The sequence below is a fragment of the Bacteroides finegoldii DSM 17565 genome, assembly GCF_000156195.1.
Classification (GTDB): domain Bacteria; phylum Bacteroidota; class Bacteroidia; order Bacteroidales; family Bacteroidaceae; genus Bacteroides; species Bacteroides finegoldii.
Genome location: NZ_GG688323.1, coordinates 90,856 through 148,526, shown reverse-complemented (window position 1 = coordinate 148,526; position 57,671 = coordinate 90,856). Strand labels below are relative to the sequence as shown.

The 57,671-nt window shown below is 42.4% G+C and carries 45 protein-coding genes and 1 pseudogene (1 of these 46 running past the window's edge); 36 read left to right on the top strand and 10 right to left on the bottom strand.

The window, feature by feature from the left end:
• From BACFIN_RS10245 to BACFIN_RS10285, 13 genes are all read left to right on the top strand, one after another.
• Window positions 1–564, top strand: the end of a protein-coding gene (locus tag BACFIN_RS10245) for a glycosyltransferase family 4 protein (protein ID WP_007753094.1). Its footprint begins 564 nt before the window's first position; 564 of the gene's 1,128 nt are visible here — the last part of the coding sequence; its start codon lies off the left edge, out of view; it ends in the stop codon at window positions 562–564.
• 9 nt (window positions 565–573) lie between these two features.
• A complete protein-coding gene (locus tag BACFIN_RS10250; RefSeq protein WP_007753090.1) occupies window positions 574–1,884 on the top strand; it encodes an O-antigen ligase family protein in 1,311 nt (436 codons plus the stop codon).
• Window positions 1,874–2,389 (top strand): MBOAT family O-acyltransferase, encoded by a 516-nt coding sequence (locus BACFIN_RS23310; protein WP_007753089.1) that lies wholly within the window; start codon window positions 1,874–1,876, stop codon window positions 2,387–2,389. Before BACFIN_RS10250 ends, BACFIN_RS23310 begins: the two co-directional genes overlap by 11 nt.
• A complete protein-coding gene (locus tag BACFIN_RS20760; protein WP_232281652.1) occupies window positions 2,289–3,200 on the top strand; it encodes an MBOAT family O-acyltransferase in 912 nt (303 codons plus the stop codon). The genes BACFIN_RS23310 and BACFIN_RS20760 overlap by 101 nt, the downstream gene beginning before the upstream one ends.
• 5 nt (window positions 3,201–3,205) lie before the next feature.
• Window positions 3,206–3,670 (top strand): hypothetical protein, encoded by a 465-nt coding sequence (locus BACFIN_RS23305; protein WP_007753079.1) that lies wholly within the window; start codon window positions 3,206–3,208, stop codon window positions 3,668–3,670.
• Window positions 3,671–3,749: 79 nt separating this feature from the next.
• The gene (locus tag BACFIN_RS23300; protein ID WP_007753077.1) at window positions 3,750–4,097 is read left to right on the top strand and encodes an SGNH/GDSL hydrolase family protein; all 348 of its coding nucleotides are present in this window, start codon (window positions 3,750–3,752) and stop codon (window positions 4,095–4,097) included.
• A complete protein-coding gene (locus tag BACFIN_RS10255) occupies window positions 4,094–5,026 on the top strand; it encodes a glycosyltransferase family 2 protein (protein WP_007753074.1) in 933 nt (310 codons plus the stop codon). Before BACFIN_RS23300 ends, BACFIN_RS10255 begins: the two co-directional genes overlap by 4 nt.
• 1 nt (window position 5,027) lies before the next feature.
• Complete coding sequence (locus BACFIN_RS10260) at window positions 5,028–6,239, top strand: glycosyltransferase family 4 protein (RefSeq protein ID WP_007753072.1); 1,212 nt, start codon at window positions 5,028–5,030, stop codon at window positions 6,237–6,239.
• Window positions 6,217–7,374: a glycosyltransferase family 4 protein gene (locus tag BACFIN_RS10265; RefSeq protein WP_007753070.1), complete on the top strand. Its 1,158-nt coding sequence runs from the start codon at window positions 6,217–6,219 to the stop codon at window positions 7,372–7,374. The genes BACFIN_RS10260 and BACFIN_RS10265 overlap by 23 nt, the downstream gene beginning before the upstream one ends.
• Window positions 7,375–7,397: 23 nt before the next feature.
• Entirely contained in the window at window positions 7,398–8,555 is a 1,158-nt protein-coding gene (locus tag BACFIN_RS10270) for a glycosyltransferase family 4 protein (RefSeq protein WP_007753068.1), read from the top strand.
• Complete coding sequence (locus tag BACFIN_RS10275) at window positions 8,548–8,751, top strand: hypothetical protein (protein ID WP_007753066.1); 204 nt, start codon at window positions 8,548–8,550, stop codon at window positions 8,749–8,751. The genes BACFIN_RS10270 and BACFIN_RS10275 overlap by 8 nt, the downstream gene beginning before the upstream one ends.
• A 90-nt stretch (window positions 8,752–8,841) precedes the next feature.
• Window positions 8,842–9,870, top strand: a complete 1,029-nt coding sequence (locus tag BACFIN_RS10280) for an acyltransferase (RefSeq protein ID WP_149933243.1) — start codon at window positions 8,842–8,844, stop codon at window positions 9,868–9,870.
• Between the two features lie 39 nt (window positions 9,871–9,909).
• Window positions 9,910–10,662 carry a WecB/TagA/CpsF family glycosyltransferase gene (locus BACFIN_RS10285; RefSeq protein WP_007753061.1) on the top strand — a complete coding sequence of 251 codons (753 nt, stop codon included), beginning with the start codon at window positions 9,910–9,912 and terminating at the stop codon, window positions 10,660–10,662.
• Here the strand turns inward: BACFIN_RS10285 and BACFIN_RS10290 are convergent.
• From BACFIN_RS10290 to BACFIN_RS10300, 4 genes are all read right to left on the bottom strand, one after another.
• Window positions 10,652–11,647: a Fic family protein gene (locus BACFIN_RS10290; protein WP_007753057.1), complete on the bottom strand. Its 996-nt coding sequence runs from the start codon at window positions 11,645–11,647 to the stop codon at window positions 10,652–10,654. The two genes, BACFIN_RS10285 and BACFIN_RS10290, sit on opposite strands and share 11 nt — an antisense overlap.
• A gap of 140 nt (window positions 11,648–11,787) precedes the next feature.
• A complete protein-coding gene (locus BACFIN_RS10295) occupies window positions 11,788–12,246 on the bottom strand; it encodes an N-acetylmuramoyl-L-alanine amidase (RefSeq protein WP_007753047.1) in 459 nt (152 codons plus the stop codon).
• A 13-nt stretch (window positions 12,247–12,259) separates the two neighbouring features.
• Window positions 12,260–12,361 (bottom strand): smalltalk protein, encoded by a 102-nt coding sequence (locus tag BACFIN_RS22655; protein ID WP_007760013.1) that lies wholly within the window; start codon window positions 12,359–12,361, stop codon window positions 12,260–12,262.
• A gap of 43 nt (window positions 12,362–12,404) precedes the next feature.
• Window positions 12,405–12,911 carry an HU family DNA-binding protein gene (locus BACFIN_RS10300; protein WP_007753046.1) on the bottom strand — a complete coding sequence of 169 codons (507 nt, stop codon included), beginning with the start codon at window positions 12,909–12,911 and terminating at the stop codon, window positions 12,405–12,407.
• 193 nt (window positions 12,912–13,104) lie between these two features.
• Here BACFIN_RS10300 and BACFIN_RS10305 point away from each other — a divergent pair, with 193 nt between their 5' ends.
• Entirely contained in the window at window positions 13,105–13,368 is a 264-nt protein-coding gene (locus BACFIN_RS10305; protein WP_007753044.1) for a DUF4248 domain-containing protein, read from the top strand.
• Between the two features lie 195 nt (window positions 13,369–13,563).
• Here the strand turns inward: BACFIN_RS10305 and dnaB are convergent, their stop codons facing one another.
• The 3 genes from dnaB to BACFIN_RS10320 form a co-directional block, all read right to left on the bottom strand.
• The gene (dnaB, locus tag BACFIN_RS10310) at window positions 13,564–14,943 is read right to left on the bottom strand and encodes a replicative DNA helicase (RefSeq protein ID WP_007753040.1); all 1,380 of its coding nucleotides are present in this window, start codon (window positions 14,941–14,943) and stop codon (window positions 13,564–13,566) included.
• Between the two features lie 8 nt (window positions 14,944–14,951).
• Window positions 14,952–15,569 carry a hypothetical protein gene (locus tag BACFIN_RS10315; RefSeq protein ID WP_007753038.1) on the bottom strand — a complete coding sequence of 206 codons (618 nt, stop codon included), beginning with the start codon at window positions 15,567–15,569 and terminating at the stop codon, window positions 14,952–14,954.
• A gap of 285 nt (window positions 15,570–15,854) precedes the next feature.
• The gene (locus BACFIN_RS10320) at window positions 15,855–16,157 is read right to left on the bottom strand and encodes a DUF4248 domain-containing protein (RefSeq protein WP_007753036.1); all 303 of its coding nucleotides are present in this window, start codon (window positions 16,155–16,157) and stop codon (window positions 15,855–15,857) included.
• A 234-nt stretch (window positions 16,158–16,391) separates the two neighbouring features.
• On the opposite strand from BACFIN_RS10320, the gene BACFIN_RS10325 reads away from it, so the two are divergent.
• The 6 genes from BACFIN_RS10325 to BACFIN_RS10350 all read left to right on the top strand — a co-directional run bounded on the left by BACFIN_RS10325 (window position 16,392) and on the right by BACFIN_RS10350 (window position 21,401).
• The gene (locus tag BACFIN_RS10325; protein ID WP_007753033.1) at window positions 16,392–16,793 is read left to right on the top strand and encodes a hypothetical protein; all 402 of its coding nucleotides are present in this window, start codon (window positions 16,392–16,394) and stop codon (window positions 16,791–16,793) included.
• A 115-nt stretch (window positions 16,794–16,908) separates the two neighbouring features.
• Window positions 16,909–17,316, top strand: coding sequence for a hypothetical protein (locus BACFIN_RS10330; protein ID WP_007753030.1), 408 nt, complete (start codon window positions 16,909–16,911; stop codon window positions 17,314–17,316).
• Between the two features lie 7 nt (window positions 17,317–17,323).
• Window positions 17,324–18,625 (top strand): DUF3440 domain-containing protein, encoded by a 1,302-nt coding sequence (locus BACFIN_RS10335; RefSeq protein WP_007753028.1) that lies wholly within the window; start codon window positions 17,324–17,326, stop codon window positions 18,623–18,625.
• On the top strand, window positions 18,622–19,164 hold the full coding sequence (locus tag BACFIN_RS10340) for an IbrB-like domain-containing protein (protein WP_007753026.1): 543 nt from the start codon (window positions 18,622–18,624) through the stop codon (window positions 19,162–19,164). The genes BACFIN_RS10335 and BACFIN_RS10340 overlap by 4 nt, the downstream gene beginning before the upstream one ends.
• 151 nt (window positions 19,165–19,315) lie before the next feature.
• A complete protein-coding gene (locus tag BACFIN_RS10345; protein WP_007753023.1) occupies window positions 19,316–20,257 on the top strand; it encodes a UDP-glucuronic acid decarboxylase family protein in 942 nt (313 codons plus the stop codon).
• Window positions 20,258–20,267: 10 nt separating this feature from the next.
• On the top strand, window positions 20,268–21,401 hold the full coding sequence (locus tag BACFIN_RS10350) for a hybrid sensor histidine kinase/response regulator (RefSeq protein ID WP_007753021.1): 1,134 nt from the start codon (window positions 20,268–20,270) through the stop codon (window positions 21,399–21,401).
• Between the two features lie 95 nt (window positions 21,402–21,496).
• On the opposite strand, the gene BACFIN_RS10355 is transcribed toward BACFIN_RS10350, so the two are convergent.
• Genes BACFIN_RS10355 through BACFIN_RS10365 form a run of 3 tightly spaced genes read right to left on the bottom strand, consistent with a single transcriptional unit; the run spans window position 21,497 to window position 28,398 of the window.
• On the bottom strand, window positions 21,497–24,370 hold the full coding sequence (locus BACFIN_RS10355; RefSeq protein WP_007753013.1) for a PD-(D/E)XK nuclease family protein: 2,874 nt from the start codon (window positions 24,368–24,370) through the stop codon (window positions 21,497–21,499).
• A 31-nt stretch (window positions 24,371–24,401) separates the two neighbouring features.
• On the bottom strand, window positions 24,402–25,205 hold the full coding sequence (locus tag BACFIN_RS10360) for a KilA-N domain-containing protein (protein WP_007753005.1): 804 nt from the start codon (window positions 25,203–25,205) through the stop codon (window positions 24,402–24,404).
• 22 nt (window positions 25,206–25,227) lie between these two features.
• On the bottom strand, window positions 25,228–28,398 hold the full coding sequence (locus BACFIN_RS10365) for a UvrD-helicase domain-containing protein (protein WP_007753002.1): 3,171 nt from the start codon (window positions 28,396–28,398) through the stop codon (window positions 25,228–25,230).
• A 286-nt stretch (window positions 28,399–28,684) separates the two neighbouring features.
• Between BACFIN_RS10365 and BACFIN_RS10370 the strand changes: the two genes are divergently transcribed.
• The 16 genes and pseudogenes from BACFIN_RS10370 (at window position 28,685) to BACFIN_RS10440 (ending at window position 57,429) form a co-directional block, all read left to right on the top strand.
• Window positions 28,685–30,010: an MFS transporter gene (locus tag BACFIN_RS10370; protein ID WP_007752999.1), complete on the top strand. Its 1,326-nt coding sequence runs from the start codon at window positions 28,685–28,687 to the stop codon at window positions 30,008–30,010.
• Window positions 30,011–30,031: 21 nt separating this feature from the next.
• Entirely contained in the window at window positions 30,032–31,000 is a 969-nt protein-coding gene (locus BACFIN_RS10375; protein ID WP_004306232.1) for a 1,4-beta-mannosyl-N-acetylglucosamine phosphorylase, read from the top strand.
• Between the two features lie 7 nt (window positions 31,001–31,007).
• Window positions 31,008–33,272, top strand: a complete 2,265-nt coding sequence (locus tag BACFIN_RS10380; protein WP_007752993.1) for a GH92 family glycosyl hydrolase — start codon at window positions 31,008–31,010, stop codon at window positions 33,270–33,272.
• Window positions 33,273–33,480: 208 nt separating this feature from the next.
• A complete protein-coding gene (locus BACFIN_RS10385; RefSeq protein ID WP_032839569.1) occupies window positions 33,481–34,371 on the top strand; it encodes a sugar phosphate isomerase/epimerase family protein in 891 nt (296 codons plus the stop codon).
• Between the two features lie 136 nt (window positions 34,372–34,507).
• Window positions 34,508–35,926: a DUF4992 family lipoprotein gene (locus BACFIN_RS10390; protein ID WP_007752987.1), complete on the top strand. Its 1,419-nt coding sequence runs from the start codon at window positions 34,508–34,510 to the stop codon at window positions 35,924–35,926.
• A 24-nt stretch (window positions 35,927–35,950) separates the two neighbouring features.
• Window positions 35,951–39,274: a SusC/RagA family TonB-linked outer membrane protein gene (locus BACFIN_RS10395; RefSeq protein WP_007752985.1), complete on the top strand. Its 3,324-nt coding sequence runs from the start codon at window positions 35,951–35,953 to the stop codon at window positions 39,272–39,274.
• Window positions 39,275–39,303: 29 nt separating this feature from the next.
• Window positions 39,304–41,496 carry a RagB/SusD family nutrient uptake outer membrane protein gene (locus tag BACFIN_RS10400; RefSeq protein ID WP_032839568.1) on the top strand — a complete coding sequence of 731 codons (2,193 nt, stop codon included), beginning with the start codon at window positions 39,304–39,306 and terminating at the stop codon, window positions 41,494–41,496.
• Between the two features lie 199 nt (window positions 41,497–41,695).
• Window positions 41,696–42,948, top strand: a pseudogene (locus BACFIN_RS20750) (AAA family ATPase); the annotation flags it as partial.
• Between the two features lie 102 nt (window positions 42,949–43,050).
• Window positions 43,051–44,790 (top strand): hypothetical protein, encoded by a 1,740-nt coding sequence (locus BACFIN_RS10405; RefSeq protein ID WP_007752975.1) that lies wholly within the window; start codon window positions 43,051–43,053, stop codon window positions 44,788–44,790.
• 62 nt (window positions 44,791–44,852) lie between these two features.
• Window positions 44,853–45,521: a DUF3826 domain-containing protein gene (locus tag BACFIN_RS10410; RefSeq protein ID WP_007752974.1), complete on the top strand. Its 669-nt coding sequence runs from the start codon at window positions 44,853–44,855 to the stop codon at window positions 45,519–45,521.
• Between the two features lie 186 nt (window positions 45,522–45,707).
• Window positions 45,708–46,640 (top strand): glycoside hydrolase family 43 protein, encoded by a 933-nt coding sequence (locus BACFIN_RS10415; protein WP_007752972.1) that lies wholly within the window; start codon window positions 45,708–45,710, stop codon window positions 46,638–46,640.
• Window positions 46,641–46,666: 26 nt separating this feature from the next.
• The gene (locus BACFIN_RS10420; RefSeq protein ID WP_007752971.1) at window positions 46,667–49,990 is read left to right on the top strand and encodes an MGH1-like glycoside hydrolase domain-containing protein; all 3,324 of its coding nucleotides are present in this window, start codon (window positions 46,667–46,669) and stop codon (window positions 49,988–49,990) included.
• Window positions 49,991–50,184: 194 nt separating this feature from the next.
• Window positions 50,185–53,019 carry a glycoside hydrolase family 78 protein gene (locus BACFIN_RS10425; RefSeq protein WP_007752969.1) on the top strand — a complete coding sequence of 945 codons (2,835 nt, stop codon included), beginning with the start codon at window positions 50,185–50,187 and terminating at the stop codon, window positions 53,017–53,019.
• Between the two features lie 92 nt (window positions 53,020–53,111).
• On the top strand, window positions 53,112–54,452 hold the full coding sequence (locus BACFIN_RS10430) for a glycoside hydrolase family 28 protein (RefSeq protein ID WP_004327280.1): 1,341 nt from the start codon (window positions 53,112–53,114) through the stop codon (window positions 54,450–54,452).
• A gap of 6 nt (window positions 54,453–54,458) precedes the next feature.
• Window positions 54,459–56,423: a 6-O-methylesterase gene (locus BACFIN_RS10435; protein ID WP_007752959.1), complete on the top strand. Its 1,965-nt coding sequence runs from the start codon at window positions 54,459–54,461 to the stop codon at window positions 56,421–56,423.
• A 202-nt stretch (window positions 56,424–56,625) separates the two neighbouring features.
• Window positions 56,626–57,429, top strand: a complete 804-nt coding sequence (locus tag BACFIN_RS10440) for a patatin-like phospholipase family protein (RefSeq protein ID WP_007752957.1) — start codon at window positions 56,626–56,628, stop codon at window positions 57,427–57,429.
• Window positions 57,430–57,671 lie beyond the last annotated feature (242 nt).

Sequence of the window (57,671 nt, the reverse complement as noted above, 5' to 3'; positions counted from 1 at the left end):
AAACCTTTTTCTGACGGACAAATCACATTAGGAGTAGTTAGCCGTTTGGAACGGATTAAAGGGATGGATTTGGTTGTCCCCGCATTTGCCAAATTGAAAAAACAATATACGGACATTCGGCTATTAGTGGTGGGGGACGGTTCGCAAAGGAGTATAATGCAAGAGCAGGCGATAGAACTGGGAGTGAATGATAGTGTTGAATGGATGGGACGACAGGAACAGTCTTGTCTGCAATCATTGTATGACCGGATTGATATTCTCTTAATGCCATCACGTAGTGAGGGATTTGGACTGACTGCTATTGAAGGTATGGCTCGCGGTTGCGTGGTAGTGGCTTCAGATACCGGAGGATTGCCGGAAGTTGTAAAAGATGGAGAAACAGGACTTTTGCATCAGGTAGAAGATGTCGAAGATATGACTGCCAAAATACAATCCTTATTGGAAAGCAGGATGAGGACTATCCAGCTTTCCCGAAATTCAGTTTCGTATGTATCACAATTCAGTTTTGCGAAATATGCCACGGCATTTTGTAACTTATACGAACGTATAAAACATATAAATTGATTTATCCGGATGTATCTATTGAATTATTTTTATTTCATTATTATCACAGGCTTTGGCATTAAGTTTCTGTTTCAGCGTGCAGGAAAAGTGCGCCACCCTTTAAATAAGGAGCAAATGCTTAGTTTCGATGGTCCGGAGTTGTTTTGGACGTTAACTTTCTCTACCGGCTTGTTAGCGCTTTCTGCTCCGGGAGCACTCGACTTGATGGCTATCCGGCTTTTAGTACTTGAAAGCCTTTGTTTGATAGGTTTGTTTGTGGTGAAACGGAAACCGGTATGGAGTGCGGTGAGTATTTTCTATTTGCTTTATATCGCTTGGTTACTGATAGGACTTTCTTATTCTCCTGCTCCTTCCTATGGCTTCCGGATTATTCTGAAATATCTGTACCCATTGTGTATTATGCTGTTTGCTTCGGCTGTGGTACGTGACGGGGAAGTGTTTCTAAAAGCAGGATTGTATGCTCGATGGGTAGCGGTAGTTTGCCTTATTTTTGCTGTGGTTCCAGGAATAGGTATTCTCGTACCCGGTGTGTTCTGGTATAGTACCGCTAGTGCTATTCACTTCATTTCTATGTGTATATTTTCGTTGGCTCTTTTTTACCATAGTGGACATAAGAAGATCAATTTCTATTTAGCTATATTATTTATGATTCCATGTATACTATGGGTATTTCGTACAAGTATTATGGGAACTACATTGGCTTTGATGGTCTTTTTCTTTTTTCGGTATAAACTGAAGTCTATACCTGTCATTGTTGGCTGTCTGTTTTTATTCATTATTACAATTTTCTTTATTCCAAGTATCAAAGAAAAGATGTTTTATAAAAATGATAATAAAAGTATCCAAACACTACGAAGTGGAGAGATTAGTATAGATGATATAAATAGTAATGGACGTTTTGCTATGTGGGAGTGGTCATTGAATAAGTTTTATCAGAATAGAGAGTTGTACGGAACAGGGACCGGAAATTTGCAAGAGACATTTTATGCATTAAGACATCCGTTTGGTACTATTAGAATATGTCATAATGATTATGTACAGATCTTATGTGATAATGGGATAATAGGAATTGCTCTTTTTGGGGGGAGTTTTTTGTTTCTGATTTTCCATTGTTTTAGCGTTTATCAAGATAAACGTTATGGAATAGCCGTGCATATCTGCGCTATTACAGCAGGAGCTTCTTCTGCCGGAACATTATTGACTATGTATACAGATAATGTGATTAATTATACAATGGCTACACTTTCTTATCCTTGCGGCTTTTATGGAATGATGTTGGGATTGATTGTAGGTACTAAAATGAAAAAAGATGTTGTTTAATACTCCTCAATATTTATTGTTTCTCCTAGTGATATTAGTTATGCTGTGGATAACTAATAAGTGGGCGGGGTTACTTTTTAGAAATACCTTGCTCTTAGTAGCATCCTATTATTTTTATGCCAATTTACATATAGGATTTGTTGGATTATTAGTTTATATCACTTTAGTTAATTATTTTGGGGGAATATGGATTATTAGTGAGCAGAAAAGAGGATCAAGTGGTAAAAAAGCAGTTGCAGTCAGTATTTTGCTATCATTATTGGTTTTGATTTTTTTCAAATATGCTTATTTCTTTAATGATTCTATTTTATTGCCGATAGGACTGTCTTTTTTCACTTTTCAAGCCCTGTCATATAGCATTGATATTTATCGTGGAAAAATAAAACCTGAAACTAGTTTTATTAATGTGGCATTATTTGTTGCATTTTTTCCCAACATTACTTTCCGGTCCTATCGAAAGGGCAAGGAATCTGTTACCACAATTGCGAGAGAGGCTATTATTTAATGAAGATAATATTATAGCAGGAGCAAAATTATTTATATGGGGACTTTTCAAGAAAGTTGTTATTGCAGACAGACTTGCAGAATATGTGAATATGATTTACGGTAATCCGGAGGCTCATACTGGAAGTACGCTAGCTATAACTGCTGTTTTTTACAGTTTTCAGATTTATGCTGATTTCAGTGGTTATGCCGATATGGCAATTGGTTCAGGTCGGATGATGGGGATTAAATTGATGGAGAACTTTAATCTTCCTTATTGCGTCAATTCTTTTAAAGAATTTTGGAGAAGATGGCATATTTCTTTAACCTCTTGGTTTACCGAGTATGTATATATATCGATGGGAGGAAATCGCGTCAATAAAGCACGTTGGATCTTAAATATTTCTACGGTCTTTCTTTTAAGCGGAGTTTGGCATGGAGCTACCTATTCTTTCATTTTATGGGGAATGATTCATGCGTTACTCTATTTATTGGAGTATTATTGTGGTCCTAAACGTCCGAATATTATTTACCATTTGTATGTATTTATAATGATAACATTTGCCTGGATATTCTTCCGTATAGAAGATAGTGGTACTGCTTGGAATACGGTTGTGCATATCTGTACAAATTTAATCTCTCCTTTTTATTGGGGAAGTTCTATGTTTACTACTATGTTGACTATGGCTCTATTGCTTATTTTTATTTTGCGGGAGTATTTGTCTTATAAAGAAATAGGTAAGGAGAAGAGCAATTATGAAGTTATAATTCTATTATTGAGTATTGCTCTGTTTGGGGTAAGTAGTGAACAATTTGTTTATTTCCAATTTTGATACAAATGAAGAAAATTCTATTATGTTTTTGGTATATAATAGCGTTTATTGCTGTTGATAGGGGGTTGGGAATATTTATAAATGAAGGTTTGAATCGCTATTTTGGTCTCAATCAACATTCGGAAGTGCTGTTGATAGGGCATTCACATCTAATGTTAGCCACTGATAAAGCAAAATTAGAAACTGCATTGAATTGTAGAATTTCAAAATATTGCAGGGAAGGTGTTAATGTAGCTGACCGTTACCAGATGGTGAAACAATATCTTGAATCCCTTTATAGTGATTCTTTGAAAATAGTACTTTATGGCGTTGACCAGTTTATGTTTACAGGAACAGGATTAAGTAGCAATTCCTATAAATTATTTTATCCTTTTATGGACGAAAAAAATATTGATCAATATATTTATGATAATACAGACCGATACGATTATTGGCTACACAAGTTGTTTTGCTTCCACTCGCTATTCTGATGCACTTCTTAATAGTTCGATAAGGGGATGGCGGCATGATTGGAGTAATTATAAAAGTGGATTCTTAAAGGTAGAGGATTTGAGAGAACAGATAACGAAAGGGCAACAAAGGCATATAGCTTTTGAACCGGAATTGATGGAAACTTTTGAACGAACTTTGCAACTATTGGTTGAAAAAAATATAAAAGTGATATTGGTGAATACTCCTATTGCGAATTTATTAAATCAATATGAACCAGAACAATATGAAAAGATAATAAACTATTTCCATGATAAAGCGAAGAGTTCTCCTTTTATTTATTATTGGGATATGAATCCGGAGTATTCAGAGCGATATGAATTATTCTTTGATCCTATCCATTTAAATCCTCAAGGTCAAAAAGTGGCTAGTGACAAAATTATAGAATTGTTTGAATGTGATTTATGATATCAGTAGTAATACCTCTTTATAATAAAGAAAAACAAATAGTAAATACACTACATTCTGTATTGCGGCAGACTTTCCAAAATTTTGAAATTGTAGTAGTAGATGATGGTAGTACAGATAACAGTGTACAGGAAGTAGAGAAAGTGAACGATATTCGTATTCGAATTGTTCATCAAAAGAATGCAGGAGTCTCTGCTGCTCGTAATAAGGGGATTGAAGAAGCACGATATGATTTAATCGCTTTCCTTGATGCGGATGATAAATGGGATCAAGAGTACTTGCAAACTCAGTATGGATTATATGAAAAATATTCAGATTGCAGTGTTTATGCTTGTAATTATGTATTTCAGGACGTTAGTGGAATAATGAAAAATACGATAATTCGTAAGTTACCTTTTCAGGAAGAAGAAGGAATCTTGACTAATTATTTTGAAGTGGTAAGTTGCTCGCATTCTCCAATATGGACTTCTGCAATAATGGTTAAGAAAGAAGCTATACAGGCCATAGGCGGCTTTCCTGTCGGTATAAAATCTGGAGAGGATTTGCTGACTTGGGCGCGATTGGCAATTCACAATAAAATAGCTTATTCCAAACGCCCTTTAGCCTATTATATTGAAACGGCTTCAGATACAGATGTTAGTAAAATAAAAATGAGGTCAGGAGGGGAAAAATATATATTGAATGAACTGTTACGTTTATATGCTGATATGAAAGAAGGAAGCTTTAAACAACAGTTTAAGGCATTCATTATAAAATGGTATAAAATTTACGCAGTGACTTTAATTGAAGTAGAGAAAGGACATCAGGCTATTAGCGTTGCATTCCATGCTGTTGTATTTGGAGGAACATTGAAGTCCTTTTTTCCTATAGTCTGTTTAGGTTTATTGCCCAATAAACTTTCTCTTTATTTGTTTTATAAATTAAGATAATATGCATATTGTTTTTGTTTGCCGAGAATATCCACCTACTTTGCGAGGTGGAGGGATAGCTTCGTATATACATGAGATGGCTATAAATTTGATACGTCGGGCACATTCTGTTACAGTCATTTGTGCTTCTGATGATACACGTGTTTTCAGTGACCGGAAAGAGGATGGAATAAGAGTGATCCGGTTATCCGGTGGAGATTTTATATTACCACAAATAGAAAAATCTTCTTTAATCAAGAAAATGCGTTGTTTATATCGGTTTTTCTCTTACAGAAAGAAAATACTACGGCAGATAGAACAATTGAAAGACGTAGATATAATCGAAGTGGCAGAATATGGTGCAGAAGCATATTATTTGTCAAAGTGCCATGTACCGGTTGTTATCCGCCTTCATACACCAACTTTGCTTGACAGGAGTAATTTTAGTATAAAGAAGTTCAATATTCGAACTTTTTATGATTATTGGATCGGTAAAAGGGAACTTTCTATTTTATCCCAATTTAAATATGTTACCTCTTGTTCTGCCAGTCTGAAAGATTGGTTTTTAAAATATGTTCCCGACATGACCGGCAATATAGAAGTCATATATAATCCTATCGAAATTTCAAAGTGGAAAACGGAGAAAATAGATTATGTCGAAAATTCAATCCTATATGTAGGAACCGTAATGGAAGGGAAAGGGGTTGGAGATTTAATCGAAGCTTGTCGTATATTGAGAGAACGAAATATTCCGGTGACTTTGAAGATTGTCGGGAAATGGGGGACTTATGCGATGAAGTTGCAAGGTTATGTGACAGACAATCATTTTGATTGGTGCTCTTTTGAAGGAAATTTACCTCGCGAAGAATTACAGAACCTCTATTCAAAAGCTAAAATATCTTGTTTCCCGTCGTGGTGGGAAAATATGCCTTTAGTTTGTTTGGAGGCTATGTTGGCGGGTAATGTAGTAATAGGTAGCCGAAATGGAGGAATGACTGAAATAGTAACAGATAAAAAAGATGGTTTTCTGATTGAACCTCATGCTCCGAAAGAATTGGCAGAGTGCATTTATAAAGCATTGATGATGAACAAAAACAGTGTGACTGAGATGAAAAAGAACGCATTGTACAAAATACAGGGGAAGTTCTCATTTGAAGCTGTAATGCAATTTATGGAAAACTATTATGTGAGTGTAATAAAAGATTATAAAAATGAAAAAGGTCCTTTGGGTTAATCCTTCTTTTTTAGACTATCGTATACCTTTGTATGATGAGTTGAATAAATTATATCAAAATAATTTTCATTTGATATATAGTAAGCAACGAGTACCTCAAAGATGCATTGACAAGATAGAAAGTGTTTTAAAAGGAAATGCTTTAGGTTTATTGACCGAAAAAAATGTATCTATTGGGAAAAAGGATGGTTTTGCAAATTCCGGAATATCTTTACCTTTTCCGAAGGGGCTGTATCGGTTAATTAAATCAGTAAAAGCTGATATTGTTATTGCAGAAGGCTTTTTCCAGTTTACCCCATGGGCTTTGGCGTATGCTATTTTTAATAGAAAACCTATACTGATAGCTTATGAACGCACTGCTCATACAGAGAGAAATTGTCCGGCATGGAGACGAATGTATCGGAAATTTGTTAACTTATTTGTAGATGGTTATGTTGTGAATGGAATTTTAACCAAACAATATTTGGTATCACAAGGAGTTTCTGAAAATGTGATCTTTACAGGAGCAATGTGCGCGGATAGTTTGCATCTGGCGGAAAAGGTAAAGATGATAAAACCCGAAGAACGATTGTTTTTTAAAAGGGAACTACATATCGAAAAGAAAGAAATTATATATTTATACGTTGGTCGATTAATAACTCTGAAAGGAGTTGCTTATTTATTGGATGCATGGAAAGAGCATATTCTGAGCCATCCTAATGACCATCTTCTAATTGTAGGAGAAGGTCCTTTGTTTGATGATTTCGTACAAGGATATGGCTTTATGAATTCTATATCTTTTGTTGGAAATATTGATTACTCTCGAATAAGTGAATATTATGCCGTTGCTGACGTCTTTGTGATTCCTACATTGGAAGATAATTGGAGCTTGGTTGTTCCAGAAGCAATGGCCTGTGGACTCCCTATTGCGTGTTCTGTATATAATGGGTGCCATCCGGAACTAGTACATGAAGGGAAGAATGGGGTGTTGTTTGATACCTTGAACAAGGCTTCTCTATTGTATGCTTTGTCTTATTTTCATTCAGTTGATTTGGAACTTTTTGGGAAAGAATCTATGAAAATTGAACAGAAATATAATCCACAGAATACAGCAAGAAATATATTTAAAGCCATTGAAACTGTGGCTGAAAAATAAAACCATATACCCTTAAACTTTTAATGAAAATTCTTCTCGTCCACAACAACTACGGTAAATATAGCGGTGAAGAGGCTGTGGTTGATAAAATGGCTTCAACGTTCCGTGAGCATGGACACGAAGTGTGTTTCTATCGCTTAACCACAGAAAGGAGTCGTGAGAGTTTATCCGGAAAGATAAAAGGTTTCCTTTGTGGCATTTATTCCCCATCAGGGGTGAAGGGCTTGCGGGAGATATTGGAACGGGAAAAGCCGGATGTTGTGAATGTACACAATCTTTATCCTTTCATTAGCCCTGCCGCTTTATTTGAATGTAAGAAGGCGAAAGTACCGGTAGTAATGACGGTTCACAATTTCCGTTTAATTTGTCCGACGGGGCTATTTATGCGTAATGGCAAGCCTTGTGAGGTTTGTCTACAAAAGAGAAATGAGTGGAGCTGTATCCGATATAACTGTGAGCATTCCTATCTCAAATCTGTGGGATATACGTTACGAAATGTATACGCTCGCTGGACGGGGGCATATAAAGATAATGTAAATACATTTGCTTGTATTACGGAGTTTCAGGGAGAGAAACTGATGGAAGCCGGATTTGATAAAAACAAAATAGTTGTGATTCCCAATTCGATAGATGCACCATCGGGGTATGAAGCAACCTTGGGAAGCTATGTAGCATATATCGGCAGGTTAAGTTACGAAAAGGGATATGACTTGTTGGTGGAAACAGCTCGCAAACATCCGGAAATTCAATTCTGTTTAGCAGGGGCAAAGAGAGAAGATACTAATATCGCTTTCCCTGAGAACGTGCGATTAATGGGGTATTTGAAGGGGAAGGAGTTGGAATCTTTTATAAAGAACGCCCGTCTGGTGGTGATACCGAGTAGATGTTATGAAGGTTTTCCTATGGCTATTTTGGAGGCGGCACAGTTTGGCAAACCTTGTATCGGTCCCGATCATGGTGGATTTACTGAAATTATAGGCAAAGGAGAGAGTGCTATCGGACGATTGTTTGAACCGAATAATCTGAATGACTTGGAAAAACAAGTCCTGACTTTGTGGAATCAACCTGTATTAACAGAGGAACTTGGACGTAAAGCCTATGAAAAGCTCCGGAAAGAATACTCATCGGAAGTCGTTTATAGGAAATGGGATGAATTGTTTACTAAGATACTTTATGGATAATATGCCCTTAGATTTAGATATTAGTGAGCTTTTGCCAATGGATATACACGAATGGGATAATTTGCGTAATACTCCATTGCCTTATTGTTTTTCTGACGAAGAATTTGAAAAAGAAATTGAAGAATCAGAAAAGAGTGGATGGGCAGAAGACAATGATGTGAATACATTTATAATTAAGTGGAAGAACTTAAAATAAAATCCCTAATAAATCAATGAATAATGAAAATGAAAACACAAACCTCTGTAACTTTGAGGGGGGGGGGACAAAAAGCGTGCCAAACTACGTATTCTTGGTCTTGATATTATTAGAAGTCTGGCAATCTTATTTGTAATAGCCGGACACTTTTTTGTCTTACATACTCCGTTTCGCTCTACTAATTTTGAAGGCTTATCCTTGTTCCTACAAGCAGGGATTATCCCTTTGTTTCAAACGGGAGTTCCATTATTCATTATGCTGACCGGATACCTGAATACAAATAAAGTATCAGAGAAAAAATACTATCGGGGAATATGGAAGGTGCTGATTGCCTACGTTTTCTTTTCAATATTGACCCTTGTTTTTAGAAAATATTATTTGTATGAGGATCTTTCATTATTCAAATCAGGACTCAAAATTCTTGATTTCTCGGCAATCCCTTATGCGTGGTATATTGAGATGTGGATTGGTCTATTTCTTTTCACTCCATTTTTAAATCTTTTATATAAGGCTATTCCCACTCAAAAACAGAAAATGGTGTGGATAGGGATATTGTTTGCGATGACAGCTATTCCTGATTTGTTTAATCGTTATGGCTTTCATCTGGTTCCCGGATTCTGGCAGACTTGTTATCCTTTGATGTTTTTCTTTATTGGGAGTTATGTAAAAGAATATCAGCCTAAAATTAATCCATTATGTGGATGGGGAATAATTATAATATGTTGTTTGATTAATCCCGTCTTCAATATATTGTTCGTCCATAATCGTCCGTTGATTCATATAGCGGGAGATCCTTCCGGTATGTTTGGGACCATCATAGCCGTTATCTTCTTTTTGTTAGTTTATCAGCGGGATATTCAAGTTCCGTTGATGAGGAAAATATTTACCAAAGTTTCTTTATTGTCACTGGACGTTTATTTGTGTTGTTATATATTCGATGCAATTTATTATCCGTGGTTTAAGGAACATTATTTTATCAACCAGTCTCAATTCGGAATGTTCTTTTTTGTGATTGTTCCTTTGGTATTTATTTCATCGTTGGTTTTGGCGCAAATAAAAGAATGGCTGTTTAAACTATCCGAATCCCATACATCAAGAAAACGGATTGCTTATCGGTGAATACCTATGGGATATACGTAACTATATACTTTTTTCTTTATGGAAAAATACTTCAACATCAACTACGAATTTGACAAACAAAGCGTTTTCTCTTCCATCGACCGCCAACTGCAAACTTCCTCTCCCGGCTACATCTGTGTGGCGGACGGGGTTATACTGAACACGGCCAACAGGAAGCCGGACTATCTGGAAGTGGTGAACGGCAGTATGTTCTCTATTTGCGACAGCAGTTATGTGCCGCTTTATCTGCGCTGGCTCTATGGAATTGAGCGGAAACAGTATTGCGGAAGTGAAATCTTTATGGACATCATCCGGCAGAAAAAGTACCGGATGTTTTTCATGGGGACTTCACAGGGCACTTTGCAAGGGCTTAGCTATCATCTTTCACAGATTGACGAACGTATCAATGGGATGACTTTTTATGAACTTCCGTTTTGTAATGTAGAAGACTTCGATTATCCCGGAATTGCACGGATGATAGATGAAGATGGTGCGGACATCATCTGGGTGGCTCTGGGTGCTCCGAAACAGGAGATATTCATGAGCCGTCTGAAGCCTTATCTGAAAAGGGGAGTGATGATTGCCGTCGGAGCCGCTTTTAAGTTTTATAGCGGGACAGACGTGAAGCGTGCTCCCCATTGGATGGTTAAGATGCATCTTGAATTTGTCTATCGTATCTTTAGTGAACCTAAGAAACAGTTGAAACGCTGCGGATGGATTGTATATACACTTCCCGGATTGTTGTATCGGGAATGGAGAAAAAAGAAACTTGCTACCAATTTCATTCGATAATCACCCAACACCCTGATTTATTACTCCCTTCACGCCTTATATAACCTGCGTCACGAAGTTCCTTGATTTTCTTTTCAATAGCACGACGTGTCACAGAAAGAGTGTCAGCTATTTCGTCAAGTGTTATGCTTGAGTTATGACGAATCAACTCAATAATTTGTCCCGAACTTATCCCGAATTTAACCCGAACTTTATCCCGAACTTCAGAGTATTCGCTCTGGGGCAGAGGACTTCCTTGATGATTTTTTAAAGCATCCAGAATCTCTTGCAGCATAAAGTCAATGAAAGGTCCGGAATTGGCTGCTGCTGTGCTGGCTTGAATAGCGTTATAATAAGCCTCTTGGTTGGCATACACCATATTTTCCACAGGGAGATGTTCAAATAGAGGGTGTAATTTCCCTAATATGAGTGATTGCCATAATCTGCCGGTTCTTCCATTACCATCACTAAATGGATGTATAAACTCAAATTCATAATGGAATACACAACTGCGAATGAGCAAATGATCTTTTGCCTCTTTAAGCCATTCGAACAAATTGATTATCAATTCCGGAACTCTATTGGCAGGAGGCGCCATATGGACCAATCCTTTCTCAGAGAATACACCAACGCCACCACGTCGGAATCTGCCTGCATCATCGGTAAGCGCCATCATCATCGTACCATGTGCTTTTAATAAATCGTCTACACTGAATGGATTCAAGCTGCTATATAACTCATACGTCTTTATCGCATTCTTTACCTCTTGAATCTGGCGTAGTGGCGCTATAACAGTCTTGCCTTCTATGATATCCTTCACTTCATCTTCGGATAAAGTATTTCCTTCTATGGCCAACGAACTGTGAATTGTTCTTATCCGATTAGCTTTTCGCAATTTCATCGCATCACTCTGTTCCAAACGGATGGCATAACGTTCTATCTGTCCGGATATTTCCGCAATCAGATTAATGGCATGAGCAGATATGGTGAAAGGAGGTGTATACATATCAGTTGAATGATTCGGTTCATAATAGATGGAACAAAAATATGAAAAAATATCAGTTTATACAAAATAAAAAGGCGGTTCATCCATCCGAACCGCCTTTATTATCCACATACCTCTTATTTTAAGAGGAACCGCTATTCCTACAAATCTTCATACTCTTTCCTCGCATCGAAGCATGGGCACGCTTTATGAACATTCGCGCTCAACTGATAATGCCCTACAATCTTAGCTTCGGGATACAGTCCTTTCAACTCACCCAATACCCGGCGGAGCGTTTCTTTTTGCGAAGCGGTTCTGGTATCCGTCGGCTTACCCAATTCATCCAGTCCACCTTCATAGCAAATCGATAAACTGTGCAGGTTGAATCCGAGCGCGTGTGCGCCAATCTCACTCATTGGGCGGGTGTGATGCAGCGCGCCATCCTTCGTCACATAAAAATGATACCCGATACATTTGAAGCCACGTTTCAGATGGCATTGGAGCAACTGCTCCTCCGTGAAGGGAATATTCGCACGGGTAGCACTGCAATGCACAACGATATACAGAATGCTGCGCGGCACATATTCCTCCTTCAACGAGAACTCTTTCAACTCTTTCATTCGATCCGGCCGTTTAGATATGTCCCATACAAGACGTTACACCTAGAGCAGATACGATTGAAGTAGCTACTGTAATAATGATCTGTAAAATTTGTTTCCAAATAGACTTTTTCATAATTCTTGAATTTTTAAATTAATACCACCAAACATCCTAGATCTTATTCTGCCGGATCCGGAGCTTCTCCATTATTGCCGTCGTCCGGGTTTCCACTGCCACCGTTTCCGCCATCCGGCTTCCCGTCCGGATCGGGGACAACCGCTTCATCGCTTTCCCCTTTTTTGACCAGCGTATACTTCATCGCCTTACACATATCCAGCAGCATATTGCCCGGACGGAAGCGGACACGCGAGGTCTTGATACAGGTGGCCGCCTTAAATTTTTCTGCCGTTTCCGTTGCATTGCCGGTGGCAATCGTTACACGGAAACTGCCCATATCGCCCAGAAGGACAATATTACCCAACGCCAACTGATTCTTCATCTCCAACAAAAACTCCGTAATGCAACCCTTCAACTCACCGATAGAATAAGAGGAACGCTCCGACACACGGCTGATTACCTCGTCCGTATCCACTCTGCGGTTGCTGCGTGCCATCGCATAAAACTTAGCTGCTTCTTGTGGTTTCAACGGATTCTTACGCTCTACCACTACATACTTCTGTGCCATAAATCTAATTTTTTTAATTGATAATTTTAATAGTTCTGTAATCGATTACACTGCAAAGATACCACATCCGAAAGGGGGAGTGGACGACACCGAACGACACTGAACGATGGTTATTGTTTTTGACTGAACATTTGCTTCATTGCATAAAAAAGAGTACCTTTATGGCATTAACCAAAGAATAACTCAATAGAAAATGGAAGAAGAAAAATTTCGTGTGAGATGTTACGATAAGAATGAGTTGGCGAAGATGTATTTCCCCAAGCTGAGCGATCATGTGTCTGTGGCGAAACTCCGCCGTTGGATGCGCAACTGTACCCCTCTGATGGAAGAGCTCGCAACGGGAGATTTTCATCCCAAACTGAAAATGTTCAGCGCACGGGAAGTACGCCTGATCGCGCGCTATCTGGGCGAGCCGGATGGATATGTACCGGCACAGGGACATCCGGACATCAATTGACTGCATTTTCAGAATAAAACGACTGCTTCTTCCGGATAAGACAACGGTACTTCCCGAACGATACGACCGCTCTTTTCACTTGAAAGGAGCGGTCGATTTGTTAGATAAATACGGTTGATTTCAAGCAGGCAACCGCTCGATCAGACACAAAGATACGGTCGTTTGCGCATAGTCGATTTCCCGGCTGGCCGACACCTAACGGGTGGTATTTTTCTTCATCCATTCCAAGTCGGGCTCGTAATCCACCAGCTTCGTCATACTCTTGTCGTGGCGGAAGTAAATCTCACCGGTAGGTCCGTTACGATGTTTGGCAATATCGATTACTCCCAATCCTTCAGTCGGGTAACCGCTTCTACGGTCTGTCTCACGACCGGACAGGCTGGGACGGGAAAGCATCAGTACGAGGTCAGCGTCCTGTTCGATAGCCCCGCTCTCACGAAGGTCGCTCAGAGCGGGACGGCCGTCGGGATGTCCCTCCACGTTACGGTTCAACTGGCTGAGAAGTATCACGGGGATATGCAACTCTTTAGCTATCATTTTCGCTTTCCGGCTCGCTTGAGCCACCTCCTGTTCGCGGTTACGGTTGTGCTGGTCGCTCTTCATGTCGCAGAGTTGCAGATAGTCGATGAAAAGACAATCGCAATCTCCCTTACTTTGTAGCAGTTTGGCGGACGTGCGGACATAATCCATGCTCACCGACGGATTATCGTCGATGTAAATAGGGAGGCGCGACAGCTCCGTCGATGCCTCATGGACCTCCCGGAGTTCGGACGGAGTAAGCGCCCCGCTCAGCAAGTGGGCGGGAGAAACCTCCTTCGTAGCCGCCAGCAGCCAACGGTCTCCCAAGCGTTCCCCTTGCATTTCGAGACTGTACACGGCAATGTGATAACCGGCGGAAGCGGCGGCACGTGCCAGATGCAGCGCAAAAGCCGTCTTTCCCACCGACGGACGGGCGGCGACGATTATCAGGTCGCCCGGTTGCCAGCCGCACGTCAGGCGGTTCAGCTCGTTGAATCCCGTCGGCAAGCCGGTAACTCCGTTCTTGTTCGAGGCGACACGTGTCTCTATCAGTTCCACAGTATCCTCCATCAATTGCAGCATGGAACGGAGATGTTCGGACATCCCGCATTCCTTTTCCAATTGGTCGAGAAGGGTATGCGCATCCGCCAGCGTGTCGGCTATGTCCGTTGTCTCGTCGGCAGCCTGTGCCAGCAGTTTATGGAATCCCAAGATCGCTTCACGGCGGATATACTTCTGTTGCAGGATACGGGCATGGTACTCCAGATGTGCGCTGGACGCTACGCGTGTGGTAATGCTTACCAGTGCATAAGGACCTCCGATGAAGTCGAGTTTGCCCCTTCGTGTGAGTTCTTCCTTTACAGTCATAAGGTCTATGACCTGCCCTGCACGGTACATACTCTGCAGGGCGGCATAGATTTCACGGTTCTTCTCAATGTAGAACACTTCCGGGCGCAATATTCCGGCAACCAATGTGATCGCCTTGCTCTCTATAAGGCAGGCGCCGAGTACGATTTCCTCGAGCTCGGCGTCCTGCGGATTTACAATGTCATCCATGAATCGTTTCAATAATCATATTCATCCAGAAACGCTTTGTCCGACAGATAAGTGCTTGCCTGCATACAGTATTTCGTATCCGTCAGATGATCGTAATACTCGTCAATCTGCCGTATGCTCATACTGCGTTCGCGGGGAGAAAGTTTCTTCCATTCCCGTCTGGCACGGCCGATATTGACCCTTTGTTTCTGGGTTACCTCGTGATATTTCTCCCAGAAAACCTCGAAGGTGACACCACCCGTTTCTTCACGTGCCGCCTCACGGCGTCTCTGTCCGATCAGCAAGTCATAGTCGGGGATACGGATGTGCGTGATGTACGGATTGACCACTCTTTCAATGATCCCTTCTTCGTACATCCTATCGAAGAAACGGCGTGTGCGGCTGAGTTTCCATCCGAACACTTTCGCCCAGTGGGTGAGGGAGATCACCGATTCTCCCCTCCGGCATTCGAAGGTCTGACCGTTGACGCGACACGTCACAGTGCTGTAATTGACATGGGTTAATACCAAGATGAACGCTTCGAAACTGCCCGTTGCGTTTTTAGTCATCTTCATTTGTTCCTCGAATAAGACTTTAGGGAAGAGGATGTAGCCCTTTTTCAGCATTTCTGCTATTGATTTGTTCATAACTGAATATTATTAATTCGGCTCAAAGGTATACCGTTTATTTGAACCGGGCAATTGTGCGGTTCATTCCGGTTCAAAGTGATGTTTTCGGCTCACGCCCGGAGGGGCTTTATGCCATACGTGGGAGGGGTTTTCGGGGCCATATTTAGCGGCACCCCTCGCGGCACCCCTTGAAAATCTCTCAAACGCCTTGTAGGAAGGGGAATCCGGACGCACGTTTTTTGCGTTCCGGCACCCCATCCGGCAACTAATATATATAATAAATAAAGAATGTATTAAAATACATTATATCTTTTTCCTCATTTTGGGGATGGCAAGATAGGGATTTTCTTTAATCATTTCATATACCAGCGCAGGCGTTCCCCAACATCTCACGATGGCGGCAATCTGTTGGGGAGTAAGTGTCTGGGTGTGCGGGGTGAATCCCGCTTCCGTCAGTTGTTGCGGCAATGCCGGGTGTTCTGTTATCGTCCGGCGAAAAGCTCGCACCGCTGAACTGTTGTACTGAAAGTTCGGAAAATAAGCGATTGCCACTTCGGACAACGCATGGCAGCCACAAAGCAGCCAGTCATAGGATTTAATTTTCATGTTCCTTTATTCATTTAATTACGGCGCAAAAGTATGCTTTCTCCGAATGATGGGATAAACTGTTATTTTTATTGTCGGTAATTTCAATATGAAATTAGTTGGAAAATATTTAAATAAAAATCTAATTATTTAAACAATCTTTTCTATATTTGCACCCGGTATTAGATTTTATATGGCATTTCTGTTCTCTTATAGACAGTAGTGCCCAGTTTAAATAAAAATAAAGGAATTAGGATGTCGAAAAGAACAAAAGAGGCACAAAAACATTTACAGCAGAAAAGGGAACAATATCATCGTCAGGAAGAGAAGATAGAGGAAATGAAATGTACAATGCAACATACGGAAGAGGAGATCAAGCAATTGGAATATGTGCTGGAAGTAATGAAAAGCGCGGAAAAAGGCCGCAAGCGGAGAGTGATCACTCATGATAAGATAAAGGAGTACTTTGCTTCTTTCAGCCGTTTCTTCGACTTTCTGCAGCACCGCTTGAATCTGTTCGTGCATTATGAACTGGTGTGCGAGATCATCTTTGCGCGCTACCGGTTCCGAAGCAGGTCGCGCACTCCCGGAAGGGAATATCTCAGTTTCGCTACCGTACTGACTTACTTTAAAAATGAAAGGAGTATGGTGAGCTGATAGTACGAATAAAATAGAAATCTAAAGATAAAAGCATGAAAAACAAATGTTTTAGGAACAGAAATGACTAAATTGATATTTTTTCCTTATTTTTGTATGTCCATTTTTGAATGATATGATACAGATAATACAATTAAAAGGAAAAGACAAACGTTTATATCGGCTGCTGGCACCTCTGGTTATGGATCCTGACGTGATACGTGCCAACAACAATTATCCGTTCAAAACGGGTGAAGACTACGTCTGGTATATCGCGGTCGATGGAAAAGAAGTGAAGGGATTTATCCCGGTGGAACAGAAAAGCAAGAAAAAGGCTGTAATAAACAATTACTATGTAGGAGCTGAAAATACGGAGCGGGAAGAGATCTTGTCTGATCTGCTGCCTGCTATAATAAAAGATTTCGGCCCTGAGAGCTGGCTGCTTCATTCCATCACACTTGTACAAGACAAAGAAATATTCGAAAAGTTCGATTTTACATCCATGGATAAGAAATGGACACGTTACGTTAAAATGTATAGATAGGAGGCTTATGGGGAAAAAAGTTGCAGGCGCTAAAAATGTATATGAGCTGGCACAAGAACGATTGAAAGTAATATTTAGCGAGTTTGATAATATATATGTATCATTTTCCGGAGGTAAGGATAGTGGGGTATTGCTGAATATGTGTATTGATTATATCCGGAAAAATAATTTGAAAATACGTTTGGGGGTCTTCCACATGGATTACGAGATCCAGTATAAGATGACCATCGACTATGTAGACCGGATACTGGAGGCCAATAAGGATATTCTGGATGTTTACCGAGTATGCATTCCTTTCCGGGTGTCGACCTGCACATCTATGTATCAGTCTTTCTGGCGTCCGTGGGAGGACAGCAAGAAGAATATATGGGTACGCTCCATGCCCAAGAAGGCGATGACAAAGGAGGATTTCCCTTTTTATAATACGTCAATGTGGGATTACGAGTTCCAGATGCGTTTTGCGCAATGGCTGCATAATAAGAAGGACGCGGTGCGCACCTGCTGCCTGATCGGAATCCGTACCCAAGAGAGTTTCAACCGCTGGAGATGCATCTACATGAGCCGCAAATTCCAGATGTATCATAAGTATAAATGGACTTCAAAAGTAGGTAACGATATTTACAACGCGTATCCTATTTATGACTGGAAGACGACGGATGTATGGACGGCCAACGGAAAGTTCCAATGGGATTACAATACGCTGTATGATCTGTATTATCGGGCAGGTGTCAATCTGGAGCGCCAGCGCGTAGCGAGTCCTTTCATCAATGAGGCACAGGAGAGCCTGCAACTCTACCGGGTGCTCGATCCCAACACTTGGGGCAAGATGGTCGGGCGGGTGAACGGAGTCAACTTCACCGGTATGTATGGCGGTACCCACGCTATGGGATGGCAGTCGGTGAAACTTCCTGAAGGATACACATGGCGGGAGTTTATGTATTTCCTTCTGTCCACGTTGCCGGAGCGGGCACGGAAGAATTATCTCCGGAAACTGTCGGTAAGTGTGAATTTCTGGCGGACGAAAGGAGGCTGCCTGAGCGACTCGACCATCCAGAAACTGATTGACGCCAAAGTGCCGATTGTCGTGATGGACAACAGCAACTATAAAACGTTGAAGAAACCCGTGCGCATGGAATATCAGGATGACATCGACATCCCGGAATTCAAGGAGATACCTACCTACAAGCGGATGTGCATCTGCATCCTGAAGAACGACCATGCCTGCAAATATATGGGATTCTCGCCTACAAAGGAGGAAATGAGCAAAAGAAGTCAAATAATGGAACAATATAGAATCATAGTATCATGAGTGTAGATAAAAGCCCTGTTTATGAGGTAAAGGCGGTGCCTGTGGAAAAAGTGTATGCCAACGATTATAACCCGAATGTGGTGGCTCCGCCTGAAATGAAGTTGCTCGAACTGTCTATCTGGGAGGATGGATTTACGATGCCCTGCGTATGTTATTATGATAAGGAGGCCGACCGCTATATCCTGGTGGACGGTTACCACCGCTATACGGTACTGAAGACATCGAAACGGATTTACAAACGCGAGAACGGGCTGCTTCCGATTGTCGTGATAGACAAGGACCTGTCCAACCGTATGAGCTCGACCATCCGCCACAACCGTGCGAGAGGTATGCACAACATCGAGTTGATGTGCAACATTGTTGCCGAACTTGACAAGGCGGGGATGTCGGATCAGTGGATTATGAAGAATATCGGTATGGACCGAGACGAATTGTTGCGTTTGAAACAAATTTCCGGGCTTGCCGACCTGTTTGCCAATCATGAGTTCAGTATTCCGGACGAAGTTGCCCCGACGGAAACGGAGCGTAAAGTGTTGTAACCAGGCAATTAGATATGTATGCTATTGTTAATTTGTCTTTTTTAGAAAATAACCTTTCTGAAAATTGTATATATTAATCAAATCGGTTACATTTGTAACCATAAACAAAACAGAGACAGCATCTATATTAGTAAACAATAGAATACATAAAATGAAAAGAATTCTGGTAAGTGGAGGGGCCGGCTTTATTGGTTCTCATCTTTGTACGCGGCTAATAAACAACGGTCACGAAGTGATATGCCTGGATAATTTTTTTACGGGGTCGAAAGACAACATCGCTCATCTGATGGGCAATCACCATTTTGAAGTAGTGCGGCATGATGTCACTTACCCATATTCTGCAGAGGTGGATGAAATATACAATTTGGCTTGTCCCGCGTCTCCCATTCATTATCAGCATGACCCTATACAAACGGCCAAGACGTCGGTGATGGGGGCTATCAATATGCTGGGATTGGCGATGAGACTGGATGCAAAGGTGTTGCAGGCTTCTACGAGCGAGGTGTACGGTGACCCGATTGTGCATCCGCAGCCGGAGTATTATTGGGGGAACGTAAATCCTGTGGGGTACCGTTCCTGCTACGATGAGGGGAAACGCTGTGCGGAGACATTGTTTATGGATTATCATCGACAGAATGATGTACGTGTGAAGATTATCCGCATATTCAATACGTATGGTCCGCGTATGCTGCCGAACGATGGGAGGGTAGTTTCAAACTTCGTTCTGCAGGCATTGAACAATGAAGACATCACGATATATGGAGATGGAAAGCAGACGCGCAGTTTCCAATATATCGATGATCTGATAGAGGGAATGATAAGGATGATGGAGACGGAGGACGATTTTACCGGTCCTGTGAATCTCGGCAATCCGAATGAGTTCTCGATACAGGAGTTGGCGAAAAAGATAATCGCCATGACGGGTTCTTCTTCGAAGATAGTGTTCAAGTCATTGCCGAACGATGATCCCAAGCAACGACAGCCGGATATAACGCTGGCAAGGAAAAAACTCGGTTGGGAGCCTACCATCGAACTGGAAGATGGGCTGAGCCGCATGATTGAGTATTTTAAGGGATCTAAAACGAATAAATAAGGTGATAATTATGAATGTAAAAATTAATCCTTCCGAATATAAAGTCCTCATTGTGGACGATGTCATTTCAAATGTACTATTATTGAAGGTGCTATTGAATAATGAGAAATTTCAGATTGTAACCGCCAGCAACGGTACGGAGGCTTTGGCGCAGGTGAAGAAAGAAAAACCGGATCTTGTGCTGTTGGATGTCATGATGCCGGACATCAGTGGATTTGACGTGGCGAAGCAGATGAAAGCTGATCCCGAAATGTCTGATATTCCTATCATTTTCCTGACTGCGCTGAATAGCACGGCGGATATAGTGAAGGGATTCCAGGTGGGAGGTAATGACTTTATTTCCAAGCCGTTCAATAAGGAGGAACTGATCATCCGTGTGACGCACCAGATTTCGCTGGTTGCCGCCAAACGGATCATTGTGGCGCAGACGGAGGAGTTGCGTAAGACGATCATGGGGCGTGACAAACTGTATTCTGTGATTGCGCACGACTTGCGTTCGCCGATGGGTTCTATCAAGATGGTGTTGAATATGCTGATTCTGAATCTGCCCAGCGAGACAATCGGTGAGGAGATGTATGAGTTGCTGACAATGGCGAACCAGACCACTGAGGATGTGTTCTCACTGCTCGATAATTTGCTGAAATGGACGAAAAGCCAGATCGGTAAGTTGAAGGTGGTTTATCAGGAGCTCAATATGGTGGAAGTCGTAGAGGGTGTAAGTGAGATCTTTACGATGGTGGCCGGTCTGAAGAACATTAAAATTGTGCAGGATATGCCTGTGGTGCCCGTGGTTGTCCGTGCGGATATAGATATGCTTAAGACGGTGATCCGTAACCTGATAAGTAATGCAATCAAGTTTAGCAATGAGGGCTCGGAAGTGCTGGTGTCACTGACTGAGGAGGACGGTATGGCTATCGTCAGCGTGAAGGATAGTGGCTGCGGCATCGATGAGGAGAACCAAAAGAAACTGCTGCATACGGATACGCATTTCAGTACCTTCGGCACTAACAACGAGGAAGGTTCGGGACTGGGATTGCTGCTGTGCCAGGATTTCATCGTCAAGAATGGAGGCAAACTCTGGTTTACTTCGAAGAAGGGAGAGGGATCTACATTCAGTTTCTCGGTGCCGCTGCTGGAGAAGTAAGTGTTATAATTATACAGACTAAAAATAATAAACAGGGCATAATTTGCATAGATATGTAAATCATGCCCTGTTTTATTGGTATATTCTACTTTCGTCTATCGCTTACAGATTGCCTTGAAGTCGCAATACGCACATTTCTTTATGTCCTCTGTCTGCGTGAAAAGTTCTTTCTCGTCAAATATTTCTTCTAATAAAGCTTGCAGACGTTCACGGAACTCGTCTTCAAAGAAAGCGAAGTTGTTCACCGGTATCTTCGGTTTGCGGGGTTCTCCCATTTCAATGACAGGCGAATAGCTCTCTGAGGCGGCACGATGAATATAAAGCAAGGCGGGAGCTACCATTAAAGGCTGTTTCCGGCTCATGATGGCGGCATACAGGAACGTCTGGAAGATATAATTGGGACGCGTTTCCGAAGGAGTGAACAGTTGCTCGATATTGGCAGGAATCTTCGGGCTTCCTCCTGTTTTATAGTCTACGATACGTAATGTACCTTCTTTGGCGTCCATGCGGTCGATTGTTCCACCGAGACGGAGCGTTAAAGGGCCTAAGGCAGTCTGTATGGTTATCTTCTCCGATACCTTTTTCTCCATAGCGACCATCTCGAAAGGAGTGTATTGGAGGTCGTTACGAAGCAACTGTTTCAAGTAAGAAACGATTACTTTGGAATTGATGAGCTGCACACCGTTGTATTCGGGCTTCTCTTCCGGTGCGACTTTGAACAGTTCCTGCTTGAAGGCTTGGTCTACATAACCTTGCAGCTTTATTTCGTCACGCAGCAGACGTTCCAAGTCCTCTCTCTGAATCATTTTTCCGTTGGCTGTCAGGTCAGTGTAAGCCAGTTGGGCGGAGAGGTGGAAGATCGTTCCGAACAGGGCGGAATCGATTTCCGCACTTACTTCATCCGGCGTTTTCAGTCCGGCAACGTATCGGTAATAGAACCTCAGCCGACAATCAAGATAAGTGTTGAGAGCAGAAGGAGAAAGGATGACGGATTCGGGCTGGGCAGTATCGTAGGCACGATAAAGCCGTCTCAGTATTTCCGGAGTTTTTTCTATTTGTATCTCCAGCGTGTTTTGCGGAGATTGTCCGGCTTCCAGATACTCGCGGGTGATCTCGTGCGGACCTTCCACCAGCAGTTGCAGCATGAAACGGGACTCTTCGCCACGATTCAGTCCGTCCGAAGAGGTGTTGTAGAGCAGCGTGATATTCTCTGCCCGTTGAATCAGACGGTAGAAGTAGTAAGCGTATACTGCGTTTTTATGTTCGATGGTCGTCATACCGAAGGCTTTGCGGAGGTTGTAGGGGATGAAGGAGGACTCTCCACCGGCTTTCGGAAGTTGCCCCTCGTTGAGCGACAACATGATAAGATTGCGGAAATCGAGGTTACGTGTCTCCAGCACTCCCATGATTTGCAGTCCGATAGCCGGTTCTCCGTGGAAGGGGATATTGGAAGCGGTCAGCACTTTAGTAATAAGACGTTTCAGGGTATCGGTACGCACGCTTAATTCTCCGCTTTCTATCAGGCTGTATAATCTGTTTATTTTCAGGTGACTCTGGAAGATGGATTCCCGATATAGCTGGTTGAAAATATCGTCATATTCCCCTTCTTTGCGATAGAGGATGGATATGCTTTTGATTAATCGGAGCAGGTAGTCGCATAACTCCCTGATATTGCTTTGCGGAGTGAAAAGGATAGTCAGAAAATCATCTTTTTTCAGTTCCGACGGGAGCGGATAGAAACGGTTGGTCTTTGTCAGCTCGCGTTCCAGACGGGTGGCATGATCCGATAGTTGCCGGGTGTAGGGGTGTTTTAATATTTTTGATACGGCTTCGTAGGTGAAACGTCCGGTATCCGGTCGATAGCCGTTGGTCTGTAATTCCATAGCTGCGTTGATGAAGCTGTACACCGGAGTTTGCGCCAATGGAAATCCCATAGTGATATTTACGTTTTGCACATCCTGTGGGATGGAGTGAAGCACGGGGAGGAGCAGGGCTTCGTTGCAGAGCACGATGGCATTTTCCTTTTCGCTGACTATCTGCGTTGTGTGAGTCTGGGTTGCTTTTACCCATTCGGGCAGGAAGCGGGCTTGTGCATTTTCGGTGGAAGCAGAGATATAACGTATCTTTTTCGGCTTCCGGAAGATGTCGAAATAACTTTCCGGCAGTTCGTTGGGGAAGTCGATGAGGTTGCGTTTGATAAATTCTCCGGCTTCGTGCTTGGAGATTCGTTGGGTATAGAAGAGGTCGTAATCCCAATAAAACATGGCTTTCCCGGCTTTTTGCAGCTTTTGGAAGAATTCTTTCTCTACTTTGTTCAGTACGTTGAAACCGACGAATACGTATTTATCGTATTTGAGCCGGTCGGTATCGAGTTGTTCGATAACGTTCCGGTAGAGCATACCTTCGTAGGCAATGCCAAGTTCGGCAAGCTTCTCCCGATAACGATGATAGATAATACCCAGTTTGTCCCAGAGGGATATGAATTTTTCCTTGAGTTCGGTACGCCGTTCGATGGAGAAGTTCTGAAAGAATTGCCGGATGGCTTCTTCCTGTTCTTCATCGAGGAATTCGTAGTCGTCCATCAGGTTCTTCAGGTCTTGCAGATTGCTGAACAGTTTGTCTGCATCCACCATATTTTTGTCTACGTCGTCGAAATCGCTAATCAGCAGTTCACCCCAGAAGTAGAAATCGTCCAGCGTCTCCCGACTTTCGGTTTCTTCTTTGAATACTTTATAAAGCTCACAGACCAAACGGATCGGATCCCCTGCCTTTTGTACGGATAGTTTCTGCAACAGGTCACTGATACTCATGGCGGCAGGCGACCAGATAGGTTGGTCGGATTCTTCTGCCAGGTATTCGTTAAAAAACAGGTTAGCGCGTTTGTTGGGGAAAACGAGCACGGTGCGCGACAGGTCGTTTCCTATTTTCGTATATAAGTCATGGGCGACTAGTTGGAGAAATGGTTGCATATCGGATATATAATTGTGGGATGTATATTGATTATTTTAATAGTTTTCTGTTTCCATTCTCTTCTAATACCCGCATTTGTTGAATTGCCACTTGGTTGAGTTTTATAAGTCGTTCACCTTGTGGTATACCTTGTTCAATGAATACGGCATTAAGATTTTCCATATTGGAAAGACAAATCAGCTCATTAATAGAGGCATAATCACGTATATTTCCTTTGAGCTGAGGATATCGTTCACGCCACATCTTGGCAGTTATACCAAACATAGCTACATTCAACATATCAGCTTCATCAGAGTAAATGATACTCGCCTGTTTGGCTGTTACTTCGGCAGGGATGAGGTTTTGCTTAATAGCATCGGTGTGAATGTGGTAATTAATCTTAGAAAGTTCTCGTTTTGCTGTCCATCCAAGTTGGGCTTGTTCCTGTTCTTTCAATCGTTGGAACTCTTTTAACAGATAGAGTTTGAATTGCGGCGATACCCAAGATGCGAATTCAAAAGCTATATCTTTGTGTGCATAGGTTCCACCGTAACGACCTGCTTTGGCGATAATACCTTTCGATTTAGTCTTTTCTACCCATTGTTTTACGGAAAGGATAAAACGGTTTAACCCTGCTTCATTTTTAATTCCCTCGAATTCGGGGGAATTAAATTCAGGATTATACATTTCTTCCCATATTCCAAGAAACTCTATTGTGTTCTTATTGCGTAACCATTTTTCAATAAGAGCCAACCCGTTTTCTATATTACGTACCATGTCGGTCAGGGAGATATAGTCTTTCTCATCGTATGTGATGATGGTTACTTCTGTATTTTGGACTTTAATTTTAGCCATATATTTTAATTTTCCTCAGTATTTATACTTTTTCTATTCTCTCCTCATCCACATACCACAGATAACCGGTAATATTCTCGTACCCCATCTTAGAAAGTAACTGCATATATCCCTTCACCTGCTTGTTATATTTAGGATTCTCCTTGCCAAACTTAAAGTCTACTACAACCACCTGATTCTCTTTCATCATCACACGGTCCGGACGGCGGGTTTGCAGCACACCTTTCTCCTTGTAGATGATGGCACATTCGCTGAATAACGTCCATTCTCCTGAGTACCAATCCTGTATTTCGGGGGAAGAGAAAGCCTTTTGCACCACTTCGCGCACCATTCCCTCTTTTTCATCATCCCGGATAACCCCTTCAAAGACAAGGCGGTCGATAGCGGAATCGATGTCTTCTTCCGTCTCAATGGCGGAAAATAAGGTATGCAACAAACGGCCGCGATTGATAAAACGATCGTCGGAATCTTCCTCCTCAATGCCCTGAATAAAGTCCGCAGAACGGTTGGATTGGCGGAACTCGATGTCGTGCCGCATGGATTCCATACGGATAGGACGTTTCTCCGGTTTTTGAGTAAGTTTGTTGGTCGAAGTCTTGGCCTTTTCTTCTTCCGAAGAACAAAGTTCACCCTGCTCGTAACACTCTTCGTCCCATTCTATATCCTCTTTCAGCGCCACTACCGGAAGAACATTCGCCAATACTTCCGACATTGTACCCTTTTGGCCTTTCTTGCTCCAGATGATGAGATTCTTTCCTGCACGGGTGAAGGCAACATAGAGCAGATTCAGGTTATCCACCCAAAGTTGCAGGCGTTCGTTCAAGTAATCATCTCCGTAGATAGATTCCGCCATTTGTGTGGAATAATTAATGGGAAGGATATCCAGCCCATCGAACGGGGCCACCTGCGGGGTACACCACACAAGCTGACCATTCGTCTCGTTCTCCAACTTCCAGTCGCAGAAAGGAAGAAGTACCGTATGGAACTCCAATCCTTTGGATTTGTGTATGGAGAAGATGCGGATACCCTCCACCTCACCGCTTGGAATCGTCTTGCCGCACAACGTTTCGTCCCAATAGCGGATGAATCCGTCGAGCTCGGAAGAGTTGCTTTGCAGATAATCCGTCACCGCATCGAAAAAGGCGAACAGGTAAGCGTCCTGATCGCTGATGCGGTTCATCTCGAAGATACTGAAAAGTTCCTCCAAAAGTTCGTAGAGAGGCATTAACCGCAGTTCTTCCAGCTTCTCAAGGAATGCGGCAGGAAGATAATTCTCTACGGGAAGGAGTAGGAGCGTGTTCCAGTCCAGCCCTTTCCGCAGCACTTCGTTCTGATAAGCCACAGCAAGTTGGGCACGCGCTATCTTGTTGTTCCCGTCGGAGAGATAACGCAAGGCGTCCAACATCATGCAGATAGCGAGCGAGGCGTCAAGGCGGAAAGCTTCGTCCGACACGATCTTATAATGCAGCTCCTTGTCAAAGTAATCGGCAATGCGGGGAATGTTCTTATTCTTCCGCACGAGAATCGCTATATCATTCAGCCGTACGCCGGAGGAGAGAAGACGGTTCACCTCTTCACCTAAGCTGATCAATGTCTGTTCGGTATAGTCATGTTCCTCATCGGGTTCGAGGAACGAAACCTTCACGTAACCCTTTTCCGTTTTCTTGGAAGATTCCTGCACGACATCAGCGTAGGCTTTCTGCAAATCCTTGCAGTCTTCGCCCAACTGACTGCGGTATATCCCGTTCAGATAATCGGCGGCGGCAGTAAAAATACGGTTGTTGAAACGGATGATATTGGTTTCGCTCCGCCGGTTGGTAGCCAATGTCCTTACATGGATGGGGAAATGCTCAATGCGGTCGTTCAGGCTATTCAGAATCCCCCAGTCACCATTCCGCCAACGGTAAATGGACTGTTTGACATCTCCCACAATCAAGCTGTCCGCTCCTTGCGAAAGCCCTTCGAGCAAAAGCAGTTTGAAATTCCCCCATTGCATTCGGCTGGTATCCTGAAACTCGTCTATCATCACGTTGCGGATATTGGTTCCTATCTTTTCGAATACAAAAGAGGAATCACCGTCTTTCACCAATTGATGAAGCAGGGCATTGGTGTCCGACAATAAGAAACGGTTGTTATCGTGGTTCAGTTGGCGCACTTCCTCGTCGATATTGGCAAGAAGCTGCACTTTATTGAGATGTTGCAGAGACAGTCGGCAACTGTTCAGCAACAGGTTATTTTTTGAACGGAGCTTTTCCGCATCCTCCAGGATATGTATCAGACTGGAATCTGCCAAAGCGATGATGTCCGCGTAGCGGGAAGAACTTTTTGCCGCCCAGTTCTTTGCATCTTCCAGACACTTCTCCACAGTCGCATTGCGGATATCGTTTCCTAAGATACCATTATTCAGTTTACGGAAATAACTGCCGATTCCGCGTGAACCGTTTTTCAGATCGTCGGCGGTTAGCGCATGGCCTTCCAATTCCTCCTCAAAATGATCATAGAAACCTTTCATTTCTTCCAGCACTTCGGCTTCCAGCTCTTTCAGTTGCTTACGGTATTCCTTGATGGTGTCCGGATTGCGCAACCGCTTCCGAAGTCCTTCTCCTTTTTCAATATAGCCCTCGTCAAAGATATTGCGACCGAAACTTTTCACCTCATCCGATACATTCCAACGCTTGTCATCGGCAATCCGTTCGTTGATATAGTCCAGCAGCCACGCGAGGACAGGAGAGGTGGGACCGAGTTTCTCAATCATGCTGTCTACCGCATCGCTGAGTACTTCGGTATTGTTCAGCTCGATATTCAGATTCGGGCTGAGTTCCAGTTCCCGCGCCAGGTTACGCATGACGGATTGGAAGAACGAGTCGATGGTTTCCACCCGGAAACGGCTGTAATCGTGCAACATATAGCCGAGAGCGACTCCCGCCGCTTCCCGTATTTCCTGCTCCGCCCTTCCGGTTTCTTTTTTTATCCGGTCGAGATAGGCTTGGGAATCTCTGTCACCTATCTGAATGCCATATAGCTGGCTGAGAATACGCTCTTTCATTTCAGCCGTTGCCTTATTGGTAAAGGTAACGGCCAGAATCTGACGGTAGGCACGCGGATTGAGGATTAATAATTTAATGTATTCCACTGCAAGGGTAAACGTTTTACCCGAACCGGCGGAAGCCTTATATACTAAAAGTTCACTCATGCTTATTGTAAATCTGTTAATAGAATTTTTTCATAAAGTCCGGTCCGAAATAGAATAGGAATAAATGTAAGACAAAAATAAGGAAAAGAAGTAGAGAAAAGAAATAAAAACACGAGATTTTTTTAGGAGGAGTAATCTTACATCGTGAAAAGATTAAGTGAGCGCATGGTTGAAATGATAATAAATGAAAAAAACAAAGGGAAGACGTTAGTAGTTTCCTCCCTTTAGTTGTACTATATATAGATTGGTCAGAAAAATGAGTTTATTCATCTATATACTATGATTTATGCAACAGAATAAAACTGCTTCTCAACGAAAGACTATTAACCCGGCTTGCTGGGTTCCCACTGCTTACTTTGCAATGGGACTTCCCTTTATTGCCATTAATCTGGTTTCCGTATTTATGTTTAAGGATCTGGGAGTGTCGGATACACAAATCGCATTCTGGACTTCCCTTATTATGATGCCTTGGACGCTGAAATTCTTGTGGAGCCCTTTTCTTGAGATGTTCCGGACAAAGAAATTCTTCGTACTGGTGACCGAATTGTTGAGCGGAGTGTTGTTTGGAGTGGTGGCTTTTTCTTTATTCTTCGACTATTTCTTCGCTATCAGTATTTCGACGATGGCGGTGATTGCTTTTAGCGGCGCGACACATGATATTGCTTGCGACGGTGTATATATGGCGGAACTGAACAAAGAGGATCAGGCGAAATATATCGGTGTGCAAGGTGCTTTCTATAATGTAGCCAAACTGGTAGCTAACGGTGGACTGGTCGCTATGGCAGGTGCATTGGCGGAACATTTCGGGGCGATAGAGGGAGCTTCAATCGATGCCAATAAAGGTGCGTATTCGTCTGCATGGATGATTATTTTCGCAGTAATCGCAGTGATAATGGTATTGATAGGTATCTATCATATAAAGGTACTGCCTTCTACACAGATTCCCTCAACAACGAAAAAAACGACTTCGGAAGTGGGACGGGAATTGGTAGGTGTGATTGCTAATTTCTTTACTAAAAAGCATATTCTTTATTATATCTGTTTCATCATCCTCTACCGTTTGGCGGAAGGATTCATAATGAAGATTGCTCCGCTGTTTCTGCGTGCGTCGAGAGAAGCGGGCGGGTTGGGACTGTCTTTGAAGGAGATTGGTACATTGAACGGAATTTTTGGTTCTGCCGCTTTCGTGTTAGGTTCACTGTTGGCAGGTATTTATGTATCTAAGTTCGGATTGAAGAAGACTTTGTTCACTCTCTGCTGCATCTTCAATCTTCCGTTTGTGGCTTATACTTTCCTTGCGGTGGTGCAGCCTACCGATGTGTATCTGATAGGAACGTGCATTACGATGGAGTATTTTGGCTATGGCTTCGGGTTTGTCGGATTGACGTTGTTTATGATGCAACAGATTGCTCCGGGAAAACACCAGATGTCGCATTATGCTTTTGCATCAGGAATCATGAATCTGGGAGTCATGCTCCCGGGAATGGTTAGCGGGTATTTCAGTGACCTGCTGGGCTACCGGAACTTCTTTATTTATGTTCTGATAGCAACTATACCGGCTTTTCTGATTACTTATTTCATACCGTTTACGTATGACGATTCAAAAAAATAACAATATAAACAATCAAAGATCATGAATAAAATTCAAATTCCTTGGGAAGATCGTCCTGTCGGATGTACGGACGTTATGTGGCGTTACTCACAAAATCCAGTTATCGGACGTTATCATATTCCTTCATCCAATAGTATTTTCAATAGTGCCGTCGTTCCTTTTGAGGATGGTTTTGCAGGCGTATTCCGTTGTGATAACAAAGCTGTACAGATGAATATCTTTGCAGGTTTTAGTAAGGACGGAATTCATTGGGATATCAATCATGAACCTATTCAGTTTAAAGCCGGCAACACGGAGATGATCGAATCGGAATATAAATATGACCCCCGTGTGACGTGGATTGAAGACCGTTATTGGGTGACTTGGTGCAACGGTTATCATGGTCCTACCATTGGCATTGCTTATACTTTCGACTTTAAGGAGTTCTTCCAATGCGAAAATGCTTTCCTGCCTTTCAACCGTAACGGTGTGCTTTTCCCGCAGAAGATAGACGGTAAATATGCCATGCTGAGTCGTCCCAGTGATAACGGGCATACTCCGTTCGGTGATATATATATCAGTTATAGCCCGGATATGAAGTACTGGGGAGAACATCGTTGCGTGATGAAAGTGACTCCTTTCCCGGAAAGCGCCTGGCAGTGTACGAAGATTGGTGCAGGTTCAGTTCCTTTCCTTACGGATGAAGGCTGGTTGCTGTTCTATCACGGTGTGATTACTACCTGCAACGGTTTCCGCTATGCAATGGGAGCTGCCATACTCGATAAGGATCATCCGGAAAAAGTGCTGTATCGTACCCGCGAATATTTGTTAGGTCCGGCTGCCCCGTACGAACTGCAGGGAGATGTGCCGAATGTAGTATTCCCTTGTGCCGCATTGCAGGATGGAGAACGTGTAGCTGTTTATTATGGCGCCGCCGACACTGTTGTGGGTATGGCCTTCGGATATATTAAAGAGATTATCGACTTTACTAAACGGACAAGTATCATTTAATAAAGCCATGAAACGTATTCTATTAACTTACACACTTGCTTTCGCCCTTCTTCCCGTATATGCGGGGGAGGGTGGAAGTCCCCCCGCTGATAAGAGTCTTCCGGTTGATTACGTAGATCCTTTTATCGGAACGACCAATTTCGGCACGACCAATCCCGGAGCGGTGTGTCCGAACGGAATGATGTCCGTGGTTCCTTTTAATGTGATGGGCTCTTCGGAAAACACGTATGATAAAGATGCACGATGGTGGTCTACTCCATACGAATATACCAATTGTTTCTTTACAGGATATGCTCATGTCAATCTGAGCGGAGTAGGTTGTCCGGAATTGGGGTCTTTACTTTTAATGCCCACTACCGGAGAGCTGAATGTGGATTATAAAGAATACGGAAGTAAATATAAGGATGAGCAGGCTTCACCGGGTTATTATTCCAATTATCTGACAAAATATAGCGTCAAGACAGAGGTTTCCGCTACTCCACGTACAAGTATCGCCCGTTTTACTTTTCCAAAAGGCAAAAGCCATATATTGCTGAATTTAGGAGAGGGACTGACGAACGAAAGTGGTGCTATGCTCCGCCGTGTCAGTGATTGCGAGGTGGAAGGCATGAAACTGCTCGGTACGTTCTGTTATAATCCTCAAGCTGTTTTCCCTATTTACTTTGTGATGCGGGTTAAAAAAGTCCCTTCTGCAACCGGCTACTGGAAGAAGCAACGTCCGATGACGGGTGTGGAAGCCGAATGGGATGCGGATCAGGGGAAGTATAAACTCTATACCCGCTATGGAAAAGAAATAGCCGGTGATGACATCGGGACTTATTTTTCTTTTGAAACGGAAGAGGGAGAACAGGTAGAAGTGCAGATGGGAGTTTCCTTTGTGAGCATTGAAAATGCCCGGTTGAACCTGAACCGTGAACAGGAAGGAAAGAATTTTGAGCAGATTCTTGCCGAAGCGCATGCTAAATGGAATGACGACTTGTCACGTATCACTGTAGAGGGCGGAACGGATGCGCAGAAGACTGTGTTTTATACGGCACTCTATCATCTGCTGATTCATCCTAATATCTTGCAGGATGCCAACGGAGAATATCCGGCAATGGAAAGCGATAAGATTATGACGACAAAGGGAGACCGCTATACAGTATTTTCTCTTTGGGATACGTATCGCAATGTTCACCAATTGTTGACACTGGTTTATCCGGAACGCCAGATGGAGATGGTACGCACCATGTTGGATATGTATCGTGAACATGGGTGGTTGCCGAAATGGGAATTGTATGGGAGAGAGACATTGACAATGGAAGGCGACCCTAGCATTCCGGTGATTGTAGATACATGGATGAAAGGTTTGCGTGACTTTGATGTGGAGCTGGCATACGAAGCAATGTACAAATCGGCTACACTGCCGGGAGCGGACAATCTGATGCGTCCTGACAATGACGATTATCTGTCGAAAGGATACGTGCCCCTCCGCGAACAGTATGACAATTCGGTATCTCACGCTTTGGAGTATTATATTGCAGATTTTGCACTTTCCCGTTTTGCAGAGGCTTTGGGTAAGAAAAAGGATGCGGAACTGTTCTATAAGCGGTCTTTAGGGTATAAACATTATTATAGCAAGGAGTTCGGAACGTTCCGTCCGATATTGCCTGACGGTACTTTTTATAGTCCGTTTAATCCGAGACAGGGAGAGAACTTCGAGCCGAATCCCGGTTTTCATGAAGGCAGCTCCTGGAATTATACATTTTATGTGCCGCATGATGTATATGGACTGGCAAAGTTGATGGGGGGCAAGAAACGTTTCATTGACAAGTTGCAGATGGTGTTTGATGAAGGACTTTATGATCCTGCCAACGAACCGGATATTGCATATCCTTATTTGTTCTCTTATTTTAAAGGAGAGGAATGGCGCACGCAGAAAGAAACGCAACGGTTGTTGGATAAGTATTTTACAACGAAGCCGGATGGTATCCCCGGAAATGATGATACGGGAACGATGTCTTCATGGGCTATTTTCAATATGATAGGTTTCTATCCGGATTGTCCGGGATTGCCGGAATATACATTGACGACTCCGGTATTCGACAAGGTGACTATTCGCCTGGATCCGAAATGGTATAAAGAAAAGGAATTAGTGATTGAAAGTAATCGCGCCCAACCGGGAACTCTTTATATCAATAAGGTGTTACTGAATGGAAAGAAATTCAATAAATATCGTATCACACATGATGAACTTGTTCATGGTCAACACATATATTTTGATTTGAAATGACGCACAGTGTTTCATAGGTATCGTTTTTGGGTTGACAGGGCTGTCGGACATTTCAGGGTCCGGCAGCCCATTTTTCTTCTCATTTTTCTTCTCATTCTTTTCTCTTCTTCTCTCTTTCCTTCTTTTATTTTCTTCTTTGTGTTATAAGCGATTACAAAATTCTCTTTCATTCGTCTAGTACATAAATCGTGTATAAAATAGAATGATAATGAAAAGGAATTTGTTGAAGTGTATCCTATGGGTATTACTGCTTGCCGGATGTTTCCCTCTATTGGCCGTTGCCGGAGCGCAACAAAAAGAACAGCGTTATAAGATTGCCGTATGCGACTGGATGATTCTGAAACGTCAGAAAATCGGTTCTTTTCAATTGGTGCATGAATTGAAAGGGGATGGCGTGGAACTGGATATGGGCGGTCTTGGCAAAAGAGAAAGATTTGATAATAAGCTCCGTGAACCTCATTTCCAGCAACTGTTTCGGGAAACTGCACAGAAATTCCAAGTAGAAGTTTCATCTATTGCCATGTCCGGATTTTACGGGCAGTCTTTTTTAGAACGGACTAATTACAAAGAATTGGTCCGGGAATGTTTGGACGCCATGCAAGTGATGGGGGCTAAGGTCGCTTTTCTTCCATTAGGAGGTATTAAGGCCGGATGGGAGAATGAGCCGGAACTTAGAATGGCAGTAGTAAAACGTTTGAAAGAGGTAGGAGATATGGCAGCTTCCGAAGGTCTGGTCATCGGTATAGAAACTCAGCTTGATGCAAAAGGGGAGGTGAAACTGCTGAAAGAGATAAATTCTCCCGGCATCAAGATTTATTTCAAATTTCAGAATGCATTGGAGAATGGACGGGATTTGTGCAAAGAGCTTAAGATTCTGGGGAAAAAGAGAATTTGTCAGATTCATTGCACAGATACGGACGGAGTTACCCTGCCGTTCAACAAGCGGCTGGACATGAATAAGGTAAAAAAGACGCTCGATAAGATGGGATGGAGCGGATGGCTGGTCGTGGAACGCTCGCGAGATAAGGAGGATGTAAGGAATGTGAGGAAGAATTATGGAACGAATATCGAGTACTTAAAGAAGGTGTTTCAAGAGTGATAGGGTTGGGGAGATGTGTAGTCCTTAGTTTGAATGAAAAGATTTTTTCATTTTACTCTTTTTAAGTGATTACAACTTTCTTAGTTATACGTCTTAATATTGAATATATTATATATTAATTTAAATATTTTACGTGATGAAAAACAATTTAAAATTCTTGCGTAGGAAGAGTATAGGCATGGCTTTAATTGGGGTGCTGACTTTTTTTACAGCTTGTGACAAAGGGATTGATGCCGATGAAGTTTTTGTCCCGAATGTAACAAACTCGACTTTGGAGTCACCTAAGGCTGATGATGTTACGATAACACTATCTCCGGATGGGACTAAACTAGTAGTAGCATGGCCGGTAGTAGACGGTGCCGGTGGCTATGAATTTACACTTTACAATGTGGATAATAATGAAAATCCGATTGTGGTAGGTATTGAAAAGGAAATAGTAGATGGTTGCAGTGTGAGCAGAATAGTAGAGTCGGATACTCAATATAAGGCTGTGATTCGTACTTTAGGCAATGCCAAATATAACAATAAAGAGGCTGAAGTTGCATCTGAAGTACCTTACTCCACTTTAGCACTTTCTGATGCCACTATAGAGAGCGGTAGCATTAACGAATGGTTGAAAGCCAATCCTATTCCTGAGGATAAGATCGGTCAGGAGTATACTATCGACCTCGTGGGCGGACAGGAATATACACTGGACGATGTTATTGATTTTGCTGATCAGCAGGTTACTATTCGTGGTAGCAAAGTGAATCATGCCAAAATTAAGATGACCGGCAATGCGTCGTTTCTTACGAACAATGGTTTCAAACTGAAGTTTGCAGATATTGATTGTAAGAATTTAGAGAGTGAGACGTTGTTGGGCACCAGCACTACTCCTGATGAAGGATCGCAGGTGGCGACAGGAGAATATGTTGTAAGCAATCCTATTATGCTGCAAGGATGCAATGTGACCGGTTTGAATCGTTATTTGTTTTATGATATGAATAAGGTAAAGTATTGTATCGATTATTTGGGTTTCAGTGATTGTAATATTCAGGTGCAGCAAAATGATATATTGGTACGTGCAGCTAAGAGCTCTATTATCCGTATGGATATAGTAAAATCTACCTTGTGGAGTACACAGCAAGCCGGTAAGCATTTTATGCAAATCAGCGGTCAACGTCCAAATAAAATATCCGGTCGCACGGGTGCCGAGTTTAATTTCCTCAATACTACATTCTATAATATAGCTTACAGTAAGGATTTTGTTAATTGGAATAATTATCGCGGACAATCTTGCGTATTTTTGAATTTCCAGAATACCCTTTTTGTAGATTGCGGTAATAATGATATTACTAACAAGATGCAGGGTAATGCTAACATGAAGCATGATTACAAGAATAATGCTTATTGGTATAATAATGCGGAAGGTAAGGATAAATACGATACTACAGCTACCTTTAGCGATCCTCAGATGAAAAATCCGAAGAAAGGCGACTTTACTTTGAGTAGTACTGAGCACATAGCCAAGCGAATTGGTGATCCCCGTTGGCTTCCTGAAGAAATAGTAGAATAATGACTCATATTAGAATTTATACTAATGAATAAAAAACAATTTATAAAAAGACTGTGTTTGGGCGCAATGCTTTCGATAGCTACGTTTACAGTTTTTGCGCAGGAGCGTGTGGTAAAAGGACAAGTAGTCGATGAAACCGGTGAGCCGGTAATGGGTGCCACAGTTGTGGTGGAAGGTTCGACTAGCAATGGTGTGATTACCGATATTGATGGAAACTATACTATTACGATATCGGGTAAAAAGAATCTGGTGATTTCATTCATCGGATATACTACGCAGGTTATCAGCGATTTGAGCCAAAAGAAAATAGTACTGAAAGAGGATGCCCAACAGCTCGACGAGGTGGTAGTAGTAGGGTATGGTGTGCAGAAGAAAGCTCATCTGACAGGTGCTATTGCTACTGTGACTATGGATGATATTCAGGATTTGTCGGACTCGGGGCTGGCTTCTTCACTGAGCGGTATGGTTAATGGTATGAGCGTGAGTGGCGGACAAAGCCGTCCGGGCGAGAATGCTAAAATCTATATACGTGATACAAACTCATTTGGTGAAGTGGGTAGCACGGCGCAAGAGCCTTTGTATGTAATAGACGGTTACATCTATCCCGATGATATCAAGGTAGGTAACACACGTGAAAATCTAGGTGCGCAAGCATTCAATAATCTCGATCCTTCGGTTATTGAAAGTATCTCTGTATTGAAAGATGCGGCAGCTGCTGTTTATGGTGCGCGTGCGGCTAATGGTGTAATTTTGGTAACTACTAAAAAGGGTAAAGCCGGTGCTCCTCAAATTTCTTATAGTGGCAGCTTTGGATTTACCGATGAACTTTCGCGTCCTAAGATGTTGAGCGCCTATGATTACGGACGACTTTATAACACTTGGGCAGCCGGTGATCCTGCCAATACTTCGCTTAACCTGAAGACTGATCTCTATCAAGCAGATGAACTGGAAGCTATGAAAGGGCTGAATTTCGACTTGCTCGACAAATATTGGAAGACCGGTTTCACTCAGAAACATAGCGTTAATATCAGTGGCGGTTCAGAAAAAGCCAATTACTTTGCCGGTGTTTCGTATTTTGACCAAGACGGTAACTTAGGTGACCTCGAGTACAATCGTTGGAACTATCGTGCCGGTGTAGATGTAAAGATTAGCAAGTGGGTGAAAGCGAATCTTACTGTATCGGGTGATTATGGCAAGAAGAACAAACCGAATGTAAAAGTGGGCGGTTCGAGCGATGAAAAAGACTACAACCTGTTACTCACTCGTCCGACTTATATTCCCGAAACCGTGAACGGATTGCCTATCTCGGCTTTGGGTATCACCAACTCCGTACAAAATGATGACCAGACTTATTCTTTCTCAGTGCTTCAGAACAACGGTGACTATAATCGTAGCATGAATTCGAATATGACTGTTAACGGTAGTTTGAGCTTAGATATGGGATTTGTAAAAGTCTTGAAAGGCTTGGAACTGAAATTTAATTATGGCAAGAGTATCAGTACTGATAAGAATAATCAATACGGATCCAGCTATTCTATCTATCGCATGGTCAATCGTACCGGTAGCGGTAACCACCTCTATACTCCTGTGGATGGTCAGGATTATAATGACTTTTTGGCGGAAGATAATTTTATTCTCTCTACAATTGCTAATGGAAGCCCTTCTTACTTGCAACGTAGCACTACTCGTTCGGACAGTTATCAGATGAACTTTACCATGAACTACTCTCGCTCTTTCGGTGAGCATACCGTAGGTGGCTTATTCTCTATCGAACGTTCGGAGGCTGAAAGTGAATATCTTATGGGAAAGGTGAATGAGCCTTATGAATTTACTACCGGACAGTCCAATTCGGCTACCGGTGACAAAAATACTGTATTCTCCCGTTCTGAGTCTGGCTCCTTGTCATACATCGGTCGTGTGAACTATGCTTATCAGGATAAGTATTTGGCGGAGGTACTGTTCCGTAGTGACTCTTCTACCAAGTTCGCTCCTGAAAACTATTGGGGATTTTTTCCTTCCATGTCTTTGGGTTGGATTGTGTCACAAGAGAAATTCATGCGCCTAAAGTGGGTAGAATATCTGAAAATTCGCGGTTCATTCGGTTTGACCGGTCGTGACAATACCGCTCCTTGGCAGTGGATGCAGATTTACTCTACCGAGTCGGGCAAGGGTCCTGTATTTGGTACTACCGGTAATATTAATGCTTCGAAACCCATCTCTATTAACAAATATAATTCAGCGGTAAACCGTGATGTGCATTGGGACAAGTCGTATAAAGCAAACTTTGGTATTGATTTTACTACACTTAACAGCCGATTGGCTTTCAATGTAGACGCTTATTATACTTGGAATAGAGAAATGTTGATGAATATCGAACAGACTGTTCCTACTACTGTCGGTACACAATCGGCCGCTGTCAATCTGGGTGAGATGGACAACTATGGTATTGAAATCTCGGCAACTTGGCGCGACCGCATCGGCAAGGATTTCAAATATAAAATCGGTATCAATACCGGTTATAGCGATAACAAAGTACTGATGATGGACTTTGAAGAAGAATATCTATATCGTCAAATCACTAAGGGAGACCGTTCCGACATCGGTACTTGGGGAATACAATGTATGGGTATGTTCCGTAGCTTCCAGGATATCGAAGAATACTTCAATACATATCATATTACCGATTATATGGGGTTGACTAAAGACGAAGTTCGTCCGGGTATGTTGATTTATAAAGATGTGCGTGGAGCCCAGCAACCTGATGGTACTTATGCAGCTCCTGATGGTATAGTAGATAAAGATAATGACCAAGTGCATCTCTCTAACCGTAGCAATCCTTGGGGATTCACTACCAACCTTAGTGCTGAATGGAAAGGGATCTCAATCGCAGCTCAGCTTAGTGCTAGTTGGGGAGGCTATAGTATCATTCCCGGTCAGGCATTGAAACCCGGCAAAAGCATCGAGTACACCAATATGCCTTCGTTCTGGAAGCCCGACAATGTATATGTGTACAATGATATTTATGATGCTTCCGGCAATTTGCTAATGCCTCAAAACAGAGAAGGCTCACTACCTAACTTGAAATATTCAGATATAAATGCTGTCACTTCTTCTTTTTGGAGAGTCAATGGCACACGTGTAAGTTTGAATCGTATCACTTTGGCTTATGCATTGCCCAAGCATTGGATAAAGAAGGTCGGTTTGAGTAGCTGCCGTTTCAATATCACAGGTCAGAACTTGCTGAGTCTCTACAATCCTTATCCAGACCACTTTATGGATCCTCAATGTAGCTACGGTTCATATCCTCGACTGAGAAAGTTCACTATTGGTGTGAATGTAGGTTTCTAAGTTTTATAATGCTAAATGAAAAGAAAAGAATGAAAAGAATAATATTTAGCGCTGCATTAATGGCAGCATTAGGTCTCTCTTCTTGCAGCGACCAGTTCCTGGAGGATAAGCAGAATTTTGATAATGTAACTAGTGAAGTATACAACGACTATGCAGGTGCTAGTGGCCGTGTACTCGACCTTTATTGGTGGATTTTACCTGATCCCAATTCGGATGCAAATTGGAAGTACCCGTGTACCGGTAAAGCTGATGGGATTTCTAAATCAACCGAAGAGTATAGTGGATTTGGTTTATTTGTAAATCCACAGGCTGAGCTCTCGGTTTTGGGTAGCAACAAAGTACCCGATTATTTTCATAATCAGAGTAACAACATCCGTGAGTCGGTATGGGGGCGAATCCGCAATTGCAATGATGTGATTGCCGGCATCAGTGGCAGCAGCCTTACCGAAGAACAAAAAAACGAACTGTTAGGTCAGGCGTATTTCCTGCGTGCATGGTGCTATTATAGTATGGTAAAGTGGTATGGTGGTGGTGTGCCTATAGTCACTAAGGTACAAGATCCTGTTGAAAGTTCTTTCGTTCCTCGCTCTACAACGAAGGCATGCATTGAATTTATTTGCAATGATTTAGATATCGCTGCCGATATGTTACGTGCAAAGACCACCAATGGTGGATGGAATGGCGACAACTACGGTCGTGTTACTACTGCTTCGGCTATGGCGTTAAAGGGGCGTGTGTTACTGTTGTGGGCAAGTCCGCTTTTCAATCGTGCCAACGATGAGAGTCGTTGGGCTGCTGCTTACGAATATATCAAAGAATCTATCAAAGATATCAATGCTTGCGGTAACCATCTTTATACTACAGGCAATAATATCAATGGTTCGGACTTTGCCAAGATGTTTACTGTTATTCAGAATCCGGAGATGGTATTTGGTACCTTGCACAATATGAAGCAAGACGATGATACAAAGAAGAATAATAACTGGGAACGTTTCATCCGACCGAAGAATACCACAGGACAGGGTTTAGAGGCATCGGCTATGTTTGTAGATATGTTCCCCATGAAGGATGGTAAACGTCCGCGCGGTTTGAATACCTATAAAAAGCTGAATGAGAGCGAAGACGAGGCGAATATAAAAGACTATCCTTTCATGAATCGTGATCCGCGTTTTTACCGTACCTTTGCCATGCCTGGTTTCCGTTGGGCTTACACAGGCGATCCTGTTCCGGCGGATGCGTTCAACCCCAGCTATAACAGTGGTAAGGATTATGTATTGTGGAACTATGTGTGGTATGCCGATCCGGAAGATGTGAATGATCCGGAAAGTGGTAACGCTTATGGCGCTGATAATCTGTTGAAAAATAGAAAGGGTGTATATGTACGAAAACGTAGTAACGATGGTGACATTTCTGAGCCCCTTTATTCATTTAATGCTACTTATGATAATGGTGGTTTTGCATATTCTGCAGCTCCTTGGATGGAAATTCGTTATGCGGAAGTATTGCTCAACTACGCCGAAGCCGCTTGCGGTGCAGGGCACATGGGTGAAGCGGTAGAGCAACTGAAACTGATTCGTCAGCGTGTCGGTTACTCAGGCGATTGTGGCTTGCAGGAAAACCTTTCTACCGATCAGGCTGCTTGTATGTCCGCCGTACTCTATGAACGTCAGATTGAGCTGGCTTACGAAGGCAAACGTTTTGATGATCTTCGTCGTTGGATGCTTTTTGATGGTGGTACGGATAAAGTAGATGGTGCGCCGGCATCATGGACGCTTACCGGTTGGGGTGGTAACACTTGCACATGGCTCGGTTTTACCGAACTCAATAAAAATCAGCGTCGTGATAATATGGAGTTCCGTCTTAATGATACTAAGTATGGTGTAGGTGGTACTACCGGTGATACAGATAGTGATCCCTTGTTGAAAGCAGGTGTAGAACGTCCGAAAGGTATCGACTTCCGTAAAGAAATCAGCGATGAAGAAGGAAACCAATTAACTCAACTTCAAGAATTTTACAACGAACATTTTGTTCGTAAGGAGAAGAAAGGTGACGCTTATGCAACAAACAAAGACCCCTTATATATAAAGTTCTTGCCTCGCTACTACTTTCTCGGTTTCAGTCAAAGTGCTTTAAATAATTGTAAAGGTATTGAGCAATGTATTGGTTGGGAAGATTCGAACAACGGAGGTAGTAACGGAACATTTGATCCGTTAGCCGAGTAATAGTTTCTCTACTTCTTTTTTTGAAGTGACATAAACGAGAAAGTCACCACTTCCTAAGTCTTTCTTTTGAAAGATGATAGGAAATGGTGACTTTCTCATTTACGCACCAAATAAAACAAAACCATATGAAAATGCTAGAATCAGTAGTAACTGATAAAAACTATTTGATTAATTACAAACAAGAATATACAGGAATAAGATGGAAGAGATTGTTAGGCGTTATCCGATAGGTGTACTGAATTTTGAAGATTTACGTAATACAAATTATGTCTATGTAGATAAGACTGATTTAGTTTACAAATTGGTACATTCTAAATAAAGTATATTTTCTTAGCCGCCCCCGACGTTTCGGCAAGAGTTTGCTTGTGTCCACATTAGAAGCTTATTTCAATGGAAAAAAAGAACTGTTCAATGGTTTGGCAATGGAACGTCTAGAAAAGGAATGGAATGTTTATCCGGTGTTACGCATGGATTTCAGTATCAGCAAATTCAGCCAAATGAGCATATTCTATGAGTTAAATAATTTACAGAATATCAGTTTGCGGGATGAATATAGTGCTATATGCGGAATTACTGAGAAAGAATTACGTAGCGAATTGAAAACGGATATTGAGATTATTACCCAAGCAAATGAAGAAACGTATGAAGAGGCTTGTGCTCATTTGAAATTACAGTATGACGGTTATCATTTTAGTAAAAGATGTGAGGATATTTACAATCCGTTTAGTTTGTTCAATGCTTTTGTCGGCAAAAATTATGAAAACTTCTGGTTCTCTACAGGTACACCCACCTTTTTGATAGAACTATTAAAACAAAGTCAATTTGATATTCGTGAATTGGATAATACGACAGCAACTGCGGAACAGTTCGATGCACCTACCAACGTTATTACTGACCCCATTCCTGTACTCTATCAAAGTGCTTATTTGACTATCAAAGGATATGATCCTGATTTTGAACTTTATACACTTGCATACCCTAATAAAGAAGTTCGTAAAGGCTTTATCGAATCGCTTATGCCAGCTTATGTACATTTGCCAGCCCGTGAGAATACTTTTTATGTGATGTCTTTTATCAAAGACCTGCGTGTTGGGAATATAGGTAGCTGTTTGGAACGTATGAGAAGTTTCTTTGCTTCTATACCCAATCAGAACAATAAGGAGGAAAAACATTATCAGACTATTTTCTATTTGTTGTTCCGTTTAATGGGGCAGAATGTGGATGTGGAAGTGAATACTGCTATAGGACGGGCGGATGCGGTTGTAAAGATGCAGAATGCCATTTTATGTTTTCGAATTTAAAGTGGACGATACGCCGGATGATGCTTTTGCACAGATAAACAGTAAGGGATACAGTATTTCATATCAGGCAGATCATCGGGCGGTTGTTAATATTGGTGTAAATTTCGATAGCACTACACGGACCATTGGAGGTTGGAAAATAGTTTCTGCCCCCACATCTAATAAAAAATCACCATTACTGATTACAAATCTTTTTCTTTTTCGTCTTATTATTGTATTTTTGAATTAACAACTTCACAAAACCCAATAAAAAATGAAGAAGAAATATGTACTTTTAGCAGCTTTTGCTGCGGCAATGTTGACTCCGAGCGTTGTATGGGCACAATACCCACAGATAACAGACGAAGCCAAAGAAAATTATAAAAAGATGATGACTGAAGAACGGAAGCGTTCTGATGAAGCATGGGCAAAAGCGTTGCCAATCGTTCTGAAAGAAGCCAAAGAAGGTCGTCCGTATATACCTTGGGCCGGTCGTCCGTATGATTTGCCCCAAGCTGATATTCCTGCATTTCCTGGTGCAGAAGGTGGTGGAATGTATAGCTTCGGTGGCCGTGGAGGTAAAGTGATTACCGTTACCAATCTGAATGACCGTGGTCCCGGTTCTTTCCGTGAGGCTTGTGAAACAGGAGGTGCACGCATTATCGTATTTAATGTTGCAGGTATCATTCGTTTGGAATCTCCGATCATTGTACGCGCTCCTTATGTAACTATCGCCGGACAGACAGCTCCGGGAGATGGTGTCTGCATTGCCGGAGAATCATTCTGGGTAGATACGCATGATGTGGTTGTACGTCATATGCGTTTCCGTCGCGGTGAGACAAAGGTCTGGCATCGTGATGACTCTTTCGGAGGAAATCCGGTAGGAAATATTATGATTGACCACTGTTCATGTACTTGGGGGTTGGATGAAAATATATCTTTCTATCGTCATATGTATGATCCTAGCGAAGGACAGTATGAAAGCAAAGATTTGAAACTCCCTACTGTAAATGTAACTATTCAGAATACTATTTCCGCAAAAGCATTGGATACTTATAACCATGCATTCGGAAGTACGTTGGGAGGAGAAAACTGTGCGTTTGCCCGTAATCTGTGGGCTAGCAACTCAGGCCGTAACCCTTCTATCGGTTGGAACGGTATATTCAATTTCGTTAATAATATAGTGTTCAACTGGGTACACCGTTCTTCCGATGGAGGTGATTATACAGCGATGTTCAATATGATTAATAACTACTACAAGCCGGGACCTGCCACACCTAAAGATTCCAATGTAGGACACCGTATCTTAAAACCGGAAGCCGGACGTAGCAAGCTGGATCATAAAGTATACGGACGGGTATACGCCGACGGAAATATCATGGAAGGTTATCCCGAGATTACAAAAGATAACTGGAACGGCGGTATTCAGATTGAGACTCAGCCGAATACCGACGGATATACGGAGTATATGAGAAGCTACCAACCGTTCGAAATGCCATATATTAATATTATGAGTGCAAAGGACGCATACGATTATGTATTGAAACATGTAGGTGCAAATATCCCTTGCCGTGACATTGTAGACGAACGCGTTATCGAAGAAGTAAGAACCGGTATTCCTTATTACGAAAAGAAACTTCCGAAAGATGCATACGGTGATTTGACAGGATTGGCTCCAAAGTCAATGGGTGAAGACGGACAGTTTAAATATCGCCGTCTGCCGAAAGATTCATACAAACAAGGAATCATCACAGATATTCGCCAGATGGGCGGTTATCCCGAATACAAAGGTACTCCATACGTAGATACAGATGGCGACGGTATGCCGGATGAGTGGGAAAAAGCGAATGGATTGAATCCGAACGATCCGAGTGACGCCAATAAGGACTGTACCGGTGACGGATACACTAATATCGAAAAGTATATCAATGGTATCAGCACTAAGCACAAAGTAGATTGGAGAGACTTGAAAAACAACTATGATACTTTGGAGGAAAAAGGGAAGTTAATGTAAATGATGAAGTTAACGTAAACTAAGGTGCTGAAATGTCATTATTATACTAAAAAATAATATCAATGAAAAAGATACTGATAATTTCTCTGTTACTGCTCTCTACTTGGATGTCCGCCGGAGCAGTTGACCTGAACAAAGAGAACCGTGATCCGAAATATGTGGAGTCTATTGTCAACCGTTCTCAGAAGATTGTAGATAAGTTGGGACTCACAGATAAACAGGTTGCTGAGGATGTCCGGAATATCATTGCCAACCGTTATTTCGAATTGAACGATATTTATGAGATACGCGATGCGAAAGTCAAGAAGGTAAAAGAATCCGGATTGACGGGTGAGGCTAAGAATGAAGCATTGAAAGCAGCCGAGAATGAAAAAGATGCGGCTTTATACCGTTCCCATTTCGCATTTCCCGCCAATTTATCTCTTTTCCTTGACGAGAAGCAGATAGAAGCGGTGAAGGACGGAATGACTTACGGGGTTATGAAGGTGACCTACGATTCCCACCTCGACATGATTCCGACACTTAAAGAAGAAGAAAAAGCGCAAATATACGCTTGGTTGGTGGAAGCTCGTGAATTTGCTTTGGACGCTGAAAATTCAAATAAAAAACACGCTGCTTTTGGAAAATATAAAGGACGTATCAATAATTATCTGGCTAAACGCGGGTATGACTTGAAAAAAGAACGTGAAGAATGGTACAAACGTGTGAAAGCACGTGGAGGATCCTTATAAGATTCTCTTCCCATAATAAAAATGGTTAGTTTGTTTGATGACGGAAAGGGTGGCTCGGAGAGTCGCCCTTTTATCGTATATAAAATTCAATCGGAAGATGAAGATTCTTCGTTTATATTTGAGTACAAATTAGTCCTTTTATCGTCTCCTTTGTATAAAGGATACAATTTATAGATTATAATAGCAATGAAAAGGTTAAAAGATACATTAGCGGCAATAGGTATTTTATTTTTTGTTTCTTGCGGAGGAAGCAAGGACTATTATATGTTTACTTCGTTTCATGAACCTGCTGATGAGGGCTTAAGATATTTATATAGTGAAGACGGAATGCATTGGGACAGTATTCCCGGTATCTGGCTGAAGCCCGAATTAGGACAACATCAACTGTTGCGGGACCCTTCGATGGTACGTACTCCCGACGGAACTTTTCATCTGGTCTGGACGACAAGCTGGAAAGGCGATCTAGGGTTCGGCTATGCAAACTCCAAAGACCTGATTCATTGGTCAAAGCAACAGATGATACCTGTCATGACAGAAGAACCGACCACGGTCAATGTATGGGCTCCGGAGATTTTCTATGATGAAGATAGTGAACAGTTCATGGTAGTATGGGCTTCTTGCATTCCCGGCCGTTTTGAGAGAGGAATAGAAGAGGAAAACAATAATCATCGTTTGTATTATATCACTACGAAAGACTTTAAGACTATTTCTAAAGCGAAAGTCTTGTATGATCCGGGATTCAGTTCGATTGATGCAGTCCTTGTAAAACGGGATAAGAACGACTATGTGATGGTACTTAAGGATAATACCCGCCCGGAACGCAATCTGAAAATCGCTTTTGCCGATTCCCTGACAGGACCTTACTCACCTGCGTCGCAACCATTTACCGAATCGTTTGTAGAAGGTCCTACTGTAGAAAAGATAGGAGAGGAGTATCTTGTTTACTTTGATGTCTATCAGAAAAAGATATACGGTGCTATGCGCACAAAAGATTTTATAAATTTTACCGATGTGACGAGTGAAGTAAGTGTACCTGCCGGACATAAACACGGAACAATATTCAAAGCTCCCGAATCGGTAGTAAAAGCGTTGTTGACACATACCCGCCTTAATCACTAATCATTCACCGATAATCACTAAATAACATGAATAACTCTACAAAGATTCTCTTTGCATTGGCTGCCGGATGGTTGACATCTACGGTTGCAGCGCAAGACAGAATTCATTACACAGGAACAGAATTATCGAACCCTACTTATCACGACGGACAGTTGTCGCCGGTGGTAGGAGTGCATAATATCCAATTGGTACGCGCCAACCGGGAACATCCCGATCCGTCGAACGGCAATGGATGGACATATAACCATCAACCGATGTTGGCCTATTGGAACGGCCAGTTTTATTATCAATATCTGGCTGATCCTTCGGACGAACATGTACCGCCTTCCCAAACATTTCTGATGACATCAAAGGATGGCTATCAATGGACGAACCCGGAAATAGTATTTCCGCCTTATAAAGTTCCGGACGGATATACCAAGGAATCTCGTCCGGGTATGCAAGCCAAAGATCTGATTGCTATTATGCACCAACGTGTAGGTTTCTATGTCTCCAAGTCCGGCCGATTAATAACAATGGGAAATTACGGAGTTGCCTTAGATAAGAAAGACGATCCGAACGATGGAAACGGTATCGGTCGGGTAGTACGCGAAATAAAAAAGGACGGTTCGTTCGGTCCTATTTATTTTATTTATTACAATCACGGATTTAACGAGAAGAACACCGATTATCCGTATTTCAAGAAAAGTAAAGACCGCGAGTTTGTGAAAGCCTGCCAAGAGATTCTTGACAATCCGCAGTATATGATGCAATGGGTAGAAGAGGCAGACCGTGAAGATCCTATTATCCCCTTAAAGAAAGGATATAAGGCATTTAACTGTTACACACTTCCCGACGGAAGAATTGCCAGCCTTTGGAAGCACGCGCTCACTTCTATCAGCGAAGACGGAGGATATACTTGGGAACAACCGGTACTCCGTGCTAAGGGATTTGTCAATAGTAATGCGAAAATCTGGGGACAACGTTTGAGTGACGGCACATACGCGACGGTATATAATCCTTCGGAATTCCGTTGGCCGTTGGCTATCTCATTGAGTAAGGACGGACTGGAGTATACAACGCTGAATCTGGTGCACGGCGAAATCACGCCGATGCGTTACGGTGGTAATTATAAATCATACGGTCCTCAGTATCCTCGTGGCATACAGGAGGGGAACGGGATACCTGCAGATGGCGATTTATGGGTTTCTTATAGTGTGAACAAGGAAGATATGTGGATCTCCCGCATTCCTGTGCCGGTGGAACTCAATGCCTCTGCACATGCCAACGATGACTTTTCAAAATCGAAAGCAATATCGGAATTGACTGATTGGAATATTTACTCCCCGGTTTGGGCTCCGGTTTCCCTGGATGGACAATGGTTGAAACTGCAAGATAAAGATCCTTTTGACTATGCAAAAGTGGAACGGAAAATTCCCGCTTCTAAAGAATTGAATGTCTCCTTTGATTTGCAAGCCGGACAGAATGATAAAGGTACGCTTCAGATTGAATTTCTGGATGAGAATGGAATTGCCTGCTCCCGTTTGGAACTGACACAGGATGGTGTTTTTCGTGCAAAAGGTGGTTCCCGGTTTGCGAATATGATGAAGTATGAAGCAGGAAAAACCTATCATGTAGAAGCTGTCCTTTCAACGGCTGACCGTAATATTCAAGTATATGTAGATGGCAAGAGGGTAGGGCTGAGGATGTTCTATGCTCCGGTGGCAAGTATCGAAAGAATAGCTTTCCGTACAGGCATACCACGTACATTCCCGACAGTGGATACTCCGGCCGACCAGACATACGATTTGCCCGGTGCCGGTGAACAGGAGCCGATGGCCGAATATCGTATAGCTAATGTAAAAACGTCTTCCGCAGACAAGGATGCATCTTCCGCTTTCTTGAAGTATAAGGATTTCAGCCATTATGCGGATTATTTTAATGGAATGGAAGATGAGAATATCGTTCAAGCGATTCCTAACGCAAAAGCTTCGGAGTGGATGGAAGACAACATTCCTTTGTTTGAATGCCCGCAACGTAATTTTGAAGAGATGTATTATTATCGTTGGTGGTCGTTGCGCAAGCATATCAAGGAAACTCCGGTTGGATACGGTATGACGGAATTTCTGGTTCAGCGTTCTTATTCGGATAAATATAACCTGATTGCCTGTGCAATCGGACATCATATTTACGAAAGCCGTTGGCTACGTGATCCAAAATACCTGGATCAGATTATTCATACTTGGTATCGCGGTAATGATGGAGGACCGATGAAGAAAATGAATAAGTTCAGTTCATGGAACGCAGATGCTGTTTTGGCTCGTTACATGGTAGATGGTGATAAGGACTATCTGCTGGATATGAAGAAAGATCTGGAAACCGAATATCAGCGTTGGGAACGTACAAACCGTTTGAAGAACGGATTGTATTGGCAGGGTGACGTACAGGATGGTATGGAAGAATCAATCAGTGGCGGACGGAGGAAGAAATATGCCCGGCCGACAATCAATAGTTATATGTATGGCAATGCCAAAGCACTTTCATGTATAGGAATTCTTTCCGGTGATGAGGGGATGGCTATGAAATATGGCATGAGAGCAGATACTCTGAAAAATCTGGTAGAAAATGAATTGTGGAATACACGTCATCAGTTTTTTGAAACGATGCGTACGGACTCTTCTGCGAATGTGCGTGAAGCAATCGGATATATTCCCTGGTATTTCAACCTGCCGGATACCACCCAAAAGTATGAAATTGCCTGGAAAGAAATTATGGATGAAAAAGGCTTCTCTGCTCCTTATGGACTGACAACCGCAGAACGTCGTCATCCGGAATTCCGTACACGTGGAGTAGGCAAGTGTGAGTGGGACGGTGCTATCTGGCCGTTTGCTTCCGCACAGACATTGACAGCAATGGCTAACTTTATGAATAATTATCCGCAGACTGTATTGTCTGACAGTGTATATTTCCGTCAGATGGAATTGTATGTGGAATCACAGTACCATCGTGGTCGTCCCTATATTGGTGAATATTTAGATGAGGTGACCGGTTATTGGCTGAAAGGAGATCAGGAACGTAGCCGTTATTATAACCATTCTACTTTCAACGACTTGATAATTACAGGACTGATCGGACTTCGTCCGCGTTTGGATAATACGATTGAAGTGAACCCCTTAATTCCTGCCGACAAGTGGGATTGGTTCTGCTTGGATAATGTATTATATCACGGCCATAATCTGACGATTCTTTGGGATAAGAATGGTGATCGTTATCATTGCGGAAAAGGATTACGCATTTTTGTAGATGGTAAGGAAGTAGGGCAGGCGGATACATTGACAAAAATCATTTGTGAAAATGCACTCAAATGGTAAGTTCACCACAGAGGACACGGAGGATGCAGAGCTCTTCTCTCTGTTTCCGTAAGTAAAACAGAGAGACAAATACGATTATAAATACGTGAGACTCTGTGTTACTTATAGCGAATAAAAAAGATTAAACCTCTGTGTCCTCCGTGTCCTCTGTGGTGAACTTACCATTTATCGAACAAATAAAAGATACTTGAAAAATGAAATTCAAAAAGATTCTTCTTTCATTGCTAATTTGTTTGTTTTGTTTTGTACAGGCAAAGAATATAACCATCAGTCGTCTTACCTGTGAGATGCAGGAGGGACTGGTAGTGGTCGAAGGTTCACCCCGTTTGGGCTGGGTGATGGAATCGCCGGAAAATGGGACGCGACAATCTGCCTATGAGATTGATATTCGGGAAGCTTTTACAGGGCGTTCCGTTTGGAATAGTGGGAAGGTTTATTCTTCGCAGAGCCAGTTAGTTTCTACAAAGGGGGCAGATATACGTCCTGATAACTCATTTAATTATAGTTGGCGCGTTCGTGTTTGGGATGAAACAGATACACCTTCCGAGTGGAGCAGTGAAGCGAAATTCCGGGCAGTACCCGAAAGGTTATCTTCGGGGCAGTGGATTGGAGCTATTACCCGACAAAATGCTCATTTACCGGAAGGGCGTAAGTTCCACGGTGGAGAGTTGAAGAAACCGGAAGTGAAAGCAGCTTGGGAAGCAGTGGACACTTTGGCAAAGAAAAGTATTTGTTTGAGAAGAACATTCCAGGTAGGAGATGCGACAGAAGGGGCGGCAAACCGAAAACCGGGTAAGAAAATAGTGGAAGCAACGGCATACGTTTGTGGTCTGGGATTCTATGAGTTTTCTTTGAATGGCAAAAAGGTAGGTAACAGTGAGTTTACTCCATTGTGGAGTGATTATGATAAAACTGTTTACTATAACACATACGATGTGACGGAACAATTGCGGCGTGGTGAAAATGTCGTAGGAATCTTATTGGGGAATGGATTCTATAATGTGCAGGGGGGGCGTTATCGCAAATTACAGATCAGTTTTGGTCCTCCCACACTTTTATTTGAGCTGGTTATTAACTACGAAGATGGAACATGTACGACAGTTCATTCAGATAATGACTGGAAATATGATTTTAGTCCGGTAACCTTCAATTGCATATATGGAGGGGAAGATTATGATGCGCGTCGTGAACAGAAAGGATGGAATCAGATTGGCTTTGATGACAGTCACTGGCGTCCGGTAGTCATACAGGAAGCTCCTAAAGGAATACTTCGTCCACAGATGGCGGCTCCGGTGAAAATCATGGAACGTTATGATATTCAAAAGGTAACTAAACTAAATGCGGAACAAATAGCATCGGCTTCCATATCGACCAAAAGAACAGTCGATCCTTCTGCTTTTGTGTTGGATATGGGACAGAATCTGGCTGGCTTTCCGGAAATAACAGTACGTGGCAAACGTGGTCAGAAAGTAACTCTGATTGTAGCCGAAGCATTGACAGAGGAAGGTGCTTGCAATCAGCGTCAGACAGGGCGTCAACACTATTACGAATACACTCTGAAAGGGGAAGGAGATGAAACATGGCATCCTCGTTTCTCTTATTACGGTTTTAGATATATCCAGGTAGAGGGTGCTGTCTTAAAAGGACAAAAGAATCTGCAGAAGTTACCTGTATTAAAGAATATTCAATCCTGTTTCGTATATAATTCAGCCAGGAAAGTTTCCACTTTCGAATCATCCAACCGGATATTTAATGCTGCCCATCGATTGATCGGGAAAGCGGTTCGCAGCAATATGCAATCTGTGTTTACGGATTGTCCGCATCGTGAGAAACTTGGGTGGCTGGAACAGGTACATCTGAATGGTCCGGGTTTGTTGTATAACTATGATTTGACAGCATACGCTCCGCAGATTATGCAGAATATGGCAGATGCACAACATTCCAACGGGGCTATGCCGACAACTGCTCCAGAATACGTGGTTTTTGAAGGTCCGGGTATGGATGCTTTTGCCGAATCTCCGGAGTGGGGTGGTTCTCTGGTTATTTTCCCTTTTATGTACTATGAGACTTATGGAGACGACTCGCTGATTAAGAAATATTATCCGAATATGCGTCGTTACGTGGATTATCTCAAGACTCGTGCAGATAAGGGTATTCTGTCTTTCGGATTGGGAGACTGGTATGATTACGGAGATTTTCGTGCGGGATTCTCACGGAATACACCCGTTCCTTTGGTGGCTACTGCGCATTATTACATGACAGTCATGTATTTGGTAAAAGCTGCGAAAATGGTAGGTAATGACTTTGACACTCGTTATTATACTTCGTTGGCACAGGATATAATGGCTGCATTTAATAAATGTTTTCTTCATAAAGATACTGCACAATATGGTACAGGAAGCCAATGCAGTAATGCACTTCCGCTGTTCCTCCAAATGACGCAGAATGCAGATGAACAAGGTAACTACCAATCGGATGCAGATTTGCATGAGAAAGTATTCACGAATCTGATAAAAGATGTGGAAGCACATGGCAACCGTTTGACTACCGGTGATGTGGGAAACCGCTATCTGATTCAGACATTGGCGCGTAATGGAGAACATGAACTTATTTATAAAATGTTCAATCATGAAGAAGCTCCCGGATATGGTTTCCAGTTAAAATTCGGCGCTACAACTTTGACCGAGCAGTGGGACCCCCGTCAAGGTTCTTCCTGGAATCACTTTATGATGGGACAGATTGATGAATGGTTCTTTAATTCACTGGTCGGTATTCGTCCTTCTACCACTCCAAAACAAGGTTATCAGAAGTTCATCATCGCTCCCCAACCTGTGGGAGATTTGAAATACGTCAAAGCGTCGTATGAAACTTTATACGGTACCATTAATGTGGACTGGACTTGTGAGAATGGGACTTTCACTTTAAACGTGTCTGTTCCGGTGAATACTACCGCTGTTGTTTATCTCTCGGGCGAAAAAGAACCGAAAGAAATACAGAGCGGAACATATCAATTGGTTTGTGCAAAATGAAAGAACCTTTTTGTATATATTTGTAGAATAAAAAAAATATATGCATGATTTTTTAGAAGACAATGATAAAATATAATTTAATAATATCGATTATGAATTTACGAACAACTCTTATTGTCTTTCTTTGCTTCTGTGCAACCACAGTTCTTCGTGCCGAGCGTGTAGATATGCTGAAGGCCGGTGCAAAAGCAAATGGCAAGACTCTTAATACAAAGCTAATCAATTCAACGATTGACCGTCTGAACCGTGGGGGCGGAGGTACTCTTTTCTTTCCTGCCGGGACTTATCTGACGGGGAGTATCCATCTGAAAAGTAATATTACACTGGAGTTGGAAGCCGGAGCTACCTTGCTCTTTTCTGACAACTTTGATGACTATCTTCCTTTTGTCGAGGTTCGCCACGAAGGAGTGATGATGAAAAGTTTCCAGCCTTTGATTTATGCGGTAGATGCCGAGAATATTACGATCAAAGGAGAAGGAACTTTAGACGGACAAGGAAAGAAATGGTGGATGGAGTTCTTTCGTGTCATGATTGATTTGAAAGACAATGGCATGCGTGATGTGAATAAATATCAGCCCCTATGGGATGCAGCAAACGATACGACAGCGATTTATGCTGAAACGAACAAGGATTATGTAAATACATTGCAACGTCGCTTTTTCCGTCCTCCGTTCATTCAGCCCGTTCGTTGTAAGAAAGTAAAGATTGAAGGAGTGAAAATCATAAATTCTCCCTTCTGGACGGTCAATCCGGAGTTTTGTGACAATGTAACCATAAAGGGGATCACCATAGATAATGCACCCTCACCAAATACGGACGGAGTGAATCCGGAATCCTGCCGCAACGTACATATCAGCGACTGCCATATATCAGTAGGAGACGATTGCATCACAATCAAGTCGGGAAGAGATGCGCAGGCCCGTCGTTTGGGAGTACCTTGCGAGAATATCACTATCACCAACTGCACCATGCTTTCCGGTCATGGAGGCGTTGTTATCGGCAGCGAGATGAGTGGGAGTGTGCGTAAAGTTACTATTTCCAATTGCGTGTTTGACGGAACAGATCGTGGAATCCGTATTAAGTCGACCCGTGGAAGGGGAGGAGTCGTTGAAGATATTCGTGTCAGCAACGTCGTAATGAGCAACATTAAACAGGAAGCTGTTGTATTGAATTTGAAATACAGTAAAATGCCTGCCGAACCTAAGAGTGAACGCACTCCGATATTCCGTAACGTACATATCAGCGGAATGACTGTGACAAACGTAAAGACTCCGATCAAAATAGTGGGCTTGGAAGAAGCGCCGATATCTGACATCGTTTTGCGTGATATTCATATTCAGGGAGGGAAACAGAAATGTATCTTCGAAAATTGTGAACGTATCACGATGGATGACGTAATCGTCAATGGTGAAAAAACAACTAGCATAAATTAAAAATAAATGAAACGAATCCTTTTTACTATGCTTCTTGCCGCATCTCTTTCGGCCGAAGCCCAGACGCAAACATACGAGACGGAATTTGCCCGTCCCTTGAACGAAGTACTGACGAATATACAGAACCGTTTTGGAGTCCGTTTGAAATATGACATTGATACGGTGGGAAAAGTGCTGTCTTATGCCGATTTCCGTATTCGCCCTTATTCCGTGGAAGAATCCTTGACGAATGTATTGGCACCTTTCGATTATAAATTTGTCAAGCAGAAAGGAAATATGTATAAGCTGAAAGCATACGAGTATCCACGTCGTACAGATGCAGACGGAGAGAAGATGCTGGCTTATCTGAATACACTCTATACAGACCGACAATCTTTTCAACTTCGTGCCGATTCTCTGAAAAAAGAGGTACGTCAGCGTTTAGGTATTGATACTTTGTTGGCTCAATGTGTCAAAACCAAACCTATTCTTTCAAAGATACGTAAGTTTGATGGCTATACCGTGCAGAATTTCGCACTTGAAACACTTCCCGGATTATACATTTGCGGTTCTATCTATACGCCCCAATCAAAAGGAAAACACGCATTGATAATCTGCCCTAACGGACATTTTGGTGGCGGACGTTATCGGGAAGACCAACAACAACGTATGGGAACTTTGGCACGTATGGGAGCTGTTTGTGTAGACTATGATTTGTTCGGATGGGGAGAGTCGGCTTTGCAAGTTGGCAGTGCAGCACACCGTAGTAGTGCGGCACACACTATTCAGGCAATGAACGGCTTACTGATTCTTGACTACATGCTTGCTTCCCGTAAGGATATTGACACCAGCCGTATCGGTACGAATGGTGGTTCGGGTGGAGGTACCCATACTGTATTGTTGAGCGTATTGGATGATCGTTTCACCGCTTCAGCTCCGGTGGTGAGCCTGGCTTCTCACTTCGACGGTGGCTGTCCCTGCGAGAGCGGAATGCCTATTCAACTATCTGCAGGAGGAACCTGTAATGCGGAATTAGCCGCTACTTTTGCTCCTCGTCCACAACTGATCGTATCGGATGGCGGCGACTGGACGGCCAGTGTTCCTACTCTTGAATTTCCTTATCTGCAACGAATCTATGGATTCTACCAGGCAAAAGATAAAGTAACGAATGTACATCTTCCCAAAGAGAAACATGACTTTGGCCCGAATAAGCGGAACGCTGTTTATGACTTCTTCGCAGAAGTATTCAAGTTGGATAAAAATATGTTGGATGAAAGCAAGGTCACCATTGAACCGGAATCCGCTATGTATAGTTTTGGCGAAAAAGGAGCTTTGCTTCCTGAAGGCGCCATCCGTTCTTTTGACAAGGTAGCTGCTTATTTTGACAAGAAGGCTTTTGCTAATTTAAAATCAGATGCTTCTCTCGAAAAGAAAGCCATCGACTGGGTAGCTTCTTTAGAGTTGAACGATGATAAAAAGGCAGGTTTTGCAGTAACTGCCATTTATAATCATCTTCGTAAAGTGCGTGACTGGCACAATGAGCACCCTTATATAACAATTCCCGAGGGTATCAATCCTCTGACAGGCAAACCGCTTTCCAAGCTCGACCGTGAAATGATTGCAGATTCTGCTATGCCGAAAGAAGTGCATGAAAGGCTAATGAAAGATTTACGCAGAGTATTGACGGAAGAACAGATTGAACAAATCCTGGATAAATACACGGTAGGTAAAGTTGCTTTTACCTTGAAAGGTTATCAGGCCATTGTGCCCAATATGACAGAGGAGGAAACAGCTTTCGTTCTGGAACAGTTGAAATTGGCTCGCGAACAAGCTATTGACTACAAGAATATGAAGCAGATTTCTGCTATCTTTGAAATTTATAAAACCAAATGCGAACAGTATTTCAATGAGCATGGTCGCAACTGGCGTCAGATGTTCAAAGAGTATGTGAATAAGCGAAACGCAGAAAAGAAGGCTCAAGGAAAGAAATAAAATGAGGGTAAACCCTTAACCTTCTACATAACCGGAAAATCTCCGGGATAATAAAAGAATATAATAGAGCTATGCTTTGCAACTGACAAAGCATAGCTTTATCATATCTAAAGCTATGCTTTAGTTCCCCTAAAACACTGCTATAATTTATTTCTTCACGATTACTAAACATCTTTTTCGCAGAAAATGTGTTATTTTGTAGATGGCTAACAGAAATGTATATGATATGGATAAGCAAAAAGTAGCATTAGTCCTTTCCATGGGGGGAGCACGTGGAATAGCACATATAGGAGTAATTGAAGAATTACTTCGTCACAACTTTGAGATTACTTCCATTGCAGGAAGTTCCATGGGAGCAATGGTGGGAGCAATGTATGCTTCAGGAAAAATGGAAGAATGTAAAGAATGGCTGTTTAGTTGGGACAAACGCAAGATGTGGGAATTGGCGGATCTTACCTTAAGCCGGGATGGATTAGTGAAAGGTGACCGTTTTATTAAAGAACTGAAACAAATTATTCCGGATATGAATATCGAAGACCTGCCTGTCCCTTATGTAGCGATGGCTACGGATATTGTCCGCGATCAGGAAGTCAGGTTTGACAGAGGGAGCTTACATGAAGCTATCCGTGCGTCTATTTCTATCCCTATGCTTTTCCGTCCATTAAGAAAAGACGGTATGGTATTGATTGATGGAGGTATTCTGAATCCTCTTCCATTGAGTCATGCGCAACGTACTGAAGGAGATATTCTGATAGCTGTCGATGTGAATGCACCCATTGAAACCGGAAAGAAAAAGAAAATATCTCCTTATAATCTGTTGACAGAATCTTCCAGGATGATGATGCAACAAATCACCCGTTACCAGATAGAACGTTGTCAGCCGGATATCTTAATTCAAATTTCCGGCGATACGTATGATATGTTGGAGTTTCATCATGCAGCTTCGATAGTGAAGACAGGAGTGGAAGTCACCCGAAGCGTGTTGAAAGAGTCTCATGGCGATTAATGATATAATAAAGACATATCATTGTATCTGATAAATTCTCAAATTACTCCGGGATATTCCTAAAATAATAAAATTTAAGGCAACTACTTCATTGCGAATTAGTTGCCTTTTTTGTATCTTTAAGCATTCCCCCCAAAAAACGGTTTGACGGCCAAAACGGGGGTAATCTAAAATAAAAACACATGGTAAAGATACAAAAAATCTCAGAAATCGAACCTTGTTTAGGTTTTACCGAGTTCGAT

What these genes read in the sequence shown, in the direction of transcription:
- BACFIN_RS10340 (WP_007753026.1), top strand. Translation starts at nt 18,622, where the DNA reads ATGAGTGTAGATAAAAGCCCTGTTTATGAGGTAAAGGCGGTGCCTGTG.
- BACFIN_RS10315 (WP_007753038.1), bottom strand. Translation starts at nt 15,569, where the DNA reads ATGAACAAATCAATAGCAGAAATGCTGAAAAAGGGCTACATCCTCTTC.
- BACFIN_RS10410 (WP_007752974.1), top strand. Translation starts at nt 44,853, where the DNA reads ATGAAAAAGATACTGATAATTTCTCTGTTACTGCTCTCTACTTGGATG.
- BACFIN_RS10430 (WP_004327280.1), top strand. Translation starts at nt 53,112, where the DNA reads ATGAATTTACGAACAACTCTTATTGTCTTTCTTTGCTTCTGTGCAACC.
- BACFIN_RS10290 (WP_007753057.1), bottom strand. Translation starts at nt 11,647, where the DNA reads ATGTATACACCTCCTTTCACCATATCTGCTCATGCCATTAATCTGATT.
- BACFIN_RS20760 (WP_232281652.1), top strand. Translation starts at nt 2,289, where the DNA reads ATGTGGCATTATTTGTTGCATTTTTTCCCAACATTACTTTCCGGTCCT.
- BACFIN_RS10335 (WP_007753028.1), top strand. Translation starts at nt 17,324, where the DNA reads ATGGGGAAAAAAGTTGCAGGCGCTAAAAATGTATATGAGCTGGCACAA.
- BACFIN_RS10260 (WP_007753072.1), top strand. Translation starts at nt 5,028, where the DNA reads ATGCATATTGTTTTTGTTTGCCGAGAATATCCACCTACTTTGCGAGGT.
- BACFIN_RS10255 (WP_007753074.1), top strand. Translation starts at nt 4,094, where the DNA reads ATGATATCAGTAGTAATACCTCTTTATAATAAAGAAAAACAAATAGTA.
- BACFIN_RS10320 (WP_007753036.1), bottom strand. Translation starts at nt 16,157, where the DNA reads ATGAAAATTAAATCCTATGACTGGCTGCTTTGTGGCTGCCATGCGTTG.
- BACFIN_RS10270 (WP_007753068.1), top strand. Translation starts at nt 7,398, where the DNA reads ATGAAAATTCTTCTCGTCCACAACAACTACGGTAAATATAGCGGTGAA.
- BACFIN_RS10420 (WP_007752971.1), top strand. Translation starts at nt 46,667, where the DNA reads ATGAATAACTCTACAAAGATTCTCTTTGCATTGGCTGCCGGATGGTTG.
- BACFIN_RS10415 (WP_007752972.1), top strand. Translation starts at nt 45,708, where the DNA reads ATGAAAAGGTTAAAAGATACATTAGCGGCAATAGGTATTTTATTTTTT.
- dnaB (WP_007753040.1), bottom strand. Translation starts at nt 14,943, where the DNA reads ATGGATGACATTGTAAATCCGCAGGACGCCGAGCTCGAGGAAATCGTA.
- BACFIN_RS10295 (WP_007753047.1), bottom strand. Translation starts at nt 12,246, where the DNA reads ATGAAAGAGTTGAAAGAGTTCTCGTTGAAGGAGGAATATGTGCCGCGC.
- BACFIN_RS10250 (WP_007753090.1), top strand. Translation starts at nt 574, where the DNA reads ATGTATCTATTGAATTATTTTTATTTCATTATTATCACAGGCTTTGGC.
- BACFIN_RS10345 (WP_007753023.1), top strand. Translation starts at nt 19,316, where the DNA reads ATGAAAAGAATTCTGGTAAGTGGAGGGGCCGGCTTTATTGGTTCTCAT.
- BACFIN_RS10330 (WP_007753030.1), top strand. Translation starts at nt 16,909, where the DNA reads ATGATACAGATAATACAATTAAAAGGAAAAGACAAACGTTTATATCGG.
- BACFIN_RS10300 (WP_007753046.1), bottom strand. Translation starts at nt 12,911, where the DNA reads ATGGCACAGAAGTATGTAGTGGTAGAGCGTAAGAATCCGTTGAAACCA.
- BACFIN_RS10425 (WP_007752969.1), top strand. Translation starts at nt 50,185, where the DNA reads ATGAAATTCAAAAAGATTCTTCTTTCATTGCTAATTTGTTTGTTTTGT.
- BACFIN_RS10360 (WP_007753005.1), bottom strand. Translation starts at nt 25,205, where the DNA reads ATGGCTAAAATTAAAGTCCAAAATACAGAAGTAACCATCATCACATAC.
- BACFIN_RS10440 (WP_007752957.1), top strand. Translation starts at nt 56,626, where the DNA reads ATGGCTAACAGAAATGTATATGATATGGATAAGCAAAAAGTAGCATTA.
- BACFIN_RS10385 (WP_032839569.1), top strand. Translation starts at nt 33,481, where the DNA reads ATGAAAAGGAATTTGTTGAAGTGTATCCTATGGGTATTACTGCTTGCC.
- BACFIN_RS10305 (WP_007753044.1), top strand. Translation starts at nt 13,105, where the DNA reads ATGGAAGAAGAAAAATTTCGTGTGAGATGTTACGATAAGAATGAGTTG.
- BACFIN_RS10405 (WP_007752975.1), top strand. Translation starts at nt 43,051, where the DNA reads ATGAAGAAGAAATATGTACTTTTAGCAGCTTTTGCTGCGGCAATGTTG.
- BACFIN_RS10370 (WP_007752999.1), top strand. Translation starts at nt 28,685, where the DNA reads ATGCAACAGAATAAAACTGCTTCTCAACGAAAGACTATTAACCCGGCT.
- BACFIN_RS10390 (WP_007752987.1), top strand. Translation starts at nt 34,508, where the DNA reads ATGAAAAACAATTTAAAATTCTTGCGTAGGAAGAGTATAGGCATGGCT.
- BACFIN_RS10275 (WP_007753066.1), top strand. Translation starts at nt 8,548, where the DNA reads ATGGATAATATGCCCTTAGATTTAGATATTAGTGAGCTTTTGCCAATG.
- BACFIN_RS10265 (WP_007753070.1), top strand. Translation starts at nt 6,217, where the DNA reads ATGAAAAAGGTCCTTTGGGTTAATCCTTCTTTTTTAGACTATCGTATA.
- BACFIN_RS10285 (WP_007753061.1), top strand. Translation starts at nt 9,910, where the DNA reads ATGGAAAAATACTTCAACATCAACTACGAATTTGACAAACAAAGCGTT.
- BACFIN_RS10395 (WP_007752985.1), top strand. Translation starts at nt 35,951, where the DNA reads ATGAATAAAAAACAATTTATAAAAAGACTGTGTTTGGGCGCAATGCTT.
- BACFIN_RS10365 (WP_007753002.1), bottom strand. Translation starts at nt 28,398, where the DNA reads ATGAGTGAACTTTTAGTATATAAGGCTTCCGCCGGTTCGGGTAAAACG.
- BACFIN_RS10375 (WP_004306232.1), top strand. Translation starts at nt 30,032, where the DNA reads ATGAATAAAATTCAAATTCCTTGGGAAGATCGTCCTGTCGGATGTACG.
- BACFIN_RS22655 (WP_007760013.1), bottom strand. Translation starts at nt 12,361, where the DNA reads ATGAAAAAGTCTATTTGGAAACAAATTTTACAGATCATTATTACAGTA.
- BACFIN_RS23310 (WP_007753089.1), top strand. Translation starts at nt 1,874, where the DNA reads ATGTTGTTTAATACTCCTCAATATTTATTGTTTCTCCTAGTGATATTA.
- BACFIN_RS10325 (WP_007753033.1), top strand. Translation starts at nt 16,392, where the DNA reads ATGTCGAAAAGAACAAAAGAGGCACAAAAACATTTACAGCAGAAAAGG.
- BACFIN_RS23305 (WP_007753079.1), top strand. Translation starts at nt 3,206, where the DNA reads ATGAAGAAAATTCTATTATGTTTTTGGTATATAATAGCGTTTATTGCT.
- BACFIN_RS10435 (WP_007752959.1), top strand. Translation starts at nt 54,459, where the DNA reads ATGAAACGAATCCTTTTTACTATGCTTCTTGCCGCATCTCTTTCGGCC.
- BACFIN_RS10350 (WP_007753021.1), top strand. Translation starts at nt 20,268, where the DNA reads ATGAATGTAAAAATTAATCCTTCCGAATATAAAGTCCTCATTGTGGAC.
- BACFIN_RS10380 (WP_007752993.1), top strand. Translation starts at nt 31,008, where the DNA reads ATGAAACGTATTCTATTAACTTACACACTTGCTTTCGCCCTTCTTCCC.
- BACFIN_RS10400 (WP_032839568.1), top strand. Translation starts at nt 39,304, where the DNA reads ATGAAAAGAATAATATTTAGCGCTGCATTAATGGCAGCATTAGGTCTC.
- BACFIN_RS10355 (WP_007753013.1), bottom strand. Translation starts at nt 24,370, where the DNA reads ATGCAACCATTTCTCCAACTAGTCGCCCATGACTTATATACGAAAATA.